This is a genomic window from Polynucleobacter paludilacus (assembly GCF_018687595.1).
GTDB lineage: Bacteria > Pseudomonadota > Gammaproteobacteria > Burkholderiales > Burkholderiaceae > Polynucleobacter > Polynucleobacter paludilacus.
Genome location: NZ_CP061298.1, coordinates 909,484 through 967,154 on the forward strand (window position 1 = coordinate 909,484; position 57,671 = coordinate 967,154).

Consider the following 57,671-nt stretch of genomic DNA (forward strand, 5'->3'; position numbering starts at 1 on the left):
AGCTTCCCAAGAATAAATAAATCACCACTGTCACAATGATCAGTGCCTCAAACAGCGTTTTGACAACCTCACTAATCGAGCTCGTAATAAATTCCGTGGAGTCATAAACAACCTGACCAGTCATACCAACTGGTAATTGCTTTTGAATGCCGGGCAAGAGTTTGCGCACTCGGTCAACTACGTTCAATATGTTTGCTTGAGGCGCTACTTGAATACCAATAAAAACGGATTGTTTGCCGCTAAAAGCAACGTTAGTGTTGTAATCCTCAGAACCCAAAGTCACAGTGGCAACTTCACCGAGATGGACCAAGTTAACGCCATCGCTTTTAATGACCAACCTTCGAAATTCTTCAACGGTATGCAAATCGGTATTGGCCATTAAATCGACCGACACCATATCACCCTTAGTAGTACCCACTGCCGAGAGATAGTTGTTTGCAGATAAGGCGTTATAGACATCGTCAGCAGCGACTCCAAGACCCGCCATTTTTTCCCGATTCAGCCAAGCTCGTAAGGCAAACTTTCTGCCACCGATTAACTCTGCGTTCTGAACCCCATCCACAGCATCAAACTTCGGCTTGACCTCCCGTAGCAAATAGTCGGTGACGCTATTGCTCGGTATGTCCACACTTGAAAAGCCCATATACATCGCATCAGTGGTTTGACTCATTTGGACTGTGAGCACAGGCTGCAATGCTTGGGGAGGAAGCTGATTTCTAACTGAACTAATTTGTGTCTGTATCTGCGTTAAAGCTGCATTCGAGTCGTAATTCAGCTTTAGATTTGCAGTGATAGTAGAAAGACCGCTAACGCTAGTGGATGAGAGGTAATCAATACCCTGTACCTGTGCAATCGCTTGCTCCAAAGGCTGAGTAATAAACCCCGCCATGGTTTGCGCATCAGCACCGTAGTAATTCGTGGTAATGGTGACAACCGCATTTTCAGTTTTTGGATATTGACTCACTGGCAAAGAGCCAATTGCCTTAAAACCAAAAACCAAGACCAATGCACTCACTACCAGCGATAAAACTGGCTTATTGATAAAGAGATCAGTCCATTTCATCGTTTACTGCTCTTGTGGCTTAGGATCAGGCAGGTTGGTAGGTTGAACCGTATTGTTGATATTCAGAGGGCTACCATTTTTCAACTTAAGCTGTCCGCTGGTGACAACGGTCATGCCCTCATCAATGCCTTTCAAGATAGCCACTTGATCGCCGCGAGTCTGTCCAGTAGTGACAAAGACCTGCTGGGCTTCATAAATCGTTTTGCCCTCTTTATCCTTCTTGCCAGAATCTTTGCTGATAAATACAGTTGCTCCATAGGGGTTATAGGTCACCGCAGTTTGTGGAACAGTAATGAGGCTAAGCTGGCTGCCCACTTCAATATTCACATTGGCAAACATCCCTGGGAGAATTTTCTTATCCGGATTATCAATCTGCGCTTCGATTTGAAGATTGCGGGTATTGGTATCCACCTTAGGGCTCACAGCCGTGATCTTGCCCACAAAGGTCGCATTCTTAAATGCATCCGTCGTCACATTAATCGACTGCCCTACCTGAATATTGGCTGCATCACTCTGAGGTAAGTTGAAATCAATAAAGATGGGATCTAGAGTCTGCAAGGTCATCAGCTTATCGCCAGGATTGATATATTGACCTGGGTTAATCGTGACGATACCAACTCGGCCGCTAAACGGCGCTCTGATATTTTTCTTTGCGACTAAGGCAATTTGCGCTTCTACTTGCGCTTGCTTAGACTTTGCATCAGCCTTAGAGGTATCGTAAGTATTTTTGCTGATAGCCTGAATCGCCAACTGTTGGCGATCCCGCTCATTAATCACTTTAGCCAATTCAGCCAGAGCTTTGAGGGAGTTTAATTGGGCGACATCCGAAGCATCATTCAACTTCACCAGTAAATCGCCCTCTTTTACATCTGCTCCAGATTGAACGGGGACATTGACTACCAAGCCCCCGATTTCTGCACTCAAATCAACGCCCCGATAAGCACGAACACTGCCCACGCTGGTGAGTTTAGGTTGCCAAATATCCGCCTTGGCGACCATGGTGGAAACAGACTGAGGTGGCATACCCATACCCGCGACATACTGCTTAATCATAAACGTCTTCAACTGATTGAAAGCAAAAATCAGTCCGAGCAGTAGGAACACCCCGATCAACATGATGACCATCCGTCTTTCCATCTCAGGTAATGCCATGAGTTTTGCGTAAGCACGGGTGTTCTTGAAACGTTCTTTAAAGCGCCCTATCAGACCTGCCAAGTAAGCCTTGGTCTTCAAAAGGTGTTCTTGCATATGCCAAACTGCCCATTGCTGGATCGCCCAAGCTTGTACCTTTTTGGCAGCTTCAATCAGTCTGAGCTTTAATGTATCAAGGCGTGTCATTTTGATTTTCGTTTAGGGTTGCTTTAGGTTGAAAGGCAGGCTCTGCACGATTCCACCAACCACCGCCAAGAGCGGCGAGTAAGGCAGCGGTATCTGCAAAGCGGTTTGCTTGTGCTTGGATCGACTTGATCTTTGCTTGCTGATACTGGGTCTGATAATAAAGTACCTGGAAATAACTGGTAGTACCCAGCTTGTACTGAATCTCGGACAGCTTGAGAGTTTCGTAAGCATAGCGTTCAGCGTTAGATGCTGAGCGCAAGGCTCTAGCTCCAGTTTCCAAGGCCTTTAAAGCGTCTGCCACCTGTTGGAAGGCACTGAGCACTGTTGCTTGGTATTGATAGACGGCTTGTTCATAGTTCGCCACAGCTCCTCTGCGTTGCGCTATTAACTGACCGCCCTGGAATAATGGCTGAAAGACGGCCCCACCTACAGACCATAGGGCAGCGCCAGGTCCAAACAATGCGCCAGTAGTCAAAGCCTCAGTGCCCATTGCACCGGTGATATTGAACTGCGGCAATAAGTTGGCTGTGGCTACACCAACTAAGGCATTGGTGGACTTGATATTCGCTTCAGCCGCCTTCACATCGGGGCGTTGACGCACCAGACTCGAGGGCAGAGATAGGGGAATCTTCTCAGGCAGATTCAGAGTACTTAAGTTAAATGCAGCGATATTGGCATTGCTAGGCTGCTCTCCAACGTACACCGCCAACTGATTACGAATGATGGATAAATTCTTTTCGTAATTAATCAAGTCAACTTCAGAGGTAGATACCAAGGTTTCTTGTGATGAGACATCAATTTTTGATGCCGTACCAATAATCAATTGTTTTTCAGTAATCGCGGCCTGCTTCTTTTGCGCATCCAAAATATCTTGAGTCGCTTGAAGCTGGGCCTCTAGGGCCGCCTCTTTAACAGCAGAGGTCACAATGTTCGAAGTGAGCGAAAGGTATGCACCCTCCAGTTGATATTGTTGATACTCTGCTTGTGCTCTTGCGCTTTCGACAGTCCGGCGCGCCCCACCAAAGACATCCAATTTATAGGTCACGCCTACGTTGGCGTTGTACAAATTATAAATACTCGTTGGACCGCTCTGCCCATAGGCAGCCGGGGGGACTTGTTGTCTTGAGCCTGAACCATTTAGACTAAATGCAGGAAAGTACTGTCCGCCAATCTGCGCAAAGAGATTTTCTTGAGCAGATCGTAAGGCAGCATCTGCTGCGCCAAGCGTGGGGTTTTGTTGCAAGGCTTTTTGAATCAGAGCCTCTAACTCGGGTGACTTGTATAAAGCCCACCATTGCGCAGGAATATCAGCATTCTCTTCGAGCACTTGTTCTGTACCGCCAGGAACATCTGGTGCAGTAGCCAATGAAGTTGGAATAGGCTTTTCGGTATAACGAGTCACTTTTGGCGCTGGAGGCTCCTTAAAATCAGGGCCAGTTGCACACCCGTAAAGACCTGCAAGGACAAGTGCCGAAAGACTTAAAAGGCGAAAAAATGAGAAAGAAACAGACATGGAGCTCATTATCAAGGAAAAATGGGAGGCCTTGTAGCTGACGATGCTCTGTAAGCCCGCAAAATGGGCTTAAAGCCTGATTTTCGATTGAAAAGTTGGCGGAGACGAGAGGATTCGAACCTCCGATCAGAGTTTTAGCCCCGATGCTCCCTTAGCAGGGGAGTGCCTTCGACCAGCTCGGCCACGTCTCCGTATTTCTTAAAGCTTACTTCTAAAGCGCCCACAGTTTAACGGATAACCGCTAAATACGGAACTTACTGCTGATCTAGCTCAAATGCCTTGTGGAGTGCTCTAACGGCTAGCTCAAGGTATTTCTCATCTAATACGACAGAGATCTTGATCTCGCTGGTTGAGATCATCAATATATTGATGCCCTCTTCCGACAAGGTGCGGAACATTTTGCTGGCAACGCCCACATGAGAACGCATGCCAACCCCCACAACAGAGACTTTGGAAACCTTAGGGTCTCCAGTAATCTCTTTAGCCTGAATATGGGACTGCACTTTGTTCTTCAACAAGTCCATTGCTTTTTGATAATCTGCGCGGGGGACCGTGAAGGTGAAGTCAGTAATGCCATCAACTGACTGATTCTGAATAATCACATCAACATCAATGTTCGCATCGGCTACTGGACCAAGAATTTGATAAGCGATACCAGGGCGATCCGGAACACCCAATACGGTGATCTTGGCTTCGTCGCGTGCAAAAGCAATACCGGAAATAACGGCGGCTTCCATAGTGCTGTCCTCTTCAAAAGTAATTAAGGTGCCCGACTTCATCTCTTGATCAAGCGGCATCAATGGGTCTGTCAAGGAAGACAGAACCCGGGTTTTCACTTTGTACTTGCCAGCAAACTCAACTGAACGAATCTGCAGTACTTTCGATCCCAGACTGGCCATCTCTAACATCTCTTCAAACGTGATGCGATCTAGGCGTCGCGCATCCTCACACACCCGAGGGTCCGTGGTGTAAACACCATCAACATCGGTATAGATCAAGCACTCATCTGCTTTCAGGGCAGCGGCCATTGCAACCGCGGAGGTATCAGAACCACCGCGACCTAGGGTCGTGATATTGCCTTGTGGATCAACCCCCTGAAATCCTGTTACGACAACTGCTCTACCAGCATTGAGATCTGCCAGGATTTTTTGATCATCAATGCCCATGATGCGGGCCTTGGTAAATGCAGAATCAGTATGAATAGTCACTTGCCAACCGGCATAACTAATAGCATCCACACCTTCCTTCAGCAAGGCCAAGGCGAGCAAGCCAGAGCTCACCTGCTCTCCGGTTGAGGCAATTTGGTCTAGCTCTCTTGGATTAGCCTGAGGATTGATTTCTTTTGCTAAGCCTAATAGACGATTGGTTTCTCCTGACATAGCGGAAGGTACAACCACGACTTGATGGCCCGCACGCATCCACTTGGCTACGCGTTTCGCCACATTCTGAATGCGCTCGACCGAGCCCATTGATGTACCGCCATATTTGTGAACAATTAAAGCCATAAAACTCAATATAACCGTTTGTATAAAGGGTCTATTTTACTCGGTTTTGAGCTGTATTCGCTGGCTGCCACTCGGGCAAAACCCTTTTGCCGCTGGTCGATAGATGGGGGAAGCTGGTGCCAAGCCCCGCTACGGCGATCAGCTCCCCATTAATAAAGAGCAATGGAGCCTGACGTTGCCATGGTGGAACGTCATTTTCTTGAAAGAGATTTTTGAGCGTTTTGCGAGGGGTATTTGCCTTCAGTTGCAAGCGCTCTGCGCCCGACCGCGGCCTCTCCTCAATCCCTTCAGAAGCGATGGCCTGATTGACATACTCAAGGGACAAACCCAAGGCTTTGCTTCTCACCGGGAGCGGTGTAAAAAGCCATTGACCCCAGCTTGGATGTGAAGAAATTTGCAGGACGCTTAGTTGATTGCGCCAAAGCACGATTTCGTGATCATCATGCAACCACTTCAGCTGAGCATGGGCTCCGACTTTTTTAAGATCATTCCACCAAGCCTGCAATCGTTCTTGAGATGGCATTGCCAAGTGTTGCTGCTTAAGCCAATAGCGCACAACATTATTTGCAGCTGCTAAGTCTTGCTTTTCTAATTGCAGCAAAGGTTTCAGTTTGAGATGGTCTTGATTCAGAATGATTTTGCCATCTGTTTGAGCAAGACGATCGAGCAAGACTTGCGCATCACTAAGCAGTTGCGCACTGCGTGCCAGATTGCTGACTGCTTCTGGCTGAATTTTTGCGAGACGCGGAATAATCTCTTGACGAAGGGCATTGCGTCGATAGCGGGTATGGAGATTGCTGGGATCGTCAATCCATTTCAAACGATGTGTCCTTGCATAAACTTCTAGTGACTCCCTGCTCTCTCCGAGTAAGGGCCGCCAAATCGTAATAGGGCTTTGACTTTCTGCCATCAGCCGCTCGCTAGGCATTGCCGATAAACCGGCTACACCGGCCCCACGCAATAGTTGTAGAAGTACGGTTTCCGCTTGATCATTTTGATGATGGGCAAGCAGTAGATCTTCGATGTGATGTTCTGCACATAAATCTGCAAGGGCTTCATAGCGTGCCGCTCTTGCTCTTGCTTCAATATTGCCATTCTGGAGATCACCTAAATGCAAAAGACGAAAGTCAAAGGTAACTGGATATTTTTTCTTTTGATATTGAGCGCTCAGTTTTTCGCAAAACTCGAGCCATTGATCGGCAGGTTTTTGCAGGCCATGATGGATGTGAAATACCCAAATGTGTTCGATCTTCTGCGACTGAAACACTTGAGCCTTGCAAACGGTGTCGAGCAAAACCACTGAATCGAGGCCGCCACTTAAAGCAACCGCGATGCGTTTACCTGACTTATGGTTTTGGGGTAATTTCCTTGAACTTGCCATAACTCATTAAGCGTTCATGGCGGCGCTCCAATAAGGCCTCCATCTTCATGCCATCAAAGGTTTTTAAAGATTCCGTTAAGGCCTTGCGCATCTGGCTCATCATGCCATCGTAATCCCGATGCGCACCACCAATGGGCTCTGGAACAATCTTATCAATCAAACCAAGCGCTTTCAGTCTCTGGGCAGTCAAGCCGAGCTGTTCTGCAGCTTCAGGGGCTTTATCGGCCGTCTTCCACAAAATGGATGCGCAGCCCTCAGGAGAGATCACCGAGTAGGTCGAGTTTTGCAGCATCAGTACCAGATCGCCCATCGCAATTGCTAAGGCGCCACCAGAACCACCCTCACCAATGATGGTGCTGATGATCGGCACTTCGAGCTCGGCTTGTACATACAGATTGTGTCCAATCGCCTCCGATTGATTGCGCTCCTCAGCATCAATCCCTGGAAATGCTCCTGGGGTGTCTACAAACGTAAAAACCGGTAAACCAAATTTCTCGGCCAGACGCATGAGGCGCATTGCCTTGCGATATCCCTCTGGACGACTCATGCCAAAGTTACGCAGAGCACGCTCTTTTGTGTCCCTACCCTTTTGGTGACCAATCACCATGCAAGCTTTGCCATCGTATCTAGCTAGACCACCAATGATGGATTGGTCGTCAGCAAAACTACGGTCGCCATGCAGTTCATGAAAATCGGTGAAGAGCGCTGCGACGTAGTCTAGGGTGTAAGGTCTTTGTGGATGACGTGCTACTTGGGATACCTGCCAAGGGGTGAGATTGGCATAGACATCTTTAGTGAGTTGAAGACTTTTTTCAGAAAGGGTTTTGATCTCATCGGAGATGTCCACCGAGGATTCGTCTTGGACAAAACGCAGCTCCTCAATCTTGGACTCGAGTTCAGCAATTGATTGCTCAAAATCTAGAAAAGTGGTCTTCATGCTCTGATTTTAGTATTCCACGGGGATGGGGTCGATACTTCGCCATAAATACCAGGTTGCCACGGTCCGCCATGGGGCCCAATTGGCAGCAACCTCTCTCGCCTCGTGACGGCTCACCGGCTCGCCACTAAAGTAACTGAGGGAAATGGCCTTAATCAGACCAATGTCATCTAGGGGAAGAATATTGGGTCGGGTCAGATTAAAAATCAGGAACATTTCAGCAGTCCAGCGCCCAATTCCCCGAATTTCACTCAATTCCTTAATAACAGATTCGTCATCCATCTCTTGCCATTGATTGGCATGCAATCGGCCAGAAATAAAATGCTCCGCTAGATCTTGAATGTATTCGACCTTACGCCCAGACAATCCCGCAGCGCGTAACTCTTCAACAGTAAGCGCCAGAATATTTTTAGGATTCACCTTCTTTTTTGAGGCGAGTACCACGCGATCCCATACAGCCTGCGCTGCTGATACCGAAATCTGTTGACCCACTATCGACCTCGCTAAGGTAACAAATGGATCGCCACGGGTCATTAAGAAACCGCTACCAAACTTCGGAATCAATTTGCGCATGATTCGATCGTTTTTCATCAACTCCGCACAGGCTTGTTCCCAGTAGAGCGGTGCAACTGCTTCGAGCACAGTTTGGTTCGAGCTGCTCACTATAGTCTGCGCCATTCAGTAATACCACCTGGTTTATCTTCCAGAACTACGCCCTGCTCTAATAGCTGTTTGCGAATTTCATCTGCCTTAGCAAAATCTTTTGATTGCTTGGCATTGATTCTGGCAGTAATTTGCGCTTCGATCTGCTCAGCAGCCAAGCCATTCTCAACATGGCGAGTGCCAGCTTGTAAAAATTGATTGGGGTCGCGCTGCAAAAAGTTCAGGCTTGCAGCCAAGGATCTCAAGATGGCAGCGAGCTCTTCTTTTTCTTTGCCTTGAGAACGATTGATTTCGCTAGCCAGTTCAAATAGGACAGCAATCGCCTCAGGCGTATTGAAGTCATCATTCATGGCAGCATTAAATTGCTTAACCCAAACTGAATCTGAATCGAGCGAGATTGGATTCGTAGGCGTGTGAGCTAACGCAGTATAGAGACGGACTAATCCAGCATGGGCCTCATCCAATTGGGCATCACTGTAATTGATTGGGCTGCGGTAATGGGCTCTCAACATGAAAAAGCGGAGCACTTCAGGATCATAGGTCTTCAGGACATCACGAATCAGAAAGAAGTTACCCAAAGACTTGGACATCTTCTCTTGATTGACTCGAATATGGCCGTTATGCATCCAATAGTGCACAAAAGGTTCATCACTAGGGGTGCGGTCTTGGCCGTATAAAGCACCCTCACTTTGAGCGATCTCATTTTCATGATGAGGAAACTGTAAGTCTGATCCACCACCATGAATATCAAAATGCTCGCCAAGGAGTTCACAGGACATGGCTGAGCATTCAATATGCCAACCGGGTCTACCCTCGCCCCAAGGAGATTGCCAACGCGTATCTGCTGGCTCCCCAGACTTAGCGCTTTTCCAGAGCACAAAATCCAATGGGTCACGTTTACTTCCACCAATTGCTACTCGCTCGCCAGCCTGCAACTCATCCAAGCTTTTGCCAGACAATTTACCGTAGCCCGGAAACAAGCGAACTGCAAAGTTCACATCACCATCATCAGCCTGATATGCCAGTTGTTGCTCCAACAGGCGGCCAATCATCCCCTGCATTTGCTGAATAAATTGAGTGGCACGGGGTTCATGATCGGGATGCATTAATCCCAAGCTATCGGAATCCGCATGCATTGCTTCAATAAATCGATTGGTTAATGCGGCAATAGATTCTTTATTTTCAATTGCACGCTGGATAATCTTGTCATCGATATCGGTAATATTGCGCACATACAGCACTTCATAGCCGCTGGCCCGCAACCAGCGCACCACCATATCAAAAACGATCATCACTCGCGCATGACCGATATGGCAAAAATCATAGACTGTCATGCCACAGACGTAAATCTTGACCTTGCCAGACTCAATCGGCTTAAAGACCTCTTTTGAGCGACTTAGGGTGTTATAAATTTGCAGCATAGGCAGATAAAAGGCAGGCAATTCACTCGAATTTGTTAGACTGATGAGTATATCGAATGAGCCCGCAGTTTTACCCCCTTCTACTTATGCAAAACAACCTCCCTTTGGTAAACATGTCGCTGTTGGCCCGCATCGGCCAGTCATTTGCGATTGCGCTCGCTTTTTTAGCCCTTGCAGGCTGCAGTACTCCGGGGCAGCAGAGAGCTGATGCTGAAATTCTGGCAGTGAATAAAGCGGAGATGCAGCAAGGCACCGCCTCACCTCAGCCCTATTTAGGGTCTTATGGCCCAAACGACCCCCAAAGACTGAGTACTAATCCTGCCTATGAGCCCTTAATGCCTTCTTTGGCGGATTCGGTTGCAGTACCCTATCTTTCTTTCTTGATTATTGAACCCGATCCTGTCAACCGCAATGGTGTGCCCTCCGATATTGAGAAGCTCGTCAAGGCCAGGCAGTTTCCAGCAGCCATTGATTTAATTAACGAGCGACTCAGCAAAACACCTAAAAATGTTCAGCTGCGCTATATCAAAGCCAGAATTCAAATTCAGATGCGAGACTTTGCTTCTGCCAAAAAAACCTTGATTGAAATTACCCAACAATTCCCAGAATTACCAGAGCCCTATAACAACCTAGCTGCCCTAGCTGCTAACCAAGGCCAATGGATTGAGGCGCGAGATTATTTAGAGTTAGCGCTCAAGCTCAGACCGACTTATGCAATCGCCTCGGCCAACCTCGGCGAAGTTTATGTGCGTTTAGCAGCACAAGCTTATGAAAATGCCGCTCAATCGAATAGCAATCAGCGCTTTTATAGCAATCGCGCTAAGGCACTGAATGAAATCCTGAAACAAAAACCCCAGAGTACATTGCCTCAAGCCAATATACCGGTACAAAATTTACAACCGACCAACCCTAAAGAAAGCACCTCAAGTAATGGCGAAAGTTCTTCTAAAAACTAATAAGGGTGATATCACTCTCAGTCTCGATGCGGTGAAAGCTCCTAAGACCGTGGCGAATTTTTTACAGTATGTCAAAGCTGGTCATTACGATGGAACCATTTTTCATCGCGTCATCAATAACTTCATGATCCAGGGTGGCGGTATGGGTGTGGGCATGAAAGAAAAATCTACTGGCGCCCCAGTTGAAAATGAAGCCAATAATGGACTCAAAAACGAGCGCGGCACCGTTGCCATGGCACGTACTAGCGACCCCCACTCTGCAACTGCCCAGTTCTTCATTAACGTCAATGACAACGATTTCTTAAACCATACCGCTCCTAATGCACAAGGCTGGGGTTATGCCGTATTTGGCAAAGTGACCGATGGTCTCGATGTCGTAGATACCATTCGCAAAGTCAAGACTGGCAATGCAGGCTTTCATCAAGACGTACCTGCAGAAGACGTCATTATTGAAAAGGCAAGCGTCACTGAAGAATGAGCGTTCAATGTCGTAGCGCCCTGCTGATCTCCGATCTACACCTAACGCCATCAATGCCTCTGACGGCTCAGCGCTTTTTTGACTTTTGTCTTAAAGAAGCTGAGGCGGTTGAGGCAGTTTTTATTATGGGTGATTTATTTGAGTACTGGCTAGGAGATGACGCTAATGCGAGCTCTCCTTTTCAGCAAGAGGTGCGTAACGCCCTAGCGAATCTATCAAGCAAGGTGAAACTCTTTTACCTGCATGGTAATCGGGATTTTTTACTGGGACCTGACTATCTTAAGAAAACCAGTATGACTGCATTACCAGATCCCTCAGAGGTCCGCATTGCAGGTCATGACTATATCTTGAGTCATGGTGATGTTTTATGTACTGCAGACTTGGGTTATCAAGTATTTCGTAAATGGACTCGCAAGCCTTGGGTGCAAAAACTGTTTTTACAGCTCCCTTTGCAATGGCGCCGATCTATTGCAAACCAACTGCGTCGCAATAGCGCCCAAAAATATCAACGAGCAAGTCGCTACACACCAGCGAGCCGATTGATGCAGATGGATGTCACTAATCATGCTTGCGCTGCACTTGTAAAAAAGCACTCGATTAATCGATTGATTCATGGACATACTCATATGCCCAAGCATCACCACGAACAACTGGGTGAACTTCAATGGCAACGCTGGGTTTTATCCGACTGGGACCTAGATCATCCTGAAAGCGTTACCCCAAAAGCCAGCGCCTTACTAATCGATGAACACGGCGTGCGTTATTTAGACTTGGTGAAGTAAAGTCAGTTTGTTGTTTACTTAGAGGGTAACTTAGTGCTTGGAATAGCGCGATAAAGTTTGTGCCATTTGAGCAAAGATGCGTGGATTAGCGCACATCACTTCACCGCTCTCTAAATAGCCTTCTTCACCGCGGTAGTTGCCGATTAAGCCACCCGCCTCAGTTACTAGCAAGGCTCCAGCAGCCATATCCCAAGGCTTAAGATCACTCTCAAAGAAACCATCGTAGCGACCCGCTGCAACATAAGCCAAATCCAGCGCAGCTGCACCAGGACGCCGTAAACCAGCGCATTGACGCGACATCTCGGCAAAGATTTTCAAATAGGTTTCGAGGTCTTGATCTTGTCGATACGGAAAGCCTGTGCCTAATAATGTATTTGCTAAACGATCTTGCGTGGCCACGCGCAAGCGGCGGCGATCTAAATACGCACCAGCACCGCGAGTTGCAGTAAAGAGTTCATCACGGGTGGGGTCATACACAACCGCTTGTTGCGTAACGCCATTCACAGCCAATGCAATCGATACCGCATATTGCGGAAATCCATGAATGAAATTGGTTGTACCGTCCAGTGGGTCAATAATCCAAATATGATCTGAGCCACTATTTTGAGAGCCGGTCTCTTCTGCCAAGAATCCATGTGTAGGATAGGCTTCGCTGAGGGTTTCAATGATTGCTGCTTCTGCAGCTTTGTCCACCTCAGTCACAAAATCATTGTGCTGCTTACGATCCACTTGCAAGCGCTCTAAATTGAGAGAGGCCCGGTTAATTACGGTACCGGCACGACGGGCAGCCTTAATGGCCACATTTAACATGGGATGCATAGTGTGTATGGACAAATTAAATAAGAACGGACCCGAAATAGTACGAACTTCAGCAAAAACTGAAGGACAATATCGAGCTAATAGCTTGATTCTAAACGATTGCCTACGATGCTAGCCAACTAAGCCCATGATTTCTCACAATACTGAACTGATTCGCTGGGTGCTGGTAGAAACCAGCCACCCGGGTAATGTAGGCTCAGCAGCGCGCGCACTCAAAACCATGGCTTTTGACCAATTGCTCTTGGTCAACCCTAAAAAGGCGCAGATTGCTCAAGATCCTGAGGCAATTGCACTTGCCAGTGGCGCTACAGATATCTTGCAATCAAGTCAAGAACTTCAGTCCCTAGATACTGCTGTACAAGGCTGTGCCCTGGTCTTGGGACTCACGAGTCGAGATCGAGAATTTGGTCCACCAGCTCTCAATTGGCAAGCAGCTAAAGACCTCATCACCGCGACTGTCCATGCGGGCCAATCAGTGGCTTTGTTGTTTGGCCCCGAGCGGACTGGGCTTGATAACAGCCATTTAGCCTTATGCACTCACCGAGTCTGGTTAGATGCCAACCCGGCCTATCCCTCCCTCAACTTAGCTCAAGCGGTGATGGTCTGCGCCTTTAGTCTCAAAGAAGCTCTCGGTCAGTTAGCTGACCCAGGAAATCCCCTATTTTCTGGCTCTCGTGAGGATTTGGCGGACTTTGCAGACCCCGCCTCCATTGCTGCGATGCTGGAGCACTGGCAGGAAGGTCTGATTACCCTGGGTTATCTTGATCCCAAAAATCCCAAAAAACTGATGCCCCGCTTACAAGCCCTTTTTGCAAGGGCCAGACTCCACAAAGAGGAAATTGATCTGCTGCGTGGTATTGCAAAACAGATGCTCCTGAGGAAATAAGCTCAAACCATTAGAATCAAACTATGCTGAATACCCTTTTTGAGACTGTTGACTCCATCATTACACGTGACCCTGCAGCCCGCAATCGCTTCGAGGTCATCACCTGCTACCCAGGTCTGCACGCTATTTTCTTATACCGTATCTATCATTTTTTCTGGGTCATTGATCTCAAGTGGCTGGCTCGCTTTTTGTCTTTGCTTGCTCGCATCATTACCGGCATTGAAATACATCCCGGCGCCAAAATTGGACGCCGTGTATTTCTAGATCATGGCCTTGGGATTGTGATTGGTGAAACCACCGAAATTGGCGACGACTGCACGATCTATCAAGGCGTAACGCTTGGCGGCACATCGCTTTATAAGGGTGTAAAGCGTCACCCTACTTTAGGCAAAGGGGTTGTTATCAGTGCCGGTGCAAAAGTATTGGGCGGCTTTACGGTTGGTGACGGAGCACGCGTTGGTTCGAATGCCGTAGTCTTAAAAGAGATTCCTGCAGGAGCAACTGCAGTTGGTGTGCCTGCTCGTATTCTCCATCCGGATTTACCGCAAACTCATGACTCGGAGAGCAAAGCCTATTTCTCGGCCTATGGGATCACACCCAATGTTGATGATCCTGTATCGATGGCGTTGAAAGGCTTAATTGACGCCAGTCTGGAGCAAGAAAGCAAAATTGTCGCCCTAGAAAAAGCCTTAGCTCAATTCAGCAACACAGCAGTTTCCCCAGAGAGCAACAAGGCTCAAAGCGATACTAAGCGTGATCTTGGTGCCATCAAAGAATGGCTTAAAGAATAATTAGTGCAGAGTGCGCGGGTTGCTTCTGCCTGCGCCAGAGGCAATCGAAATGAAGTCGTCAGCATCAGATTCATCACCATCTTCTTCATTAGGCATACCAAAGGTGAAGCTTTCGGCACCAGCTGGATGACGATTCGCAATTTCTTCATCACTAGCCGCGCGGACATCTTGTACTTGTACCCAGAAGCGAAGAGCCATGCCCGCTAAAGGATGATTGCCGTCCAAAACCACTTGGTTATCAGCAACGTCGGTAACGGTATAAATGAGTGATTCTTCGTCATCCTCATCTTCAGCCGCTAACAAATCAGAGTCCTCTTCGCCGCCCTCTTCAGGCACGCCTTCGAACTGCATGCCGACTTCAAGGGGCTCGGGAAAACGGGTACGCGGCTCAATCTTTAATAACTCGGGGTTGTACTCACCAAAGGCCTCAGTTGGCTCGAGTTGCACAGTGGTTTCAAAACCAATATTCTGGCCGTCCAAGAGCGCTTCAATTTTCGGAAAAGTCCCTTCGTAACCCCCATGCAGGTATACCATCGGAGAATCAGGTTCTTCAATGACATTATTTTGTGCGTCGGTTAATTTATAACGCAGGGATACAACGGTATTTTTTTCGATCTTCATGCGGACATTTCAGTGCTATTACAGTACTACTTTTGACATAGGAATCATTTTACTTGAGTAAGCCCTACGAACCACCCATCCCCCCAAAACCGCTACCGATTGACCAAAAATGGGCTCTATTGGGCGACAGAAGCCCTCAAGAGTTTATGAAGGAGTTCTGGCATAAAAAACCTTTGCTGGTTCGAGTTGCTATTCCGGCCTTTGGCCTAGCAGCCTTGGATAGCCCCATTTCTGCAGATACCCTCTTCAAACTCTCGCAATCGGAGGATTGTGAAGCCCGTTTAGTCCGCTCCAAGCCCTGGAGTATTGATACGGGACCACTGGGCAAAAAAGATTTTCCCCGTTTGGAAGATCGCAATTGGACCCTCTTGCTCCAAGGTATGGAGGCAATGCATCCGGCTTGCGCCAAGGTGCTGTCATGGTTTCGGTTTATTCCCGATGCTCGTCTAGATGATCTAATGATTAGCATTGCAGGTCCTGGTGGTGGTGTTGGCCCACACTTTGATTCGTATGACGTCTTTCTCATTCAAATGTCTGGCAGAAGACGCTGGAAAATTTCACAGCAAACCGATTTAAGTCTGGAACCATCGCTACCTTTGAAGATCTTGAAAAACTTCAAAGCGGAATCGGTTTGGGATTTAGAGCCTGGCGATATGCTTTACCTGCCCCCGCACATTGCGCATGAGGGAGTGGCCCTTGATCCCGGCTGTCAAACTTGGTCAGTCGGGTTTCGCTCCCCCAGCTACAAAGAGTTACTACAAGAAGGCTTGTGGCGTCTTGCGGAGTCTTTGGAAGCTCTACCAGAATTAGAAAACCGTTTTGCCGATCCCCTGCAAACAGCCAGTCACGAGGCAGAACAATTACCGAAAGAACTCATCAAACAGATCGAGGGCAAACTCAGCAGTCTCAGGCTCCAAGATATCAGTACTTTTCTTCCAGGAATAACGGCCTACTTAAGCGAGCCCAAGCCGCAAGCCATTTTTGTGAGCAGGGTCAATATGAGCCCAGCAATATTTGCTAAAAAGCTATCCAATACTACCCTCAAGCCCCATCCGCAAACCCGGATTTTGAGTCTTGGCAAGGCTGTGTTTTGTAACGGGGAAAATATGACCCAAAATGAGACTCAGAAAACTCAAGAAGCTTGGAAAAATCTGAGTAAATTCAAGGCTCTTCCAGCGGGATTCCCTACTGAAAAGGAATCTCGGAGCAGCCTGCTTCAAGCATATATATCCGGTTGGCTGGAATTTACGAAGGAGTAATAAAGAGCTGGCTATAATAAATGCTGGAAAGTACTTAGGGATTTTCCCTGCGTATAGACCTTCACCAATTACCGGTAATTGATGTTTATTTTTTTAAGAGGAAATTACAAATGAAGAAGTCACTCGTACTCGCTGCTATGTTGGCAATCGTTTTAGCTGCATGCGGCAAAAAAGAAGAACCAGCACCTGCTCCAGCTCCTGCTGCTGCACCTGCTGCTGATGCTCCCGCTGCTGCTGCTCCTGCTGCTGCACCCGCTGCACCTGCTGCTGACAAGAAGTAATTTCCTTCTTGAAGAAAAAGCCGCTTACGAGCGGCTTTTTTTATGTCTGCGTTAACGTGAATGTACCCTTCGATTACCGACTCAGCTGATCTGTTAACAACGTTAAGAGCTGAAATCCAGCCGGGGTATTTTCTGGCTTTCCATCAGCGTCCTGCACGTATACGCTACAACTTGCATCACCAGTTGATTTAACGATCACGCGATATTTTTTTGCCTTCAAAGCAGAATCATCCTTACTACTAAACAAGTTAGAGAAAAAGCCTTTGGTTTCTGTAGTCTCTTTTTGATTCACATAACGCACGAAATAGACACCATTTGAGCGATCACGATCCTCAACGGTGAAGTTAGAACGATCTAGAGCCAAGCCAACATCACGCCATGCACGATCAAAACTATTACCTAGGTCAATATGCGCAGCACCCCCCTCTTGAACCAAAGTTGCTTTTGGTGTTTTTACTACTGCAGGGCTAGCAATTTGGGCCTTCGCCATTTCCTGAGTCATTCCCAGGCGCTCCATCAAACGCTGTAAAAATACTGCCTCCAGCTCTGGATCAGTTGGACGCGTAGTCCAAATGGTGTAGAGGCAAGAGCCGGTGGTGTCTGTTACACACTTCTCTAGGGCACCCTTTTGAGTAATATAGACCTCGGTCTCGTCGGGTTTAACAACCTCTAGACGAGTTTTATAGCGATCGCGCTCACCAGTATCAGAAATCGAATCAAGGGCGCTATTTAACAGTGAGCGGATATAGTCTTGCTCTACTTTGGGGCGATTTTCAGCCCAATCGGTTTCCATAATCCCCGTTGATGGGGAATCCGTAGTCAACAGAAAGCCATTTTCTTGCCAGAAGTCTTTAATCTGCGGGTAAAGCTCAGCTGCAGGCTTTTCAACCACCAACCACCTACGCTCACCATCGCGTGCGATACGCATCCCCGGAATACCAGTCATGACGCTGGCTCGTAATTGAGCCGTTTTCTTTGTGGCTGCAACATACTCAGACATGGTTGCGGTACCGTCCTGAACGACATAACGCCGATCACCTTGTGCAGTAATTAAATCGGGCGGATAAGATAAATTCGGTCCACGAACTTCGCCAGAGCTCTTCTTGTAGTCAACGGTATCGCTACTAGTGACGGTCTTGCAGCCGACTAGAGCGGAAAGCAAGATGAGTGTTGCAACGAAAAACGAAATATTACGATTCAAAAATGGCATATCAATCTTCATAGTAAACCGACTTGTTTCAATGCGATCTTTAAAGGCTCTCGTAAAGCGAGGCTCAACGGAGTCAAAGGTAAACGAATTCCTGGACCAATCATGCCCATCTCGTATAGGGCCCATTTCACAGGGATGGGGTTAGCTTCAATGAACATCGCTTTATGCAATGAGAGCAATTGGTATTGCAACTCACGAGCATGGGTGAGTTCGCCAGTCATGGCAGCCTTACACAATTCGTGCATCAAACGGGGTGCTACATTCGCTGTTACAGAAATATTGCCTTTGCCACCCATCAACATTAATAGGACAGCACTTAAATCATCACCTGAAAAAACGGCAAATTGCTCTTGTCCAGCACGCTTCAAATCTGCAATCAAAGCCATACCGCGCTCTAGGTTGCCGGTTGCGTCTTTGATGCCAATCATGCCAGGCACTTGTGCCAAGCGAACGACAGTCTCGCCCGCTAGGTCGGCAACAGTGCGGCCTGGCACGTTATATAAAATGACTGGCAAATCGACAGACTCTGCAATCTTTTTAAAGTGGGCATACATGCCATCTTGGGTTGGTTTGTTGTAGTAAGGCACCACCTGAAGACTGGCATCTGCACCAACCTTCTTGGCATATTGCGTTAGCTCAATAGCCTCTCTAGTAGAGTTCCCACCAGTACCTGCAATCACCGGAATTCGGCCGGCAATCTGCTCAACACAAACCCGAATCAATTCACAATGCTCTTCAACTGAAACGGTTGGTGACTCACCACTAGTTCCTACGATCACAATGGCATCGGTACCTTCAGCAACATGCCAGTCGAGCAAGGAACGCAAGCCCGGGAAATCAAGACTGCCATCTTCCAGCATGGGTGTAACAATAGCTACCATGCTGCCAGCAATGGGCTTTTTATTGGATGAATTTGAAGTAGTGCTGCTCACTAGGTAGGTGCCGTATAGATAGGTGTTTAAGCTCGAAATTGTAACGGAATGTGCCCCTGCAAAACGCCTTTTACAGCGCAAAGCCTCTGAATCATGGCAGGTTTGGGGTGGTCGATATAGAGATCTTCGTAAGCCAGAACTTTCAGACCATTCTGAGCAGAAAATGAGAGCAATTCCCCTGTTTTTAAGAGGAAATCGGGGTTGGAAGGCTTCCCAAACTCGCCGTTGCCCTGGGCAAAGGTTTCAAAGAGCAAAACCCCACCAGCAGTCAGCATTTTGGGCAGTTCGGCCAAGTAAGGTCGAAACAGATAATTGGTCACCACAATAGCTGAAAAATCCATACCCGTCAGAGGCCAAGTCTCACCCTCCAGATTCATGCGCGCTACTTCTAGCCTGGGGTGCTTTTCTTGGCAGATAGCGTCAATATTTTGATCTACTGCCAGAACGGTAAATCCCGCATTCAATAAAAAATGGGTATGCCGACCGGCCCCACAAGCCAAATCCAAAACGACACCATTTTTTGGGATAGCAGAAACGAAGCGTCTAATCCAGGGTGATGCCTCTTCAAGAGCGGTATGACTATTACTCAAGTTTAGTCGTACGCCAATCCCATGGCTTCACGTACTTCGCGCATGGTTTCTTGAGCAACCTTACGCGCCTTATCGGAGCCATCTGCAATAATCGAGCGCAACAAACTGGGATCATCCAAGTATTTCTGGGCACGCTCAAACATTGGCTGTTGCTCAGCCAATATCGCATCAATCACCGGCTGTTTACATTCTAGGCAGCCAATGCCCGCGCTTTTGCAGCCCTTCTCAGCCCATGCTTTGGTGTCTTCATCGGAATACACGGTATGAAATTGCCAAACAGGGCAGCGGGCAGGATCACCCGGATCGGTTCTACGAACTCGCGCAGGATCAGTTGGCATCGTGCGCATTGAGCGAATGATCTCTTCCGGTTTCTCGCGAATGCTAATGGTATTGCCATAAGACTTCGACATCTTTTGACCATCAAGACCCGGCATTTTTGAGGCAGCAGTTAATAGCGCTTGTGGCTCTGGAAGAATAATTTTGCGCGCACCCTCTAAAAATCCAAATAATCTCTCGCGGTCAGCCATCGATAGACTTTGTGAATCTTGCAGAAGTGCTTGGGCTTGCTCAAGCGCACTATCGTCACCACGCTCTTGATAAGCAGTTCGAAGTTCTGCATACATTTTGGCGCGTTTGCTGCCCAGCTTTTTGACTGCCTCTAAGGCTTTTTCTTCAAAGCCTGCCTCACGGCCGTAAAGGTAGTTAAAGCGACGCGCTACTTCACGCGTCATCTCTACGTGCGGTACCTGATCCTCGCCAACGGGAACAAATTGGGCACGGTAGATCAGAATATCGGCAGACTGCAATAAAGGGTAGCCCAAGAAGCCATAGGTCTGCAGATCTTTTTCCTTGAGCTTTTCAATTTGGTCTTTATAGGTGGGCACCCTCTCCAACCAGCCCAATGGAGTTCCCATTGCTAACAACAAAAAGAGCTCTGCATGCTCAGGCACTTTGCTTTGAATGAAGAGTGTGGCCTGATTAGGGTCAACGCCAGCTGCCAACCAATCGATCACCATATCCCAAACAGACTGTTCAATCACCTCAGGAGTTTCATAGTGAGTAGTTAGGGCATGCCAATCTGCAACGAAAAAGAAGCAGGGATACTCTGCTTGCAAGCGGACCCAGTTTTTTAATACGCCGTGATAGTGGCCAAGGTGCAAATTACCCGTAGGGCGCATGCCAGAGAGAACGCGTTCAGCAAACATGGTGATCTTTATTGATATCGTGAATGATTAGTGGAATACCGACCATACTGGTGTTAGATTATTCGGCAATAGTGGTAGTGCACCCAGATCCATATGGCTCTCACCTGGGTCATGGAAATCTGAACCTCGTGAAGACATAAAACCATACTTCTGGGCAATCTTGCCGTAAGTTTGATACTGGTCCGGAGTATGACTTCCAGTAATCACTTCGATCCCGACACCACCAAAATCTTTGAAGCGCTCATAGAGCTGATCCATTTGTAAGGCCGTGAAATCATAGCGTCCTGGGTGCGCAATCACTGCCACACCACCCGCTTGCTTAATCCATGACACAGTATCTTCCAGGCTAGCCCATTGATGAGGCACAAAACCTGGCTTACCGTCTACGAGATAATTCTGAAAAACAGTCTCTGTATTGCGGCAGATGCCCTGCTCCACTAAAAATCGCGCAAAGTGAGTACGTGAAATCAAATCGTGGTTGCCCGCAAACTGCAAAGCGCCTTCATATGCACCGGCAATACCAACTTGGGATAAGGCATCTGCAATTTGCTGAGCACGTTTGCCGCGACCATCACGGGTTTGGCGTAAGCCCTCTACCAAAGCAGGATTTTTTGGATCGATACCAAGGCCAACAATATGAATGGTGTGCCCCATCCACGTAACCGAAATCTCAACCCCGCCAACATAGTCCATACCAATCGCCTGAGCCGCAGCGCGAGCCCGCTCTTGACCGCCTAACTCATCATGATCGGTTAGGGACCAGAGGCGCACACCATTAGCATAAGCGCGTTGAGCCAAATCTTCCGGAGTCAAAGTGCCATCAGAGATGACAGAGTGACAATGCAGATCAGCGTTAAGGTCAGATATGTGGGACATCAGTCTATTTTAGGTCAAGGCGCTCGAATGCACTCGTCGTGGCGCATCTAAATAGTCTCTGGACTGCATCTCAAGCAATCTAGAGACCGTTCTTGAGAATTCAGCGGTAATTTGACCCTCTGTATAAAGCTCTGCTGCAGGTACATCTGCTGAAATAATGAGCTTGTTTTTATTGTCATATAGAACGTCAACCAGCCAAATAAAACGACGAGCTTCATTCGTTAAACGCGGTGGCATATAAGGCACGCCAGAGAGAATCACGGTATGAAACTGCTTGGCAAGCTCTAAATAATCGTTTTGAGAACGCGGCCCACAGCAGAGCGTTTGAAAATCAAACCACACCACACCATCACCCATATGCAGGGGGAGTAATTCACGAGATTCAATATAGAGAACCGGATTTGGATCTTCAGCTTGATTGCCGATCAAGGCATAAAACATGTTGAGAAGCTTCAGATCAGTTTGCGAATCAATGGGTGTCAAGTAGGCCTCAACTTGCTCCATTTGTACCCGGCGATAATCGTTACCCGCATCGACATTCAAAATATCCAATTTATCTTCTAGCAGGCGAATGGCGGGTAGAAGACGATCACGGTGCAAGCCATCGGGATAGAGCTGATCGGGTCGGTAATTGGACGTCATTACAAACTGCACGCGATCCTCAAATAACGCTTTTAGCAATCGATACAGAATCATGGCATCTGCAATATCGTTGATATGGAACTCATCAAAACAGATCAAGCGATAGCGCTTAGAGATTCTTTTGGCTAACTCATCCAGTGGATCAGCCAGCCCAGATAACTCATGCAATTCACGGTGAACTTCCCGCATGAATTCGTGAAAATGAATCCGAATCTTTTTTTCTAATGGGGATGCCGCATAAAAGCAGTCCATTAAAAAGGACTTGCCGCGACCAACACCACCCCATAAGTAAATCCCGCGGGGTAAAGCAGGTCTAAACAGTTTCTTTTTGAGTTGATTGCTGCGAACCTGCTTGTAGTCTACCCACTGATCCTCGCAGGCCTGCAATCGCTCAATTGCGCGAAGCTGCGCGGGATCGGTGTGATACCCGCGCGCTTTTAACTCTTGCTGGTAATACTCGATCGCTTTCAATTACATATTTAAGGCGCGTTGATCTGCCGCAAGTGCCGCTTCACGAACCACCTCAGACAAGCTAGGGTGTGGATGGCATATCCGAGCAATATCTTCCGCTGCAGCCTTAAACTCCATGGCGACTGCTGCCTCAGCAATTAAATCCGATGCATTAGGACCAATGATATGCACGCCCAGAATTTCATCAGTTTTGGCATCGGCCAACACTTTCACAAAACCATCAGAGCGCCCCATGCCTAAGGCACGACCATTGGCAGCAAAGGGGAACTGACCTGCTTTATAGGCACGGCCTTCGTCTTTGAGCTGCTGTTCGTTCTTGCCAACCCAAGCGATTTCAGGGTCGGTATAAATGACCCAAGGAATGCAGTTGTAATCAATATGGGGTTTTTGACCAGCAATGATCTCGGCAACCAAAACACCCTCATCTTCCGCTTTATGCGCCAACATTGGGCCCCGCACAACGTCTCCAACCGCGTATACGCCTGAGGCTGATGTCGCACAGGTATGATCATCAATCGGAATAAAGCCGCGCTCATCAACCTTCAAGCCGATTTTGTCTAAGCCTAACTTATCAGTATTAGGTACGCGTCCAACAGAAACAATTAAACGATCACAATCCAGCTTTTGCGCTTTACCAGTGCTATCGACATACTGAATCGATACACCCTTCTTATCAGCCTTCACTTCGCCAATCTTCACACCGGTCTGAATATTTAAACCTTGCTTCGCAAATAACTTCTGGGCCTCTTTGGCGATACCAGGATCGCATGCACCCAGAAAACTTGGCATGGCTTCAAGGATAGTGACCTCTGCACCTAAGCGGCGCCAAACTGAACCCAACTCAAGGCCAATCACACCAGCACCAATCACACCTAATTTCTTGGGAGCGACATCAAACTTGAGAGCGCCTTCGTTATCACAGATTAGCTTGTTATCAACAACGATGCCTGGCAAATGACGGGCTTTTGAGCCTGTAGCAATGATGACATTCGTTGCGGAAACTGTGCCAGCATCCTTGCCATCAATTTGAATTTGATATCCGCTTGCATCTTTACCAACAAATGAAGCGTGCCCTTTTAACAAGGTGATCTTATTTTTTCTGAACAGGTACTGAATACCACCAGTCATTTTCGTCACGATCTCATCTTTACGAGAAATCATTTTCTTGGTATCCATACTGACAGAGCCAACCTGGATGCCGTGATCCGCCGCATGATGCTCGATCTTCTCAAACTCTTCCGATGAAGCAAGCAATGCCTTGGAAGGAATACAGCCGACGTTCAAACAAGTACCGCCTAAACGAGGCTCGCCCTTGGGGTCGTCATAGGCGTTGGATTCAGCACAAGCAACATTAAAGCCCAACTGCGCCGCACGAATCGCCGCAATGTATCCACCAGGACCGCCACCAATGACAAGGACATCAAATGATTTACTCATAGAGTGCTCGCTTACAGATCAAGTAAAAGACGTGAAGGATCTTCTAAAGCTTCCTTCATGGCGACCAAGCCAAGTACTGCCTCGCGACCGTCAATAATGCGATGGTCATAAGAAAGCGCCAAGTAGTTAATTGGACGAATCACAATTTGGCCATCCTCAACAACAGCACGATCTTTCGTGGCATGAATCCCCAAAATCGCGGATTGAGGAGGATTAATGATTGGCGTTGAAAGCATTGAACCAAACACACCCCCATTGGAGATCGAGAAAGTACCACCAGTAAGCTCTTCGATCGTCAATTTACCTTCGCGTGCCTTAGCACCAAACTCGGCGATCTTCTTCTCAATATCAGCCAGATTCATTTGATCGACATCACGCAAAATCGGCACTACCAAACCTCTTGGCGAGCTCACTGCGATACCAATATCAAAGTAACCGTGATACACAATATCGTTGCCATCTACTGAAGCGTTCAATAAGGGGAACTTCTTCAAAGCATGTGTAGCGGCCTTCACAAAAAAGGACATGAAGCCCAATTTCACACCATGGGTCTTTTCAAAGATGTCCTTGTATTTATTGCGCATGGCAATCACTGGCGCCATATTGACTTCATTGAAAGTCGTCAAAATCGCGTTGTTTGCTTGGGACTCGAGTAAGCGCTCTGCAATACGGGCGCGCAAACGGGTCATGGGAACACGCTCTTCAGGACGATCACCCAAAGGAATCGAAACTGTTGGCAAAGGGGCTACGCTAGATTTAGCGCCACCAGATACAGCATTAAGAACATCACCCTTAGTAATGCGGCCATCACGACCAGAGCCTGCCACTTGGGCTGCGCTCACGTTGTTTTCAGCCATTAACTTGGCTGCAGAAGGTGCTGCCACAGGAGCAGTAGATGCAGGGGCGCTTGATGCGGCAGGCTTCGCAGCTGGCGCAGCCGCTTTTGCTGCCGCAGCTGGAGCTGCACTTGCAACTGCAGTGCTATCAATCTTGCCGATCAATTGCTCGGCAACGACTGTGCCGCCATCGCCAACCAAAACTTCCGTCAGCACTCCAGCAGACGGAGCGGGAACTTCCAGAACGACCTTATCAGTTTCAATTTCGATCAAGATTTCGTCTTGTGCAACCGCTTCGCCGACTTTCTTTTTCCACTGCAATAAGGTTGCTTCAGCAACGGACTCAGAGAGTTGGGGGACTTTCACTTCAAATATGGCCATGATGATTCCTAAAAAATATGGGTTGAGATTGTGTGGACGATTACTTCGTGATCACATAACCTTTAAGTTTGGCAAATGCAGCGTTGATTAATGACTTCTGTTGTTCTTGATGGAGATGTGCATAACCCACCGCAGGCGAAGCAGAGGCAGGACGTCCGGCATAAGCCAACTTCATACCCTCAGTCATATTCTCCAAAATATTGTGCTGAACAAAGAACCAGGCACCTTGGTTTTGAGGTTCATCTTGACACCACACCACTTCGGCAAGATTGGGATACTTCTTCAATTCTGCAGTCAGTGCTTTATGTGGGAATGGATAAAGTTGCTCCAAACGAATAATCGCCACATCACCAATCTTCTTCTCGGTGCGCTCTTTTGCCAAGTCATAGTAGACCTTGCCAGAACACATTAAAAGACGAGTGACCTTCTGGGAATCAATGCCCTCATCACGTTCAGAAAGAATCGTGTGGAACTTCCCTTTAGTAAATTCAATGAGTGGAGAAGAGGCTTCTTTATTCCGCAAGAGCGACTTAGGCGTCATCAGAATCAGAGGCTTGCGGAACTGACGAATCATTTGACGACGCAAAACATGGAAAATCTGCGCTGCAGTCGTAGGCTGAATCACCTGCATATTGGTATCGGCACACAATTGCATAAAACGTTCGAGACGTGCAGATGAGTGCTCTGGGCCTTGACCTTCATAACCATGGGGCAACATCATGACCAAACCATTGGCACGACCCCACTTCACCTCACCAGAAGCGATAAATTGATCGATCACTACTTGAGCACCATTGGCAAAGTCGCCGAACTGCGCTTCCCAGATGGTTAGCGTATTGGGTTCTGCAGAAGCAAAGCCGTATTCAAAACCTAGTACAGCCTCTTCAGACAGAATCGAGTCAATCACGATAAAGGGAGCTTGATCCTTAGTGACATGCTGCAGAGGAACATAAGTTCCGGTGTCCCACTTCTCGCGGTTTTGGTTATGCAAAACGGCATGACGATGCGTAAAGGTACCGCGACCACTATCCTCACCCGATAACCGAACTGGGTAGCCACTAGCCACTAATGAGGCAAAGGCCATGTGTTCGCCCATACCCCAATCGACATTCACCTCACCTCGACCCATGGCAGCACGGTCATTCAGGACCTTCTCCACCAAGGGATGCACTTTGAAATCATTTGGCATGGCAGAAATCTTCTCCGCCAAACGCTTCCACTCAGCCAGCGGAATGGCAGTATCAGCTTCGTCAGTCCATTTCTTATTTAAAAATGGTGACCAGTCCACTGCATATTTACCAACAAAATTACTCAAGACTGGATCCGAGGTTTGCTTACCCTCATCCATCGCAGCACGATACTCTTTAACCATGAGGTCGCCGGTACCTGACGTAAGAACACCCTGAGCTTCTAATTTGTCTGCGTACAACTTGCGGGTGCCAGGATGGGCGCTAATAATTTTGTACATCAAAGGCTGAGTCATCGCCGGCGAATCTTGCTCGTTATGACCAAGTTTGCGGAAGCAAACAATGTCAATTGCTACATCTTTATGGAACTGAGTGCGGAAGTCTAAAGCCAACTTGGTCGCTAGTACTACTGCTTCAGGATCATCGCCATTGACGTGCAATACCGGGGCATCGATCACTTTCATGATGTCGGTGCAATAGAGGCTTGAGCGCAAATCACGCGGATCAGAAGTGGTAAAGCCAATTTGGTTATTAATCACAATATGCACTGTGCCGCCAGTGGAATAACCACGCACTTCAGACATTGCGAGAGTCTCTTGCACCACGCCCTGACCTGCTACCGCAGCGTCGCCATGAACTAATACAGGCAACACTTGCTTGCCTAGCATGTCACCACGACGCTCCATCCGTGCCCGTGCAGAACCCTCAACCACAGGATTAACGATTTCTAAATGGGAAGGGTTGAATGCCAAAGACAGGTGGACGGGACCACTTGGTGTGGAGATGTCGCTTGAGAAACCTTGGTGGTACTTCACATCGCCAGCAGGTAGATTTTCTGGGCCAGTGTGCTCAAACTCAGCAAACAAATCTTTTGGCATCTTGCCCAGCACGTTCACCAAGACATTCAAGCGGCCACGATGCGCCATACCAATCACAATCTCTTGCACGCCCTCTGCACCAGACTGACGAATCAATTGATCCATGCAAGGGATGAAGCTGTCTCCACCTTCTAGTGAAAAGCGTTTCTGCCCCACATATTTAGCCGAGAGATAACGCTCGAGGCCTTCAGCAGCAGTTAAGCGGTCTAAGATTTGACGCTTCTCATCCACATTAAATTGGGGGGCCGAACGAATGGATTCCAGCTGCTCTTGCCACCACTTCTTGATCTTTTGATCAGCGATGAACATGAACTCGACACCGATGGTGCCGCAGTAGGTTTCACGCAAAGCCTGCAATAAATTACGCAAAGTCATTTCGGACTTGCCGAAGAAAGTATTGCTGGTATTGAAGACGATATCCATATCGCCATCGGTAAAGCCATAAAACGCTGGGTCCAATTCAGGAATATCTGGACGCTCAGAGCGTTTTAAAGGATCGAGGTCTGCCCAACGATTGCCCACATTGCGATAGGCGGCAATGAGCTGTTGAACGGCGACACGCTTGCGACCCATCTCGGAGTCTGCTGAATCGGAAACGGTTCTAATCGGGCCTTGCTTGGCGCGCTCAGCAAAGGAAGCCACGATGGGAGCATGAGCAATATCCTTCATGGATGAGCCATCTACCGCTGGCACTTGCTTCACGCTGTCGAAATAATTTCGCCAATGATCCTCAACTGAACCGGGATCTAGCAAATAGGATTCATAAAGTTCTTCTACATAGGGGGCATTTCCCCCGAAGAGATACGAGTTATCTCTTTGGTCCTGCATCATGATGCTCACCTTTCATCGGGTTTCCCGAATAAAAACTGTGGTTATAACCATCCGCTTTCTGGCTTCACCAGTCCACGAATTGATCTATGCAAATACGTTCACTACTGCGTTAATTTAACACGGATGACCCGCAGATTACTAAGGCTTTTCCCTATTTCTGGCTCATGAATCAGAACTTTCCTACTCAGTATTCAGGAATGGATGACAGATTCAAATGAAATTGATTTTTATTCTTTAAATCTCCAATTCACACCTTAAATGAAGGAAATATGAAAGAAATTACGCCAGGAATGGAATACCTCAGCACCCGTCAGAGCGCAAAAGTCCTCCAAGTATCACTAGGAACGGTCCAAAAAATGGTGGAATTAGGCGAATTAATTGCCTGGAAGACGCGCGGAGGTCATCGTCGCATTCTGGCCAGCTCCTTAGAACAGCAATTACAACGACGAAAACGGGCAATGCGACAAAAATCCACTCAAAAGTGCATTGCTATGGGGATTTTTAGGCGAACCGAGAACAGCTTGGAGCTTTTAGAGGCACTCCAGACCTGGCAACTCAAAGTTGAAATGGAGATTGCGATCGACAGCTTAGAGGGACTGATGAAATCCGTCTCGCTAGCACCCGATCTCATCTTCCTAGATGCGCTGATACCGCCGGTTGAACAAGTTCACTTAATTCACTATTTAAGTAAAAGCAAAGATACCCAACATACCCCGATTTTGGTCGATGAGGGATTTATCAAACTTCACCCTGGGGTTGTGAGCTTGGCAGAAGAAAATACCGGTGTTAGGGCAGCATTGCACCCTAAAGATACTCAAGATATCCAAAAAGAACTGGAGAGAGGGCTGATTGAGCAAAATCCCTTAATCATCCCCTATCCAGCGACAAATGGGGATCTGGATAGTACTTTCACTAATAAATCGAGACTAGAAAGCCTAGAAACGGCATTTATTGAAGCCTTAGCGAGAAAATGTCTTAGTTCTTAATTGGCTTTAATAAGCAAAAAGCCATCACCCCCAAGGTTGATGGCTTTTAAAATATTGCTCTAGAAATAAATAGTGCAATAAATTCAGTGACTTAGATCAAAAAGCTAGAGCGATCTCTACCTTCGATCCACTTGGGGGCTTTGCCTCTGCCTGTCCAGGTTTCACCGTTAGCAGGGTTACGATACTTTGGGGCCACCTTGCCACCACTGCGGGCACCAGAACCTGCTTTACGACTGAATAGATCCGCTGCGCTTAACTGATATTGATCAATAATCGCTTTTGCCTTGGCAATGCCATCTGCTTTTTCATGGGCAATCGCCTCTTTAATCTGTTTATCTAATTGCTCGCGTTGAGCTAATAACTCTTTGTATGATGACATATTTTTGGCTTTATAAATAATGAATGAAAACCATATTATAAGCTAATTATATGGATAATCAATTATTGACTATTTAATGATTAAAACTGTATAAATTATGTGGTTTTATATTAGTAATATTTATTATTAATATTATAGATATTAATAAGTCAATCTAGGCCTTTAATCTCAAACCTACTTAGCCCTAAGCATAAAACTACCACTGCTTTTTGCTGTGATTTCTCCAGCAGCATTGATCACAACTGCCTCGCAATACTGAATGGATTTTCCAGATTTGAGCACGGTACCCTCAATCATTAACTTACCTCGGCTGGGACGCAAGAAGCTGGTGGTCATATCCACTGTGGTGGCGCCAAGAGGATGATTAAAGGTACTCCTGGCGGCGGCAGACATAGCGAAATCCAAAATAGCCATGATCACCCCACCCTGCGCGACCTGAAAACTGTTGAGATGCTCAGGCTTGAGATCTAAGCTAATCAGCGCCTTACCCTCTTTCGCATATTCTGGGACCACTCCTAAGTGGGCTAGAAATGGTATCTCTAAGCCAAAGTAATCAACGGAAGGTATGGAGACTGGTGAGGAATGTGTGGAGTTCATGTCTATTGGTAAGGATCGGTCTTAAATGATGGTCGGGGCGAGAGATTTGAACCTCCGACCACTTGCACCCCATGCAAGTACGCTACCAGGCTGCGCTACGCCCCGACGAAAGACAAAATTGTATCAGCTCGGAAATGTCTTAAATGAAGCTTATTTAGCCAGAATCTGCAAAACGACCTGCAACTCTTCGCGAAGTTGTAGCTCACCGCGCGCTTCCTCAAGACGATTCCGGGCGCCACTAATCGTAAAACCTTCTTCGTACAAAAGTGCCCGAATTCTGCGAATCAAAACGACTTCATGGTGCTGGTAATAGCGCCGATTACCGCGGCGCTTCTGTGGGCTTAATTGAGTGAACTCTTGCTCCCAGTAGCGCAATACATGCGAGCGAACGCCACAAAGGTCTGCAACTTCACCAATGGTGAAATATCGCTTAGCAGGAATCGGGGGCAGCTGTGCGCTGGTTAGCGTTGCGCCGCTGGCGCTGGCATCAAACTCTGTTTTCTCGAGCATGTGACTCCACTACATCCTTGAGCTTTTGACTAGCGTGGAAGGTAACTACGCGGCGAGCCGCAATCGGAATCATTTGACCGGTCTTTGGGTTGCGCCCTGGACGTGCAGACTTATTGCGAAGTTGAAAGTTACCAAAACCAGAAATTTTGACCTCCACACCCGTTTCGAGTGACTGACCAATGCGATCAAAAAAAGCATCAATCATATCTTTCGCTTCGCGCTTATTGAGACCTACCTGATCAAACAAGGCTTCAGAGAGCTCATTCTTCGTAACGGTGTCATTGCTATTTACGCTGTTCATTGCAAGAATCTTTCGCAATACTTTTATTAAATTTTCAGAATTAGTAATACTATACCTAGCGCAAGCGCGCGGCACATTTTTTTTCTAAGGCGACTAGTAAACCGCTCATTGCAGCCTCAATTTGTACATCCTGTAATGTGTCCTCAGGATTGAGTAATGTAACGCGGAATGCCAAACTCTTTTCGTCTTCTGCCATTGATGCCGATCCTGCCTTGGGTCGGAACTCATCAAACAATTGAATCGATCGAACAAACTGTTGCTTGCTAGCTTGCATTGCATCCAGCAGCGCCTGGGCTGCAATATTTTGCTTCACCACCACAGCCAAGTCACGTTGGACTGCAGGAAATTTACTGAGCTCTTCAGGCTGCGGAAGACCAATATTACGTAAGGGCTCTAAGTCCAACTCGAATAATACTGGGGCCTGTGGCAACTCATAAGCCTGTTGTAAGCCAGGATGTAATTCGCCGATCCAACCCAGAATGACTGGACCCTCAGCAGCGTGCAACATGACTTGCGCAGAACGTCCGGGGTGCAATGCAGGATGCTGAGCAGCTCCTGTAAGCAGGTGCAAGGGATCAAAAACCCGCTCTAGATCGCCCTTCACGTCGAAGAAATCCACTAAGCGATTTGCATTGGCCCACTGTTCAGGAACAAAACTGCCATAGGCTAGACCGCCAATGCGTTGTGGCTGATCAAATCCAGCCACTTCGCCAGACTGCTCAGTGAAGCTGGCATTCCGCTTAAACACCCTACCCGTTTCAAACAGGCGAACTCGGGTTGCGCCGCGGTTGAGATTGGCTTTGAGATTATTTAGTAAGCCGCCCCATAAATTGCTGCGCATCACACCATACTGGCTTGCGATGGGATTAAGCACTTTAATGAGAGCGGCATCGCTTGCACCTGCTAAGCGTTTTTCGCTATCAGCATCAATGAAACCAAAATTCACTGTCTCTTGATAGCCCTGAAGAGCAAAGCGCTGCCGTAATAAATGCACTGCCCGCTTTGCTTCAGGCTTAGCGCTCATTTTGAGGCTGGCTACTGGTGGATGGTCTGGGATATTTTCAAAACCATACATGCGCGCTACTTCTTCGATTAAGTCTTCTTCGATCTCAATATCAAAGCGATAGCTCGGTGGTGTCACAACATAGACATCGCCAGCCTCGAGCTTGTAATCAAAATTCAAACTCTTAAATACATCACTCACAATTTGAGTTGTTAAGGGGATGCCGATGACCTTGGCAGCTCTCTCAAGACGCATCTTGACGGGCTTGCGCTCTGGAGTGGCTAAGACTTGATCATCAATTGGCCCAGCTTGTCCGCCGCACACTTCAATAATCAAGTTAGATAGATATTCGAGGCAATCAACGGTAGCTTGTGGATCCACTCCACGCTCAAAACGGTGGGCAGCGTCGGTACTAAAGTTGAAGCGACGTGCACGACCCTGAATGGCGTTAGGCTGCCAGTAGGCTGCTTCTACAAAAATATTGATGGTGTCATCAGTCACGGCGCAATGATTGCCACCCATGATCCCAGCCAACGCAAGCGGGCCATTTTGATCGGCAACAATACCAATAGGCAGCGCTTTGGAGTTATTGACGTCAGTCAGTTGAACTGTCTGACCATTGAGGAGTGCTAACTGTTCGCCCGTTTTGGCCCAGCGCACGATGATGTCCCCAGTAACTTTATCTAAATCAAATACATGGGTGGGCTGACCCATTTCGAGCATGACATAGTTAGAGAGATCTACCAAGGCAGAGATACTTCTTTGTCCTGCTCGGGCTAGGCGCTGCACAATCCAATCGGGCGTTTTGGCTTTTGCATTGACACCTTGAATAATACGACCAGCAAAGCGGCCACAAAGTTCTGTGTTCTCAACGATGACTTTGCGTTGGTCTTTAATGGAAACCGGTACGGCTTTCCACTCAGGCTTTTTGAGTGCCGCTCCGGTAATTGCAGAAACTTCTCTTGCCATGCCTATTAAGGACAAGCAATCTGCTTTATTGGGCGTGAGTTTGATGATAAAAATCTGGTCGTCTAAATCCAGGTACTGTCGAATATCTTTACCCACTGGAGCATCAGACGGGAGCTCCAAAATACCCTCATGATCCTCGCCTAGGCCAAGCTCTCTTCCAGAACACAACATGCCCTGGCTTTCTACGCCACGTAACTTACCCACCTTAATCTGAAAAGGCTTTCCCCCGGCTTCGGCAGGAGGTAATTGCGCTCCAACTAAGGCGCAAGGAATTTTGATTCCGGCTCTTGCATTGGGTGCACCACACACAATTTGTAATTCTTGGCCAGTACCGGCATTCACTTTGCAGACTCTTAAACGATCGGCATCCGGATGTTGTTCAGCAGACAGAATTTCAGCAACAACGATCTGTGTAAATGAAGGCGCTACCGAGTGCTGCTCTTCAACCTCCAAACCCGCCATCGTCATGGCATGGCCAAGGGCTGCGCTATCAAGCTCAGGATTAACGTACTGTCTTAGCCAGGATTCAGAAAATTGCATGCTATGTCCTGATATTAAGCGGGGAACTGTTCCAGAAAACGCAAATCGTTTTCAAAGAAAAGACGTAAGTCATCAATGCCATAGCGCAACATCGTCAGACGCTCTAAACCGGAGCCAAAAGCAAAGCCGGTATAGCGTTCAGGGTCAATACCCATATTGCGCAGCACATTCGGATGCACTTGTCCTGCGCCTGAGATCTCCAACCAGCGTCCGGCGAGCTTGCCGCTACCAAAGGCCATATCGATCTCTGCGGAAGGCTCGGTGAAAGGAAAATAGGAGGGGCGGAAACGCACTTGCAATGCATTGGTTTCAAAAAAGGTTCTCAAGAAATCGGTATAGACACCTTTAAGATCTGCAAAAGAAACGCTTTCGGCAATCCATAAGCCTTCTACCTGATGAAACATTGGCGAATGGGTTGCATCACTATCAACGCGATACGTTCTGCCGGGAGCGATTACCTTAATCGGAGGCATCACATCAGCATTAGCATATTTTTTGACATGCTCACTTGCATAGCGAACTTGAATTGGACTGGTATGGGTGCGCAATAACAAGGGCTTACCTTGCTCATCTTGCCCATCAATATAAAAGGTATCTTGCATGGAACGTGCAGGATGATTTTCAGGGCTATTGAGAGCAGTGAAATTAAACCAATCGGTTTCAATTTCAGGACCATCAGCGACATCAAATCCAATCGAGCGGAAGATCTCTTCCACTCTTTCCCAAGTTCGCATCACAGGGTGCAAACTACCAACAGCTTGACCGCGACCGGGCAAGGAAACATCAATTGACTCGGCAGCTAAGCGTTGTTGCAAAACGCCATCAGCTAATGCTTGGCGTCGCGCCTGCAGGGCTTCCTCTACTTGAGTCTTGACTTGATTAATTTGGGCGCCAGCACTCTTGCGCTCTTCAGGCGACATTCCACCAAGCGCTTTGAGACGCTCAGTGAGAACACCTGATTTACCGAGATACCTGGCTTTCGCGTCCTCTAGAGCTGCCGCATCGGCAGCTCCGAGGAAATCACGTTTGGCATCCTCGACAATGTGGTCGAGAGAAACCATTTCGGCTGAATTCTTTTAGTAAAGAATTAAGCAGCAGCGCTGACTACGGATTTAATCCGAGTAACTAAAGCAGCAAAAGCCGCTTTGTCAGCAATGGCCATATCGGAAAGCACTTTACGATCGAGATCGATAGACGCTTTCTTCATACCATTCATGAATACGCTGTAGTTCATACCATGCTCACGCACAGCTGCATTGATACGGGCGATCCACAAAGCGCGGAATACCCGTTTCTTATTGCGACGGTCACGATATGCATATTGACCAGCACGCATAACCGCTTGCTTAGCAATACGGAATACGTTTTTACGACGACCACGATAGCCTGTTGCGGCATCAGTGATTTTTTTATGACGGGCTCTTGCAGTAACCCCACGTTTGACTCTTGGCATTGAATTCTCCTAATCTAGTCTGAGGTTAAGCGTAAGGAAGCATGGAGCGAATTGACTTAACGTCAGCTTTCGCAACTTCGGTGGAACCACGCAAATGACGCTTGCTCTTGGTGGTCTTCTTGGTCAGGATGTGGCGTTTGAAAGCCTGTCCTCGTTTAATCGATCCGCCTGCGCGAACCGTGAAGCGCTTTTTAGCGCTACTCTTGCTCTTCATCTTGGGCATAAAGCACCCCTTCATATTTTGCGCAACATAGGTGGTAACCGACGGTTACTCTTCCTGTACCCAGAAGCACATCACTACCTAAACCACAAGTTGCAATAACTTGTTACTTAGCCTTACGATTGGGAGCCAGCACCATTACCATCTGCCGACCCTCCATCTTTGGAAACTGTTCGACTTGACCAAACTCAGCAAGGTCTAACTTCAAACGCTCCAACATTCTGGCTCCGATTTCTTGATGGGCCATTTCACGACCCCGAAACCGCAGCGTAATCTTTGTCTTATCGCCATCTTCCAAAAAGCGGATTAGGTTACGTAGCTTCACACCATAGTCACCATCATCTGTGCCGGGACGGAATTTGACTTCCTTCACCTGAATCACTTTTTGCTTCAGCTTGGCTTCATGCTGACGCTTGGCTTCTTGGTACTTGAATTTGCCAAAGTCCATGATCCGGACTACTGGGGGTTCAGCTGTCGGAGCAATTTCCACCAAATCGGTTTCTTTCTCTTCTGCTAAAGCCAGGGCTTCACTCAACTTAACTACACCGATGGCTTCACCATCGATTCCAATCAAACGCACTTCAGGAGCAGTTATTTCCCGGTTAATGCGCTGCAATTTTTCAGTAGCGATCTTCTAATTCCTCTAAAAAAACAATAAAAACCGTCTCACCCCTAGCTAGGCTCGGGTCCGACTTTCTGGGATATATCCTGCTGGAGTCGGGCAACGAAGGCATCAAGAGGCATTACGCCTAAATCCACTCCGCCACGGGCACGAACGGCCACCGTATTACTTTCACGCTCTTTATCGCCAACAACAAGCAAAAATGGGAGCTTCTGTAATGCGTGCTCGCGTATTTTATACGTAATTTTCTCATTTCGCAAATCTGATTCAACTCTAAACCCTTGTTTTTTCAGAGATTGCTGGACTTCTTTGGCATAAGCGGCTGAATTTTCCGAGATATTGAGGACTACAGCTTGGGTCGGCGCAAGCCAAACTGGCATGTTTCCAGCATGGTTTTCGATCAAAATCCCGATAAAACGCTCTAAAGAGCCCACAATGGCGCGATGCAACATGACTGGCGTCTTTCGACTGTTGTCTTCTGCAACATATTCGGCCCCTAAACGGGCTGGCATTGAGAAATCTACCTGAATCGTGCCACATTGCCAGGTTCTGCCGATCGAGTCTTTGAGGTGATATTCAATCTTCGGGCCATAAAAAGCCCCTTCGCCCGGCAATTCTTCCCATTCTTGGCCTGATGCTTTCAAGGCACCGCGCAATGCTGCCTCAGCTTTGTCCCAAATCGCATCATCACCTACCCGTTTTACTGGACGCAATGCCAGCTTGACAGCAACCTCACTAAAACCAAAATCCTGATACACATGACGCACTGCTTTATCAAAAGCAGCTACTTCTGACTGAATCTGATCTTCGGTACAGAAAATATGACCATCATCTTGGGTAAACCCGCGCACGCGCATCAAGCCATGCAATGCGCCCGATGGCTCATTGCGATGACATTGTCCAAACTCGCCGTAACGTAATGGCAACTCGCGATAGCTATGTAAGCCAGCATTAAAGATTTGGACATGACCCGGACAGTTCATGGGCTTTAATGCATAAACCCGATTCTCTGACTCGGTGGTGAACATATTCTCTTTGTAGTTGTCCCAGTGGCCCGATTTTTCCCAGAGGCCACGGTCCAAAATTTGAGGTGCTTTGACTTCTTGATAACCTTCTTGCTGATATACGCGACGCATGTACTGTTCAACTTCTTGCCAAATTGACCAACCCTTGGGGTGCCAAAAGATCAGGCCCGGGGCCTCTTCTTGGAAATGGAATAAATCGAGCAACTTGCCTAAGCGACGATGATCACGCTTCTCAGCGTCTTCCAACATATGGAGATACTGGTCTTGGTCTTCTTTCTTGAGCCAAGCCGTACCGTAGATCCGCTGCAACATTTCATTCTTGCTATCACCACGCCAGTAAGCGCCGGCGAGCTTCATCAGCTTAAAGACTTTAAGCTTACCTGTCGATGGTACATGGGGACCACGGCATAAGTCAGTGAACTTCCCTTCGGTATAGAGCGAAACATCTTCACCCTGCGGAATACTACTAATAATTTCGGCTTTGTAATGCTCGCCCTGATCTTTAAAGAATTTCACTGCTTCATCACGAGGCAATACTTGACGAACAACCGGCTCATCTTTTTTAGCCAACTCCGCCATCTTTTTCTCTAGCGCAACAAGATCGTCTGGCGTAAATGGGCGGTGATAAGAGAAGTCATAGTAAAAACCGTTATCGACTACTGGGCCAATCGTGACCTGAGCTTCTGGAAACAGTTCTTTAACAGCGTAAGCCAATAAGTGAGCAGTCGAATGACGCACGATCTCGAGTGCTTCAGGACTTTTGTCCGTCACGATCGCTAATTGAGCATCTTGATCAATGAGATGACTTAAGTCAACCATCTTCCCATCAACGATTCCACCTAGCGCTGCCTTGGCGAGACCGCTTCCAATGCTCTGCGCGACATCAGCCACGCGCACTGCGTTCTCAAACTCGCGCTTCGATCCATCAGGAAGAGTAACTACAACCATAACAACTCCGTAACATGTGCTTTGCTACAAATGCTTACAGACCAAAAATAAAGCGCGGTCGCTTTTTGGCAACCGCGCTCTGGGTCTAAATTCGTTGGTAGGCTCGATTGGACTCGAACCAACGACCCCCACCATGTCAAGGTGGTGCTCTAACCAGCTGAGCTACGAGCCTAAATAAAACAAGAGTTTATCACCGGCGGCGTACCAACGTGACTCCTTTGAGCTCTTCTAGGCTGTTTTGCACCAGGCGCAAGGTCTCTGAGTCTTTCACTTCAACGGTAAATAAGATCTGTGCAAGCCCTTTGCGAACTGATTTGCGCAAGTCGATGACATGAATACCCTGTCTGGTCAGGACCTCAAATAACTCGCGCATGAGCTCTGGGCGATCTAGAGCGCTCACCGCCACATCTGCAGGAAAAAGCCGTTTCTCATGGTCTTTGCCTTCACCCGTAGTACCAGCATTCCAAGCGGTCTGAATCACACGTTCAGGAGCGCGCTCCAATAGTCCTCGAAAGGTTTTGCAGGAGCGACGGTGAATCGACACCCCTCTGCCCTGCGTCACAAATCCTGCAATCGCATCCGGTGGAACAGGCCGACAGCAACGCGCCAACTGGGTGAGAAGAGAGTCGACACCCACCACCAATACATCACTAGTATGACCCGATTTACGAGTGCTTTGACGCAGGACAATATCCACTTCAGGGGTGGCGGGCTTTGTCTCTAATTTATGGTGATCAGTCTTATCAGGCGCTTTTTCAGTTTGCTCATCATCCAGGGCATTGAACCAAGCTCGCACACGCGTTCGTGCTCGCTGTGAACGGAGGTAGTGACGATCTGGGCTAATCCAATCGCGTGATGGGCCACCATGCTTCACAGCAATAATTTCAATGGTTTGGCCATTTTGTAGTGGAGTATCCAGCGGCACCATCGCACCATCAACTCGAGCGCCTCGACAACGGTGCCCCAAATCAGTATGCACAGCATAGGCAAAATCGATCGGGGATGAGCCCTTTTCTAAAGCAATCACCTTACCCAAAGGCGTAAGTACATAAATATGATCGTCAATCTCGTGATGCTTCAACTGATCCCAAGCATCTTCTTTCCATGAGATTAGCTGTCTTGCCCAAGCAATTTGTCTTTCGTACTCCGCTGCAGCGCTATGCGTCCCCGTCTGCTGACCTGCTTGATAAGTACCTTCTTTGTAGCGCCAATGGGCTGCTAAACCATACTCAGCCTGCTGATGCATCTCATGAGTACGAATCTGTATTTCAAATGCAGTGCCATCCTCATCCATCACCACTGTGTGCAAAGACTGATAACCGTTCGGCTTGGGGCGAGCAATATAGTCATCAAACTCCTTAGGCACGGGCTGCCAGATGTTGTGCACTAAGCCTAAGCTGGCGTAGCAAGATTTGACGTCCGGCACCAGAATCCGAAATGCCCGCACGTCATACAGATTGGCAAAGTCGAGTGACTTACCCTGCATCTTTTTCCAGATACTGTATATGTGCTTAGGGCGTCCATAGACATCCGCCTCAATATGGGATGTACTAAGCTCATCCTGAAGTTGCTTGACGATTTGCGCAATGAAAACCTCTCGCTCATGACGCTTGGCATCGAGCATCTTGGCGATATCTCGATATGTGCTTCCAGAGGATGCTCTAAAAGCCAGATCTTCCATCTCCCACTTCATTTGCCAAATACCCAGACGATTGGCAAGCGAAGCATCGATATTCAGAATTTCTTGAGCCCAAGCTTCGGGCATGGTGATCTTTTCTTGCGTGACCCAACGGAGAGTTTGTAAACGGGATGCTAGGTACAGCAGTACCACTCGCAGGTCGTCCCCGAAAGCTAGCAACATCTTGCGCAGCATCTCTTCCTGACCGGAAATACTCAAGCCGCCATCTGCACGCAATAATTTAGCCTGGGCCTGACGTAGGCCTCGATAACCAATAATCAACTTCGCCGACTCTTCGCCGATTAATTTAATCAGCGCCTCTTTACCATGCGTTCGCCCAATATGGCTTGCTGCAGTTAAGGTGGCTTCATCTAAATGTAAGGTTTGCAGAATCTGCAAAACACCAGCCGAATGTTGCTCGGTTGGTTCGCCATACCAAGCGTCTATGAATAATGGTTTTGTACTAGGACTAGGGGCATTTGCCATTCATACATTTAATCACGAACTGAAAAATTCTTTGGCAAGGGCAATCTGTTCGGGCTTGATGAAGGCTGGCGCATGGCCTACATGCGGTATCTCAATACTTCTCGCGTAAGGATTCACCTTGCACATCTTTGCCACCGTTGCAGCAGATAACAAGTCTGAGTCTCCGCCACGCACAATCAGCATCGGAATATGAATTTGCTTGAAGGTATGCCACATCGCCATCTCACCCGCTTTAGCCATCATAGGATTTACTGAGGTGAACGGCACAGCAATATTAGGGTCGTAATGTAAACCCCAAACCCCATCTTTTTCTTCCAACTGAGGGCCGTTTAATGTTTCCCACTCTTCGGGCGTGTGATCCCCAAAGGTTGCACAAATCCGATTCAGCGCTTCTAGAGCTTCTGCACGACTCTTAAATGCAAAAGGTTTACCGACATAGGAACTTAAGCGCTCAATTGCAGCGGGCTCAATCAGCGGCCCAACATCATTGATGATCATGCGACGTATCGGTGAGTTGGGTAAGGCGGCAAAGACTATCCCAATCAGACCCCCCATCGAGGTTCCGATCCAATCGACTTGATTAACGCCTAAATGGGCGACCAAGGTTTTCATATCAGATACATACTGAGGCACTGAATACATGATGGGATTGTTTAAGCGGTCTGAGTCCCCTCTACCAACCACATCAGGACAAACAACATAGTACTGATCACAAAGCGCCTTCGCCAAGCTTGCAAAGTCACTGCCCCTGCGGCTCAGGCCATGGGCGCAAATCAGGACTCGAGCATTTTTAGGATCACCCCAGGCGTGATAAGCCATACGGTGCTTACCTTCGCCACTGCGACAAACCACATAATGAGTAATAGGATGCATCTCAGATTCTTTCGGGTTTGATGCATCAAGCATTGGAGCAGCTTCGGGCACTATCTCAGGATGATGATCGTGATTTGGATCTTCACCTAAAGATTGCGTCTCTTCGGGCTGCAAGGTCACATGGTCAATACCATGTTTTGAGAACAACATATCATGAATTCGTGACATTGTTTGTGGCCACTCCTTCATCATCTCTACTTCAATATGGCCGATCAAGGCGGGGAAGCTGGGTGTCATCTCCCAAATGTGCAAGTCATGCACTGCAACCACACCGGGAACGGCTTTGAGATCACTACCCACTTGCAAGTAATCAATATGCGGCGGCACGCCTTCCATCAAAAAGTGATAGGACTCATGCAAGATGGAGAAGGTAGATTTCAGAATCAATACAGACACCAAGATCGAGAGTAGCGAGTCAATCGGCATCCAGCCGGTGTACTGGATCACCAAGCCGGCAACCAAGGCGGCAACCGAACCCAATAAATCACCCATTACATGTAATAGCGCTGCACGGGTATTCACGCTCTTTTGATCTTTAGAAAGCACCCAAGCAACCACAACATTCATCAGCAGGCCTAATGCCGCAACAATGGTGACAGTCATACCATCCACAATATGCGGTGTGAAGAAACGGGTAATGGCTTCAAAGACGATCCATGCAACTAATGCCAACATCGTAATCCCATTGACAAAAGCAGCAAGGGCCTCTGCTCTTCCAAAACCAAAGGAATGTTTAGGCGATGGTGGGCGACGTGCAATCATCTGCGCTAAAACAGCCAAGCCCAATGAAGCTGCATCCGTCACCATATGACCAGCATCTGAAATCAGGGCTAAAGAATTCGAGAGATAAGATGCAATCATCTCGACTACTGAAAAGCTGAGGGTCAGAATTAAAGCAACAATGAGTAGATTCTGATTAGAGATTTCTTTGGTATGAGAATGTTTTGCATCACCCTTTTTGTGGGCATGCAACTCATGTGCCTCTCCATCACTCAGATGGCTAGCTGAGTGACTGTGCCCGTGATGATGTGAGCGCTGATGGTGATGGTGAGAATGGGATCCTGACATAGGTATCCCATTATTTCATCATCTAGTGTGACAGTCTAAAAACCGTTAGTGTTGACTGGGGCACCCGTTTTGGCGATGACCTCTTCTTTGGTTACACCAGGCGCTAATTCGACCAGGAATAAACCATCTGGAGTAATGTCTAAAACACACAAATCAGTAATGATGCGATTGATGACCCCAACACCGGTTAAGGGCAAGGTACATTTAGGCAAAATTTTGATCTCTTCAGTGCCATCTTTTTTCTTGGCAACATGCTCCATCAGAACGACCACGTGTTTGACTCCAGCAACTAAGTCCATGGCACCCCCCATACCCTTGACCATTTTGCCTGGAATCATCCAGTTCGCTAAGTCACCATATTCACTGACTTGCATGGCGCCCAAGATCGCAATATTGATCTTGCCGCCGCGAATCATTCCGAAAGAATCGGCTGAAGAAAAAATCGATGAGCCTGGCAAGGTCGTAATGGTTTGCTTGCCTGCATTAATCAAATCCGCATCAATTTCTTGTTCGGTTGGAAAAGGCCCAATTCCAAGCAGGCCATTTTCAGATTGAAGCCACACTTCCATATCCTTAGGCACATGATTCGCAACCAGGGTTGGCATACCAATGCCTAAGTTGACGTAGTAGCCATCCCTTAATTCTAGAGCAGCACGGGCTGCCATCTCATCTCTATTCCAAGCCATATCGATTTTCCTTCTGATCTACTTATCTGTGTTTAGGCGGCACGCAAAGTGCGTTGCTCAATGCGCTTCTCAGGCAATCGATTAATCACTAAACGATGCACATATATACCAGGCGTATGAATTTGATCTGGATCGAGCTGGCCGTTCTCCACAATCTCTTCCACTTCAGCAACCGTAATCTTGCCAGCCATTGCTACCACTGGATTAAAGTTACGAGCGGTGTAGCGATAGACCAAGTTACCAGAGCGATCTGCTTTCCAAGCTTTCACAATCGAGATATCAGAAACAATCGAGCGCTCCATGATGTAACGCTCGCCATCGAATACTTTTTCTTCTTTGCCATCCGCAACTAAAGTACCCACTCCCGTTTTTGTAAAGAATGCAGGAATACCGCAACCGCCTGCGCGGAGTTTTTCTGCCAAGGTGCCCTGCGGAGTAAATTCCAACTCCAACTCACCCGCTAGGTATTGACGCTCGAATTCTTTGTTTTCACCAACATATGAGGCAATCATTTTCTTCACTTGTCGTGACTGCAAGAGAATGCCGAGACCAAATTCATCCACACCCGCATTATTCGAAATCGCCGTGAGGTTTTGCGCACCCAATTCCTTAATCGCCAAGATCAAAGCCTCTGGAATGCCACAAAGGCCAAAACCGCCTACAGCGATTTTTTGACCGTCCTTCAAAATGTCCCGCAAAGCGTCCGCTGCGGTTGGGTAGGTTTTATTCATAAGTTAAGTCCCAAGATTGCTAAAAATGGAGAAAAGCTCATCATAATGCCTCTCCGATCATGACTGGTTCAGGCCCGAATCCGTCGGCTTTAAGCCTAATACCCTGCTTAGAACTAAACTATGGTCTAGATCCCGGAGAGATGGAATGAATTCCCAGCAGTTGCTTGAACAATTTGGGCCTCGAGAATCGATGGACTATGATTTAGTCATTGTCGGTGGTGGCCCTGCTGGCTTATCTGCAGCAATCAAAGCCAAACAACTAGCCCAATCTTCTGGCAAAGAGCTCAGTGTTTGCGTACTTGAAAAAGGTTCTGAGATCGGCGCCCATATTCTGTCTGGCGCCGTCATGGACCCTAAAGCCCTAGGCGAGCTTTTTCCAGATTGGCAAGCAATGGGTGCGCCTTTAGACACCCCAGTTAGTCAAGATCAATTTCTCTTTCTGACAGAAGACCGCTCTTATTCTGTTCCTGAATGGCTTTTACCGGAATGCTTTCAGAATAAAGGCAATTATATTGTGAGCTTAGCTAACGTCACTCGCTGGCTAGGTCAACAAGCTGAGGCGCTTGGCGTTGAAATCTTTCCGGGATTTCCTGCAGCAGATATTTTGTATAACGCACAAGGCGCCGTCTGTGGAGTCATCACTGGCTCCATGGGCTTAGATAAGGAAGGCAATCCCACCGAGCAATTTCAACTTGGGATGGAATTGCGTGCAAAGTACACCCTCTTCGCCGAAGGTTCTCGCGGCCATCTAGGTAAACAACTTATCAGCCGTTTTGCACTTGATCAAGATTCGGACGCCCAAACCTATGCCATCGGTATTAAAGAGCTTTGGGAAGTAGATCCTGCGCAGAGTAAACCCGGTCTAGTGGTGCATACCGCTGGCTGGCCTTTAGAGTCCGATACTTATGGCGGCTCTTTTTTATATCATCTAGGCAATAATTTAGTGGCAGTGGGTCTGGTAGTGGGCCTCGCATATAAGAATCCTTACCTCTCTCCCTTCGAAGAATTCCAACGCTACAAATTGCATCCCAACATTCGAGAAACCTTTGTTGGCGGTAAACGCTTGGCTTATGGCGCACGCTCTCTGACTGCTGGCGGACTCAATAGTTTGCCTAAGACTGTTTTCCCCGGTGGTGCATTGATTGGTTGCGATGCTGGCTTTCTGAATGCCTCTCGCATCAAGGGCAGTCATGCCGCAATTAAAACCGGCATGCTAGCCGCAGAAGCTGCAGTGGCCGCCCTATCTGAAAATCGCTCGCATGATGTCTTGGCTGCTTACCCGACAGCCTTTCAAAATAGCTGGCTTTATACCGAACTCAAGCAGGCTCGCAACTTCAAACCTTGGATGTCTAAAGGACTTTACCTGGGGACTCTCATGGTGGGTCTAGAGCAAAAAATCTTTGGCGGGAATGTACCTTGGACGATTCACAATCAATACGCTGATCATGAATGTTTAGAGCCTGCGAGCCAACATCAAGAGATTCGATACCCTAAGCCTGATGGCAAGATTAGCTTCGATCGCCTGTCTTCGGTATTTCTATCGAATACCAATCATGCTGAAAATCAACCAGCGCATTTAAAGCTGCAAGATGCAGCCATTCCAGTCAATCTCAATCTCAAGACTTACGCTGGACCAGAGCAGCGCTACTGCCCTGCTGGTGTATATGAGTACGTTGAGAAAGATGGGCAGCCCTATTTGCAAATCAATGCGCAGAACTGTGTCCATTGCAAAACCTGCGATATTAAAGATCCAAGCCAAAATATCATCTGGGTCACCCCTGAAGGTGGTGGCGGTCCAAACTACACTTCAATGTGATGTGATTGGCTGATGCGCTGGAGCCTGTGGTCTCAGTTTCTGAATCGCCATACCGGCTAAACCGCAAGCAAAAGCGGCCATAACGAATACATCGCGCGGTTGTGCTAAGTCCCAAATCCAGCCCGAACACAGTCCGCCAAGTGTTCCACCCAGACCATATGACACCGTTGCCATCAGGGCCTGACCTCTCGCCTGTAACGGCCCTGTAAACCAACGCTGCAATAACTTGGTTGCTGCGCTATGGTGAGCCGCAAAGGTTCCGGCATGCATCACTTGCGCAAGAATCAGAACCCATGTCAGAGGGAAAAATGCGATCAAAATGAAACGCAGCACCCCAACTCCGAATGAGGCTTGCAAAACAATCTCAGGTTGCAAGCGACTAAGGACCTTACTCTGAAAGTAAAAAAAGATCACTTCAGCAGATACACCAAGCGCCCAAAAAAGGCCGATCTGAAATTTGTTATAACCAAGCTTACTAAGGTAGAGGGAATAGAAGACATAGAGTGCTGCATGAGCAAAGATCATAAAAAATCCGGAGAGCAGAAACCAGCGCACATCGGGATTCAGCAATACGGAGAGCAACTCCCCTTTCACCATCTTATGACGCTGCACCTTGGGCTCGTGCAAACGAAAGGTCACGATAGCCAAAAGCAATAGCACTGCTGCACCGACGATGGGATAGAGCGCAATACTCTTACGCTGAAATAGCTCACCAGCAAACAGCACCATGGCAATAAATCCCAAAGACCCCCACAGGCGCAATCTTCCGTAACGCTTATCAAAAGAATTGTCTTTGAATAGAGCATGTACTGTTGCTGACTCTCCCAGCGGCATCAAGCTGCTGAGAATGGTGTGCAGAATAAACATCCAAACAAAAAAGGCAATGTAGCTGTGAAGATAAAAAATAGCTAAGAATGTAAGACTTGCTAAGCAAGCGCAAAACCGAATAATGCCAATCCGGTTAGAGAGATAGTCGGACAACCAGCCCCAAGAAAAAGGGCCAATGATGCGGGTGATTTGCAACATCGACATCAAAACCGAGATCTGAATGACGTTAAAGCCTTGGTCAACAAAGAACAAACTCGCGTATGGGGAAACTAAACCAACGTAAGCGAAATATAAAAAGAAAAAGGACCCGAAGGCCCAACGCACTGAAGGTGTCATAGTCAGATGCGAGACCTACTTCGCGCCAGGTCTAGTTGCGGCTACGGCGGGAACCGATACTTTGACATCACCGCACTGTGCGCGATGACGAAGAGCGTGATCCATCAGAACCAGCGCTAACATAGCCTCGGCAATCGGTGTTGCCCGAATACCAACGCATGGATCATGACGACCCTTTGTTTGCACAGTCATGGGTTTGCCATCTAAGTCCACTGATTGCTTGGGACTCAGGATACTTGAGGTGGGCTTGATTGCAATCGAGACTCTGAGCTCTTGGCCTGTGCTGATGCCGCCCAGAGTGCCTCCGGAGTTATTGCTGGCATAACCATCAGGATGCATTTCATCGCCATGCTCACTACCCTTTTGCACTACCGACTGAAAGCCAGATCCAATTTCAACGCCTTTGACAGCATTAATTCCCATCATGACATGCGCAATATCGGCATCCAATTTATCAAACAGAGGCTCACCCAAACCCATGGGTACATTTCGAGCGCGCACTTCAATTCGGGCACCGCAAGAATCACCCGCTTTACGCAAGCTATCCATGTACGCTTCAAGCTCAGGAATGATCTTGGCATTGGGTGCAAAGAAAGCGTTGTTCTCAATCTGCTTCTCATCCTCAAACGGAATCACGTGCTCACCCAGCTGACTCATATAGCCAAAAATCTCAGTGCCATATTGTTGATGTAACCATTTTTTTGCGATTGCTGCCGCAGCGACAACCGGAGCGGTCAAACGCGCAGAGGATCTGCCACCACCTCGCGGATCACGCAAGCCGTACTTATAGTGATAGGCATAGTCTGCATGGCCTGGTCTAAAGGTTTGCAAAATATCACCATAGTCTTGGCTACGTTGGTCGGTGTTGCGAATTAGTAAAGCAATTGGTGTGCCCGTCGTTTTGCCTTCAAAGACTCCCGACAGAATTTCAACCTTGTCCTCTTCTTTGCGCTGGGTGACGTGTCGAGAGGTACCTGGCTTGCGCCGATCAAGATCAGTCTGTAAATCCGCTTCTGAGAGCGCCATTCCAGGCGGGCAGCCATCAACAATCGCCCCGATCGCTGGGCCGTGTGACTCACCAAAGGTGGTTACGGTAAAGAGAAGGCCTAAAGTATTTCCTGACATAGCAACATTATGGCATCTGTCAGAAAGAGTGTTTAGTTTGTAGCTTTAGTCGTGTCTTCCGGCCAATCCCGAATATAGGCCTTGAGCATGGAGTTTTCAAAATCCTGCGCTTCAACTACCGCATGGGCTACGTCATAGAAAGAAATCACGCCCATGAGCATTTTTTGATCAATGACGGGAAGGTAACGGGCATGCTCAACCAACATCATGCGACGAACCTCATCCATTTCAGTTTCCATATTGCAAGTCAGGGGTTTTGAGTTCATCACTGAACGCACCTCGAGACCCCCCAAACTGCCGTGGTGTTTTGCGAGTGCCTGCATCACCTCGCGAAAGGTCAAAATACCAGCTAACTGATCGCCCTCCATGACAACGAGGGAGCCAATATCGTGATCACTCATGGTCAATACCGCCGACCCCAGGGCTGCGTTAGGTGGCACGGTGAATAATGTCCCACCCTTTACTCGCAAGATATCCCGAACCTTCATACCCATCTCCGTTATTTTTGTTCTCTTATGAGATTTAATATAGTCTGAAGCCGCCCTCAAATCAAGGGCAGAGAATGCGGAATTAGTAGCGAATAACCCTAACTAAACCCGCTCTAATAGGGGGAAGATTAGCGACAATCACAGCGCCAGCCAAAGTGATCCACCACGTGAGATAAATCCAAATGAGCGCCAAAGGCAGAATCGCAAAGGCGCCGTAAACCGTTCTATAAAAACGGGCATTGGTCAAAAACAAACCAAAGCCAAATTTCATCAACTCAAAAAAGAATGCGGCAATCAAGGCGCCTGCAATCGCATCGCGCCAAGCCACAGTGGTGTAAGGTAAATATTTATAGGCTACCGTAAATACGGCTACTGCCAATAAGATGGGAGAGATCGTCGCAAAGGTTGCGAAGCCCATGCTCAGGGTATCGATCCAGCCCTCAGCTGCACCTAAGAGCAGACTGCTGAGATAAATTCCAAAGCCCAGCAAAAAAGGACCAATCAATGTTGCGCCTGAGTAAATCAGAATTTGATTCAACAATGGTCGGCGCCCCGAGAGCTGAAAGATCCGATTAAAAGCCTGTTCTACCCCTGCGATTGCCATCACACTGGTGACGATTAAGCCCAAGGTACTCACCAAGGTCAGTCCTTTAGCCTGACGGGAGAATTGATCCAAGTAAATAAAGACCTGCTGGTTCAAACCACCAGGCATATAGGTATCCAATAGCCAAGACTGAAATGCCACTTTCATTCTGACAACCTTGGGCAAGGTCCCCAGCAAAAGGGATGCCACCGTAAACATCGGCACTAAAGCCAAGGTAGTGGTGAAAGCCAAATTACCAGCGGCTTGCGATAAATTTTGATGGCGATTACGCTCCCAGATCTGTTTAGCTAGAGCGAGCCATAATTGAGGATTCCGAAACAGGCGCATCGACGTATCATAAGAGAATATGAGTCAACACGATATTTTAGTTTTGTATTACTCCCGCCATGGGGCTACCAAAGAGCTTGCTCGCCTGATCGCCGAGGGCATTGAAAGTGTGCCCGGTGCAAACGCACGCCTGCGGACAGTTCCTGCAGTCTCGGCCGTATGCGAAGCTACTGAAGCAAGCGTACCCAATGAAGGCGCTCCTTACGTTGAATATTCTGATTTACAAGAATGCGTTGGTCTAGCTTTAGGATCCCCTACCCGTTTTGGCAATATGGCCGCCCCCATGAAATACTTTTGGGATGGCAGCTCTGCGCAATGGATGAATGGGGCCCTCATCGGAAAGCCTGCTTGTGTCTTTACGAGCACTGGTAGCTTGCATGGCGGTCAAGAGAGCACCCTCTTAACCATGATGATTCCCCTACTTCATCACGGCATGGTGATCATGGGCCTCCCTTATAGCGAGCCAGATCTGATGAGTACGCCCAATGGTGGCGGCCCTTATGGCGTGAGTCATTTAGCCCATGCCGATGGCCGCGCTCCGATCAGTCCAGAAGAACAGCGCCTTGCTAAGGCCCAAGGCAAACGCTTGGCTGAGTTCGCCCTCAAGCTTGGCAAGAGCTAATAACTAATCCCATGTTTAAATTGCCCGCCAATAAAAACCCCTATCAAATCCTGGCCTTAGCAGCCTACATCGATTTGTTCATTTTGTGTGTCTGTTGGGAGTGGTTTATCTCCCCATTGCGCCCAGAAGGTTCATGGCTCATCCTCAAAGCTTTGCCACTGCTGTTGCCCATGCGGGGGATTTGGAAGGGCAATGTTTACACCATGCAATGGGCTTCCATGCTGATCCTGCTGTATATCACCGAAGGTCTCGTCCGTATTAGCGAATCGGGCTGGAATTTCTACCTCGCCATCCTAGAAACCGTCTTGGCCACCATCGCCTTTGTATGCCTTTTGATGTACTTAAAGCCGATTAAAGCCGAGGCCAAAGCTAAAAATAAGGCTCAATCTGGGGTCTGAATCCCCTTTTTTGACTATTAGAGGCCCCATTTCAGGGAAAAGTCCATTTTTTGAGGATTTTTTTGTAATTCATGTCATCTTTGCCCATTTAAGGGGCGTTGTATAGGGCATGGAGGTGACATATATGTCAACAAGACTCAAACGTTGGGCCCGTGCAATTCAACAAATTGATTTGGCTAAAAGAAGCGATCCCGAGACTGCCATCGGCTACTTGGACAGCAAATACCGAGATATTGCTTGGCGTTACATCCGTATTTTAGGATTCGAGCACACCATCAGCTTTATGGCTAGTAACAATTTTCATCCTGAATAAGCTTTTTCAGGAACCCATCAAACCCTAGAGCCTCTGGTCTAGGGTTTTTTGCTTTATAGATGTCATAAAAGCTTGAAAGCATCTTCAATAAATCGTAGGATTAGCCTGAGCTCCGCCCTATTATTCAGAGCGCGCCCCATTAAACAAGGAACATCATGACCAAGAAAACGATTAAGAAGCTCACCAAGAAACTTCATAAATTAGAAGTAGCAAAAGAAAAAGTCGTCAAGAAGCTCAATAAAGCTTCTGTCAAACCAGCTAAAAAAGTAGCAGCCAAAAAAGTAGCTACGAAGAAAGCGCCTGCCAAGAAGACTTTAGCGAAAAAAGCGCCTGCCAAGAAAGTGGCCGCTAAAAAGGTAGTCAGAAAAGTTACCGCCAAGAAGAAAACTGTTGCTAAGAAAGTGGCGCCGGTAACTCCTACAACTACTCCAAGCAGCAATTCATAGTTCTTGAAAAAAGTCTCTACTGCAGCAATCAAGCCAATCAAGGTTAGCAAAAAGGAATTGACTTACGAGGCAGAGCTTAGGCTACTGCAGATTGAACTCGTCAAGTTACAAAAGCGCATTATTAGTAAAGGTGATCGACTCTTAGTGATTCTGGAAGGCAGGGATACTGCCGGCAAAGATGGCACGATCAAGTGCATTACTCAGAACTTAAGCCCACGTGATACCCATGTGATCGCTCTTGGTAAACCGAGCGACCGCGAGGAAGGCGAATGGTACTTCCAACGCTACGTAGCCGAGCTTCCGAGCGCGGGTGAATTTGTGATCTTCAATCGGAGCTGGTACAACCGTGCTGGTGTTGAGAAGGTCATGGGATTCTGTACTGATGCCCAGTACAAAGAGTTCATGGCGTCGGTCAATGACTTTGAAAGTCTTTTGGTGAGCTCCGGAATTCAGATCCTTAAATACTATCTTGATATTGATAAGGCTGAGCAAGCACATCGTTTAGCTGATCGTGCCAAGGATCCCCTGAAGCAATGGAAGATCAGCCCTATCGATCAGCAGGCTCAGAAGAAATGGCACGCTTATAGCGTTGCTCGTGATCTCATGCTTGAGAAAACAACCAGCCCTGATGCACCCTGGACTGTAGTCAATGCCAATGATAAAAAACTCACCCATCTCAATCTAATCCGAGATTTACTATCGAGGGTCGAGTACCCCGGCAAGAATAAAAAGCTGCTGATTACCGATCCTAAGATCATCATGCCTTGCCTAGCAACATCCATCAAGCTACCCAAATTAGCACCCTAGTTTTGAGATGTAAAACCGAACACCCAATTCGATTTACTTACATTGAATGGTGTTATAAACATTAGAGATACCCTTTGGAGATTTTATGAACCGTCGCAATCTACTCTCACTCTGCTACTTCATCCCAGCTGTTCTATTGATTGGCGCTTGTAGCAATACTTCTAAATACTTATCAGAGCCAATGCCTGAGTCTGGCTTCTTACCGAATTACAAATTATTGCAAGTTGTTCCAGATACTCCACAAGATATTCGGATGTGGCGCTATCGTGATGCCAACGTTGATCCAAATAAATATACTGGCGTGATCTTGACACCAATTTATTTGAATCAAACCCAAACACAACAAGTTTCTGCGCAAACTCTGGAGCAAGTAAAAGCTGCATTACAAGACTCGATGGTGAATGCTATTAATGGCAAAAGCAATATTACGATTGTTCAAAAACCAGGTCCTGGTGTTGCTAGAGTATCGGTTGGTATTACCGGTGCCGAAATGTCAGCCAACAGCTTGCAGCCTTGGAACTTCACACCGATTGGCTTAGCAGTCAATGGTGCAGCCTATGCAGCAGGGATGAATGCCAAGACCCCCGCTTTAATCATTGAGAACAAAATTACAGATAGCCAATCCAATCAATTGCTGGGTGAAGGATTGATTACGATTCAAGGCGAATCTTTCAGAACAGGTTCTGGCTCAGTAGAGGCGTTTACCGATATGGCCAAGAAAGCGGTTCGTCAAGCACTGCAGTTGTCTGTCAAACAGTAATCAGGGTTGAATCATGAAAACGCTATTGCATCGTGCGGTTGCTGTGAGTTTTATGCTTGCGGGCCTAGGCGGTCAAATCACCGCCCAAGCTCAAACGCAAATGAGCGCCGAGGACAAAGAGATTGTCGCTAAATTTAAGGCGGCCGATAAGAATCATGATGGCAAGCTTACTTTGGCAGAGGCTCAGGCTGGTATGCCAAGAGTTGCAGAACACTTCAGTTATATCGATAGTCAAGGTCGCGGTTACGTGACTCTTGACCAGATCCTAGCCTTAGCCAACAACTAAAGTCCTTTAAATATCCCTGTATTAGGGATTTGGGCAAGGCATCAAGGCGCCTGTCTTTTGATGCAAGACCCCTTTGCACTCGGGATTGGCCATCAGACTCGGTGATATGACTTTGGCTGAGGATCCAGAATTACTCACGCTTGCTTGGGGTTTATTGTTCTCAGTATTTTGCGGTGTAATTGGGGACGTTGCCCCACTTACATTGCTTGCTGGGGCTTGGGTCGCATTACTGGAAGGCATGCTCGAAGGCTGCACATTTTTCTGGGTTACCACAGCGGGCTGCGCCTTAGGCGGAGTTGGACAAGGCATTAAGGCACCCGTCTTTGCATTCATGACAGGCGGGCATTGTGGGTCAGCCTCCAACCTGGCCTGAAACTTATCCATACTTGTGCAGGCTGTTAAGCCAAGCAGGGTTGAGAATGTCAGGGTCGGGACGAGATATTTTGTCATAGTGGATCTATTTTACGAAAAGGCAGTAAGCCACTGGGCTAAGCTCAATCAAGCTCATCCGAAAGGGATGGCTCAATAACCTGGGATATCTTTTTGGGTTCTGAGTGTGACAAGCCACCAGCCTGAATACGATAGCTGCAGTCTTTGGCATGATTTTCTAGTAGTCCAAAAATCTCAGTAGTGGGAATTTTGCAAAAGGCGCACTGATAAGCATGTAGATGACCCTCAATTTTTTCTTGAGGGTAGTCAATGTAAAAAGGTTTCATCGTTTTATTCCTCTCTTTTTATTCTCGACTGGAATCATTCTGTCGCTTTTGCACATCAATAGCAATCTTTTTTAGTGAATTGATAGACAGGTCATCTGGGCTTGATCACACTGCGCACAACTAATGGATAAACGGAGCGAAATAATTCATCACCATATTAATTAGTTTGCTCTGCTAGTCCTTAGGTCACAAACCTAAAGTGAGGAGGTAATGATGAAGATCCACCATTACGTTGCTGAAGCTGATGATTATTTTGATGAGTATGCTGATTCACTGAAATACCAGTTATTAAAAGACCGTTTAATTTGGCAGCACCAAACTCGCAAAGAGATTCATCTGGAATACCAGATGTTTGACGACGATTGTGACTTTGATTGAGTTAAAACTGGATATTTGCAGCTCAGCTAAGCCTTGATTTAGGGTATTTTTTTATCCTCCTAAAAATATGTCATGATCATGCACTTGATCAGTTGACCTATTGCGCACCCCATGAATACCAAAGATTACGCCTTCGTTAGAGCTAAGTTAGTTAACAAGGAAGAAATTGCTTTTTTGGATGTCCGCGAGGAAGACCCTCATGCACAAGAGCATCCCTTATTTGCAGCCAACTTCCCGCTCTCTCGCATCGAAATTGACGCCTATACCAAGTTGCCCAAAAAAGAGGTTCCGATTGTCACTCTAGATGATGGTGAAGGCGATGCACAATTAGCGGCTAATCGATTGATGGCTTTAGGCTATTCCGATGTAGCCGTCTTTGCTGGTGGCGTTAAAGAATGGAAGCGCTCTGGTGGTGAAGTGTTTCGTGACGTCAATGTTCCCAGTAAATCCTTTGGTGAGCTGGTTGAGTCTAAAGTCCATACCCCTTCCCTATCTGCTCAAGAGGTAAAGCAACTGATTGATTCAAAAGCGGATGTTGTGGTCGTAGATGTGCGTCGCTTCGATGAATACCAAACTATGAGTATTCCAACGGGTATGAGCGTACCTGGAGCTGAGCTGGTACTCCGCCTTCCAGAGATTGCGCCCAATCCTAAAACCAAAGTCATTGTTAATTGTGCTGGACGAACCCGGAGCATTATTGGTACTCAGTCCCTCATTAATGCGGGCATTCCCAATGAAGTCCATGCCTTGCGTAATGGCACGATTGGCTGGAAGTTAGCAGGCCAGGTCTTAGACCATGGTCAATCACGCAAGTTCTCTGATGTCAGTCCCGCAACCGCTCAAGAGGCACTCAATCAATCTAGAAAAGTTGCTGATCGAGCCCATGTCAAACGTGCCAGTAAATCTGATCTGAAAAAATGGCAACAACAATCTGATCGCACCACATATTTCTTTGACACGCGCACTCCTGAAGAATATGAAGCTGGCCATCTACCAGGCTTTCGTTCGGTACCGGGTGGTCAGCTTGTTCAAGAAACGGAGATGTACGCCCCCGTAAGAGGCGCCCGCATTGTTTTGGTAGATCCCAGCGGGGTACGCGCCAATATGCCAGCCTCTTGGCTAGCGCAAATGGCATGGGATGTTTATGTGCTCGATGGTATTGAAAATGGTGATCTGACTGAGAAAGGAAGGCCAGCCCTGGCTCTCCCTCTGCTTCCCAAAACTCAAGAGATCGATGCTCAAACTCTACATAAATGGCTTAGTGAGTCCCATACGGTTGTAGTCGATTTGAGTACGCATCAGAATTACTCCAAAGGACATATTCCAGGCAGCTGGTTTGCACTGCGCTCTTTACTGAAAGACGCGCTCGCTAAATTACCCAAAGCAGAACGCTATGTTCTGACGAGCAGCCCAGCCGAGCTGGCCATCTTCACCACTCCAGAATTTGCTGCCCTAACGCAAGCCTCGGTTTATGTCTTGGCTGGTGGCAATAGCTCGTGGCGTGACGCTGGCTATGCAATGCAATCAGATCAACTGAATCTAGCCTCTCCCACAATTGATCGCTATCAACGCCCCTATGAGGGCACCAATGCAACCCCAGCATCAATGCAGGCCTATCTCGATTGGGAATTCGGTCTTGTCGAGCAATTAGGCAGAGATGGGACCCATCATTTTTGGGTTATGGACCCCCTCTAGGATTTATTTTTGCCCTAGTCCCAAACTTTCGGCGATGACTTTAAAGACTTTGGTGTTGTCCATAAAGCCTTTGAACTTATCCGAATTTGGGCCGGTTGCATTGAGCACAGCATCATCAGCCGTATGAACCCCAGTCTCTTGATTGACCGGCAGATTACCGCCCACGTGAATCGCATCTTCTTGTTGCTGCAGATATTTAGGATTTGCTACATAAGTGCCGTCGGCTGATTTGATAGCAGGTACAAAGGTGCCGTCCAATTTAGGGTGCATCGTTTCGTAATGGTCAGGATAGTTGCCATAGAAAAAGGCAAGGCGCTTGGAGACATCAATCTGATTAGGATATCCCTCGACATTAGCTTTTGGGTAATTGGGATAGCCTGCCTCAGCATAAGTCCCCACCTTCTCTCTGAGTGGTCCTGGCTTAGCATCGTTTACTACACCGCTAATTGAGCCACTATGCGTATGATCCGGAGTCACAATAATTAAGGTGTCTGGATGGGTCTTGGCAAAATCTTTTGCAATCTGCACCGCATTACTGAGCATGATCGTATCAAATGCTGCGCGCTCCCAGTCCAAAGGATGATTGAACTTATCAATCAATGCAGCCTCAACCATCAAGAAAAATCCATTCTGGTTCTTTGAGAGCACATCTAATGCAGCCTGAGTCATTTGCGTTAAATCAGGCTGATTGGGATATTCCATGACGGTATTCTTTTTCAAGAAGAATCGATCTAAAGATCCGTCCATATTGTCTGGATGAAAGACGCCAAAGAGTTTTTTGGTTGCGGGATTTTGCGCCTCACTCATTAGCTCTTGTTTAGTAAATGCCAATTGATAGCCGTTTGACTTAAATTGATCGACTAGATTGTTTTCATCTTTACGCTTTGAGCCCTTAGATGATTGGGGATAGAAGTAAGCTGAACCACCACCTAAAATGACCTCTGCTCCGCTAGCCAATAGCTGGTCGGCAATATATTGCTTATCGGCACGACGTCGTGTGTGTGATACGACCGCACCTGGGGTGGCATCCTCTAGCTCAGCATCAGACACAATGCCCACGGACATCTTTGTTTTGCGCTTGATGAGCTCGGCGAGAGTCTCCACTTTTGGATGGGCTAAGTTATCAGTAGCTCTAGATACATACACTCCCATGGCATTGACTGCTGTTTTATGGCCAGTCATATAGGCACTCATGGAGTTTGCCGAGTCTGTAATTAATGAGTCAGAGCCTGAGGTTCCAATCAAAGCAGTATTGGGCATATCGTCAAATGACAATACGTTTTGATACTTACCTTGGATGATGCCCTTGGAGAGAACTCTTGCGGCCGTTCTATTGGCAATGGTCATCCCATCGCCGATGAAGAAAATGACATTCTTCACTCTGCGCGGGCCGCTAGCATACACATCCCAAGTCACTTTAGCGACCTCATCACCCGCTTTAGCGTCAATCATCAACTTACCCGCCTGCTTTAACTGAACATCTCGATAAATAATCGAGCTGCCTTTACCGTTCTCATTGGCAATGTATTCTGCAGGAACCGAAATCACACTCTTGAGTGGAGCGCCATTGACTGTGAGTTGAATATCGTCAGCGGGTACAACCGTATTGAACTCCACCTTAAGATCAAATTTAGAGCCCAACAAAATGCTTGCGTCATTAATTGGATAAATCGTAGCAGCATCAATTGCGAACGATTGAGTAAGCACCAATGCAGGGAGAGCAAACTTCAATACAGATGAAATCTTCATAATGGTCGTCTTGAGATATGAGTAGAAATTGAGCTAACTTTCAGCTATTAATGTGACTGAAATATGACAGGGTGAATTGGTGGCCTGCCCAGCACGATTCGAACGTGCGACCCCCCTTAGAGGAGCGTTATCCATCAAGGAAAGATTAAGCTCTGACCCTAGCCTCGGTCATTGCTATCAGCTCAGCCTCGGGCAGCTTGGATCCAACAACATTCTTCATTAAATAAACAATGACTTCACATGCAAAGGCTCTGAGCCTCTCTCTGCTAGAGAGATTCAATCCACGAGAAAGGGTAACCAAAACATCGTTGGGATTAATATTTCTGAGATTGGGGTGATCCATCTTGCTGATTTCCATCATGTGGACTAAGGCCTCACCCGCATTGGCATTTTTACTGAAATGAGAGTTATAGGCTTGGCTCATGTTCTGAATGAGATTGGCTTCGGTAATGGCTGCCATAGACTATCCTTAAAAAGTATTGCAAATCAAATTGATTGTAATAATCATTCTATCCAAAAAGTGGGGATGGTTGGGAATGAGATTTTTGACTCCACCTAGCACGATTCGAACGTGCGACCTACGCCTTAGAAGCTGGAAAAATGATATAAATCAATAGCTTAGACAATGACATAAGCCTGGCAAGATCAGGTGTTCGATACGCACCGAGATCTGTGGCGCGGGGTGGAATTGAGTGGATGTCGCGTGGCATGTGCAGGCAACTCGATGGTCAG

Annotated in this window: 59 protein-coding genes and 3 tRNA genes (1 of these 62 running past the window's edge); 18 read left to right on the forward strand and 44 right to left on the reverse strand. The window is 47.5% G+C overall.

Features of this window, described 5'->3' with window-relative positions:
- The 9 genes from AOC06_RS04845 to cysS form a co-directional block, all read right to left on the reverse strand.
- A protein-coding gene (locus tag AOC06_RS04845; RefSeq protein WP_215379065.1) for an efflux RND transporter permease subunit crosses the window boundary here: on the reverse strand, nt 1–1,063 show its beginning. It extends 1,985 nt beyond the left edge of the window; 1,063 of the gene's 3,048 nt are visible here — the first part of the coding sequence; the start codon lies at nt 1,061–1,063; the stop codon falls past the left edge of the window.
- Between the two features lie 3 nt (nt 1,064–1,066).
- A complete protein-coding gene (locus tag AOC06_RS04850; protein WP_439650697.1) occupies nt 1,067–2,200 on the reverse strand; it encodes an efflux RND transporter periplasmic adaptor subunit in 1,134 nt (377 codons plus the stop codon).
- Nucleotides 2,201–2,387: 187 nt separating this feature from the next.
- Nucleotides 2,388–3,923, reverse strand: coding sequence for an efflux transporter outer membrane subunit (locus AOC06_RS04855; protein ID WP_369411309.1), 1,536 nt, complete (start codon nt 3,921–3,923; stop codon nt 2,388–2,390).
- A gap of 87 nt (nt 3,924–4,010) precedes the next feature.
- A tRNA-Ser gene (locus AOC06_RS04860) sits at nt 4,011–4,105 on the reverse strand.
- 63 nt (nt 4,106–4,168) lie between these two features.
- Nucleotides 4,169–5,419, reverse strand: a complete 1,251-nt coding sequence (locus AOC06_RS04865) for an aspartate kinase (protein WP_215379070.1) — start codon at nt 5,417–5,419, stop codon at nt 4,169–4,171.
- 31 nt (nt 5,420–5,450) lie between these two features.
- Nucleotides 5,451–6,800 carry a tRNA lysidine(34) synthetase TilS gene (tilS, locus tag AOC06_RS04870; protein WP_215379072.1) on the reverse strand — a complete coding sequence of 450 codons (1,350 nt, stop codon included), beginning with the start codon at nt 6,798–6,800 and terminating at the stop codon, nt 5,451–5,453.
- Entirely contained in the window at nt 6,766–7,737 is a 972-nt protein-coding gene (locus tag AOC06_RS04875; protein WP_215379075.1) for an acetyl-CoA carboxylase carboxyltransferase subunit alpha, read from the reverse strand. Before AOC06_RS04875 ends, tilS begins: the two co-directional genes overlap by 35 nt.
- Nucleotides 7,738–7,746: 9 nt before the next feature.
- Nucleotides 7,747–8,415 carry a DNA-3-methyladenine glycosylase family protein gene (locus tag AOC06_RS04880; RefSeq protein WP_215379077.1) on the reverse strand — a complete coding sequence of 223 codons (669 nt, stop codon included), beginning with the start codon at nt 8,413–8,415 and terminating at the stop codon, nt 7,747–7,749.
- Nucleotides 8,400–9,821, reverse strand: coding sequence for a cysteine--tRNA ligase (gene cysS, locus AOC06_RS04885; RefSeq protein ID WP_215379080.1), 1,422 nt, complete (start codon nt 9,819–9,821; stop codon nt 8,400–8,402). Before cysS ends, AOC06_RS04880 begins: the two co-directional genes overlap by 16 nt.
- Before the next feature lie 113 nt (nt 9,822–9,934).
- On the opposite strand from cysS, the gene AOC06_RS04890 reads away from it, so the two are divergent.
- From AOC06_RS04890 to AOC06_RS04900, 3 genes are read left to right on the forward strand one after another with little or no spacing between them, the layout of a single operon-like run.
- Complete coding sequence (locus AOC06_RS04890; protein ID WP_255879885.1) at nt 9,935–10,777, forward strand: tetratricopeptide repeat protein; 843 nt, start codon at nt 9,935–9,937, stop codon at nt 10,775–10,777.
- On the forward strand, nt 10,752–11,255 hold the full coding sequence (locus AOC06_RS04895) for a peptidylprolyl isomerase (protein WP_215379085.1): 504 nt from the start codon (nt 10,752–10,754) through the stop codon (nt 11,253–11,255). The genes AOC06_RS04890 and AOC06_RS04895 overlap by 26 nt, the downstream gene beginning before the upstream one ends.
- On the forward strand, nt 11,252–12,037 hold the full coding sequence (locus tag AOC06_RS04900; RefSeq protein WP_215379086.1) for a UDP-2,3-diacylglucosamine diphosphatase: 786 nt from the start codon (nt 11,252–11,254) through the stop codon (nt 12,035–12,037). The genes AOC06_RS04895 and AOC06_RS04900 overlap by 4 nt, the downstream gene beginning before the upstream one ends.
- A gap of 30 nt (nt 12,038–12,067) precedes the next feature.
- Here the strand turns inward: AOC06_RS04900 and AOC06_RS04905 are convergent, their stop codons facing one another.
- On the reverse strand, nt 12,068–12,856 hold the full coding sequence (locus AOC06_RS04905) for an inositol monophosphatase family protein (protein ID WP_215379088.1): 789 nt from the start codon (nt 12,854–12,856) through the stop codon (nt 12,068–12,070).
- A gap of 127 nt (nt 12,857–12,983) precedes the next feature.
- Between AOC06_RS04905 and AOC06_RS04910 the strand changes: the two genes are divergently transcribed.
- Together AOC06_RS04910 and cysE are read left to right on the forward strand one after the other, a co-directional pair.
- Complete coding sequence (locus AOC06_RS04910; protein ID WP_215379090.1) at nt 12,984–13,742, forward strand: RNA methyltransferase; 759 nt, start codon at nt 12,984–12,986, stop codon at nt 13,740–13,742.
- A gap of 23 nt (nt 13,743–13,765) precedes the next feature.
- The gene (cysE, locus tag AOC06_RS04915) at nt 13,766–14,533 is read left to right on the forward strand and encodes a serine O-acetyltransferase (protein ID WP_215379092.1); all 768 of its coding nucleotides are present in this window, start codon (nt 13,766–13,768) and stop codon (nt 14,531–14,533) included.
- On the opposite strand, the gene AOC06_RS04920 is transcribed toward cysE, so the two are convergent.
- On the reverse strand, nt 14,534–15,154 hold the full coding sequence (locus AOC06_RS04920; protein WP_215379094.1) for an FKBP-type peptidyl-prolyl cis-trans isomerase: 621 nt from the start codon (nt 15,152–15,154) through the stop codon (nt 14,534–14,536).
- Nucleotides 15,155–15,207: 53 nt separating this feature from the next.
- On the opposite strand from AOC06_RS04920, the gene AOC06_RS04925 reads away from it, so the two are divergent.
- Together AOC06_RS04925 and AOC06_RS04930 are read left to right on the forward strand one after the other, a co-directional pair.
- Nucleotides 15,208–16,413, forward strand: a complete 1,206-nt coding sequence (locus AOC06_RS04925) for a cupin domain-containing protein (protein WP_215379096.1) — start codon at nt 15,208–15,210, stop codon at nt 16,411–16,413.
- 110 nt (nt 16,414–16,523) lie between these two features.
- Nucleotides 16,524–16,694, forward strand: coding sequence for a hypothetical protein (locus AOC06_RS04930; RefSeq protein WP_168183332.1), 171 nt, complete (start codon nt 16,524–16,526; stop codon nt 16,692–16,694).
- Nucleotides 16,695–16,767: 73 nt separating this feature from the next.
- Here the strand turns inward: AOC06_RS04930 and bamC are convergent, their stop codons facing one another.
- From bamC to AOC06_RS04975, 9 genes are all read right to left on the reverse strand, one after another.
- Nucleotides 16,768–17,904, reverse strand: coding sequence for an NlpB/DapX family lipoprotein (bamC, locus tag AOC06_RS04935; protein WP_215379099.1), 1,137 nt, complete (start codon nt 17,902–17,904; stop codon nt 16,768–16,770).
- Between the two features lie 8 nt (nt 17,905–17,912).
- Entirely contained in the window at nt 17,913–18,785 is an 873-nt protein-coding gene (gene dapA / locus AOC06_RS04940) for a 4-hydroxy-tetrahydrodipicolinate synthase (protein ID WP_215381828.1), read from the reverse strand.
- 77 nt (nt 18,786–18,862) lie between these two features.
- Nucleotides 18,863–19,426: a class I SAM-dependent methyltransferase gene (locus tag AOC06_RS04945; RefSeq protein WP_255879887.1), complete on the reverse strand. Its 564-nt coding sequence runs from the start codon at nt 19,424–19,426 to the stop codon at nt 18,863–18,865.
- A gap of 2 nt (nt 19,427–19,428) precedes the next feature.
- Nucleotides 19,429–20,631: a tryptophan--tRNA ligase gene (locus AOC06_RS04950; protein ID WP_215379102.1), complete on the reverse strand. Its 1,203-nt coding sequence runs from the start codon at nt 20,629–20,631 to the stop codon at nt 19,429–19,431.
- Nucleotides 20,632–20,658: 27 nt separating this feature from the next.
- Nucleotides 20,659–21,507: a 3',5'-nucleoside bisphosphate phosphatase gene (locus AOC06_RS04955; RefSeq protein ID WP_215379106.1), complete on the reverse strand. Its 849-nt coding sequence runs from the start codon at nt 21,505–21,507 to the stop codon at nt 20,659–20,661.
- A gap of 9 nt (nt 21,508–21,516) precedes the next feature.
- The gene (zapE, locus tag AOC06_RS04960; protein ID WP_215379109.1) at nt 21,517–22,620 is read right to left on the reverse strand and encodes a cell division protein ZapE; all 1,104 of its coding nucleotides are present in this window, start codon (nt 22,618–22,620) and stop codon (nt 21,517–21,519) included.
- Nucleotides 22,621–24,057, reverse strand: a complete 1,437-nt coding sequence (gene lpdA / locus AOC06_RS04965) for a dihydrolipoyl dehydrogenase (protein WP_215379112.1) — start codon at nt 24,055–24,057, stop codon at nt 22,621–22,623.
- 11 nt (nt 24,058–24,068) lie between these two features.
- Nucleotides 24,069–25,274, reverse strand: a complete 1,206-nt coding sequence (odhB, locus tag AOC06_RS04970) for a 2-oxoglutarate dehydrogenase complex dihydrolipoyllysine-residue succinyltransferase (protein ID WP_215379115.1) — start codon at nt 25,272–25,274, stop codon at nt 24,069–24,071.
- A gap of 40 nt (nt 25,275–25,314) precedes the next feature.
- Nucleotides 25,315–28,170 (reverse strand): 2-oxoglutarate dehydrogenase E1 component, encoded by a 2,856-nt coding sequence (locus AOC06_RS04975; protein ID WP_215379118.1) that lies wholly within the window; start codon nt 28,168–28,170, stop codon nt 25,315–25,317.
- 269 nt (nt 28,171–28,439) lie between these two features.
- On the opposite strand from AOC06_RS04975, the gene AOC06_RS04980 reads away from it, so the two are divergent.
- Nucleotides 28,440–29,156 carry a helix-turn-helix domain-containing protein gene (locus tag AOC06_RS04980; protein ID WP_215379121.1) on the forward strand — a complete coding sequence of 239 codons (717 nt, stop codon included), beginning with the start codon at nt 28,440–28,442 and terminating at the stop codon, nt 29,154–29,156.
- 91 nt (nt 29,157–29,247) lie between these two features.
- On the opposite strand, the gene AOC06_RS04985 is transcribed toward AOC06_RS04980, so the two are convergent.
- The 16 genes from AOC06_RS04985 to AOC06_RS05060 form a co-directional block, all read right to left on the reverse strand.
- On the reverse strand, nt 29,248–29,535 hold the full coding sequence (locus AOC06_RS04985; RefSeq protein WP_215379124.1) for an H-NS histone family protein: 288 nt from the start codon (nt 29,533–29,535) through the stop codon (nt 29,248–29,250).
- Nucleotides 29,536–29,709: 174 nt separating this feature from the next.
- On the reverse strand, nt 29,710–30,132 hold the full coding sequence (locus tag AOC06_RS04990) for a PaaI family thioesterase (protein WP_215379127.1): 423 nt from the start codon (nt 30,130–30,132) through the stop codon (nt 29,710–29,712).
- A gap of 29 nt (nt 30,133–30,161) precedes the next feature.
- Nucleotides 30,162–30,237, reverse strand: a tRNA-Pro gene (locus tag AOC06_RS04995).
- A 45-nt stretch (nt 30,238–30,282) separates the two neighbouring features.
- On the reverse strand, nt 30,283–30,642 hold the full coding sequence (locus AOC06_RS05000; RefSeq protein ID WP_215379129.1) for a MerR family transcriptional regulator: 360 nt from the start codon (nt 30,640–30,642) through the stop codon (nt 30,283–30,285).
- Nucleotides 30,620–30,991, reverse strand: a complete 372-nt coding sequence (locus tag AOC06_RS05005) for an integration host factor subunit alpha (protein WP_255880087.1) — start codon at nt 30,989–30,991, stop codon at nt 30,620–30,622. Before AOC06_RS05005 ends, AOC06_RS05000 begins: the two co-directional genes overlap by 23 nt.
- Nucleotides 30,992–30,998: 7 nt before the next feature.
- Complete coding sequence (gene pheT, locus AOC06_RS05010; protein WP_215379132.1) at nt 30,999–33,455, reverse strand: phenylalanine--tRNA ligase subunit beta; 2,457 nt, start codon at nt 33,453–33,455, stop codon at nt 30,999–31,001.
- 14 nt (nt 33,456–33,469) lie between these two features.
- Nucleotides 33,470–34,516, reverse strand: a complete 1,047-nt coding sequence (gene pheS, locus AOC06_RS05015; protein ID WP_215379135.1) for a phenylalanine--tRNA ligase subunit alpha — start codon at nt 34,514–34,516, stop codon at nt 33,470–33,472.
- A gap of 26 nt (nt 34,517–34,542) precedes the next feature.
- Complete coding sequence (rplT, locus tag AOC06_RS05020) at nt 34,543–34,908, reverse strand: 50S ribosomal protein L20 (protein ID WP_112204177.1); 366 nt, start codon at nt 34,906–34,908, stop codon at nt 34,543–34,545.
- A gap of 25 nt (nt 34,909–34,933) precedes the next feature.
- Nucleotides 34,934–35,131: a 50S ribosomal protein L35 gene (gene rpmI, locus AOC06_RS05025; protein ID WP_215335710.1), complete on the reverse strand. Its 198-nt coding sequence runs from the start codon at nt 35,129–35,131 to the stop codon at nt 34,934–34,936.
- Between the two features lie 103 nt (nt 35,132–35,234).
- Nucleotides 35,235–35,759 carry a translation initiation factor IF-3 gene (infC, locus tag AOC06_RS05030; protein ID WP_215381832.1) on the reverse strand — a complete coding sequence of 175 codons (525 nt, stop codon included), beginning with the start codon at nt 35,757–35,759 and terminating at the stop codon, nt 35,235–35,237.
- A 41-nt stretch (nt 35,760–35,800) separates the two neighbouring features.
- Nucleotides 35,801–37,723 carry a threonine--tRNA ligase gene (thrS, locus tag AOC06_RS05035; protein WP_215379138.1) on the reverse strand — a complete coding sequence of 641 codons (1,923 nt, stop codon included), beginning with the start codon at nt 37,721–37,723 and terminating at the stop codon, nt 35,801–35,803.
- Between the two features lie 95 nt (nt 37,724–37,818).
- A tRNA-Val gene (locus tag AOC06_RS05040) sits at nt 37,819–37,895 on the reverse strand.
- An 18-nt stretch (nt 37,896–37,913) separates the two neighbouring features.
- Entirely contained in the window at nt 37,914–39,887 is a 1,974-nt protein-coding gene (locus AOC06_RS05045; protein WP_215379141.1) for a RelA/SpoT family protein, read from the reverse strand.
- Between the two features lie 12 nt (nt 39,888–39,899).
- Nucleotides 39,900–41,828 carry an alpha/beta fold hydrolase gene (locus AOC06_RS08850; protein ID WP_215379143.1) on the reverse strand — a complete coding sequence of 643 codons (1,929 nt, stop codon included), beginning with the start codon at nt 41,826–41,828 and terminating at the stop codon, nt 39,900–39,902.
- A gap of 35 nt (nt 41,829–41,863) precedes the next feature.
- Nucleotides 41,864–42,514, reverse strand: a complete 651-nt coding sequence (locus AOC06_RS05055) for a CoA transferase subunit B (protein WP_215379145.1) — start codon at nt 42,512–42,514, stop codon at nt 41,864–41,866.
- Between the two features lie 32 nt (nt 42,515–42,546).
- Nucleotides 42,547–43,245: a CoA transferase subunit A gene (locus AOC06_RS05060; protein WP_215379147.1), complete on the reverse strand. Its 699-nt coding sequence runs from the start codon at nt 43,243–43,245 to the stop codon at nt 42,547–42,549.
- Between the two features lie 145 nt (nt 43,246–43,390).
- Here AOC06_RS05060 and AOC06_RS05065 point away from each other — a divergent pair, with 145 nt between their 5' ends.
- Complete coding sequence (locus tag AOC06_RS05065) at nt 43,391–45,061, forward strand: electron transfer flavoprotein-ubiquinone oxidoreductase (protein ID WP_215379148.1); 1,671 nt, start codon at nt 43,391–43,393, stop codon at nt 45,059–45,061.
- Here AOC06_RS05065 and AOC06_RS05070 read toward each other — a convergent pair.
- From AOC06_RS05070 to AOC06_RS05085, 4 genes are all read right to left on the reverse strand, one after another.
- Nucleotides 45,053–46,225: an MFS transporter gene (locus AOC06_RS05070; RefSeq protein ID WP_215379150.1), complete on the reverse strand. Its 1,173-nt coding sequence runs from the start codon at nt 46,223–46,225 to the stop codon at nt 45,053–45,055. The genes AOC06_RS05065 and AOC06_RS05070 overlap by 9 nt on opposite strands.
- A gap of 15 nt (nt 46,226–46,240) precedes the next feature.
- Nucleotides 46,241–47,350, reverse strand: a complete 1,110-nt coding sequence (gene aroC / locus AOC06_RS05075; protein WP_215379151.1) for a chorismate synthase — start codon at nt 47,348–47,350, stop codon at nt 46,241–46,243.
- Between the two features lie 32 nt (nt 47,351–47,382).
- A complete protein-coding gene (locus tag AOC06_RS05080; protein WP_215379154.1) occupies nt 47,383–47,838 on the reverse strand; it encodes a CBS domain-containing protein in 456 nt (151 codons plus the stop codon).
- 82 nt (nt 47,839–47,920) lie between these two features.
- Nucleotides 47,921–48,769: a YihY family inner membrane protein gene (locus tag AOC06_RS05085; protein WP_215379157.1), complete on the reverse strand. Its 849-nt coding sequence runs from the start codon at nt 48,767–48,769 to the stop codon at nt 47,921–47,923.
- Between the two features lie 19 nt (nt 48,770–48,788).
- On the opposite strand from AOC06_RS05085, the gene wrbA reads away from it, so the two are divergent.
- The 7 genes from wrbA (at nt 48,789) to AOC06_RS05120 (ending at nt 52,401) form a co-directional block, all read left to right on the forward strand.
- Entirely contained in the window at nt 48,789–49,391 is a 603-nt protein-coding gene (wrbA, locus tag AOC06_RS05090; protein ID WP_215379160.1) for an NAD(P)H:quinone oxidoreductase, read from the forward strand.
- A gap of 11 nt (nt 49,392–49,402) precedes the next feature.
- On the forward strand, nt 49,403–49,789 hold the full coding sequence (locus AOC06_RS05095; protein ID WP_215379162.1) for a DUF2069 domain-containing protein: 387 nt from the start codon (nt 49,403–49,405) through the stop codon (nt 49,787–49,789).
- A 124-nt stretch (nt 49,790–49,913) separates the two neighbouring features.
- Nucleotides 49,914–50,102, forward strand: a complete 189-nt coding sequence (locus AOC06_RS05100; protein WP_112204208.1) for a hypothetical protein — start codon at nt 49,914–49,916, stop codon at nt 50,100–50,102.
- Nucleotides 50,103–50,257: 155 nt separating this feature from the next.
- On the forward strand, nt 50,258–50,548 hold the full coding sequence (locus AOC06_RS05105; RefSeq protein WP_215379165.1) for a hypothetical protein: 291 nt from the start codon (nt 50,258–50,260) through the stop codon (nt 50,546–50,548).
- Between the two features lie 3 nt (nt 50,549–50,551).
- On the forward strand, nt 50,552–51,355 hold the full coding sequence (gene ppk2, locus AOC06_RS05110; protein WP_215379168.1) for a polyphosphate kinase 2: 804 nt from the start codon (nt 50,552–50,554) through the stop codon (nt 51,353–51,355).
- 85 nt (nt 51,356–51,440) lie between these two features.
- Nucleotides 51,441–52,115: a DUF3313 domain-containing protein gene (locus AOC06_RS05115; RefSeq protein WP_215379171.1), complete on the forward strand. Its 675-nt coding sequence runs from the start codon at nt 51,441–51,443 to the stop codon at nt 52,113–52,115.
- A gap of 13 nt (nt 52,116–52,128) precedes the next feature.
- The gene (locus tag AOC06_RS05120) at nt 52,129–52,401 is read left to right on the forward strand and encodes an EF-hand domain-containing protein (RefSeq protein WP_439650650.1); all 273 of its coding nucleotides are present in this window, start codon (nt 52,129–52,131) and stop codon (nt 52,399–52,401) included.
- A gap of 21 nt (nt 52,402–52,422) precedes the next feature.
- Here AOC06_RS05120 and AOC06_RS05125 read toward each other — a convergent pair whose 3' ends face one another.
- Together AOC06_RS05125 and AOC06_RS05130 are read right to left on the reverse strand one after the other, a co-directional pair.
- On the reverse strand, nt 52,423–52,851 hold the full coding sequence (locus AOC06_RS05125; RefSeq protein ID WP_215332143.1) for a hypothetical protein: 429 nt from the start codon (nt 52,849–52,851) through the stop codon (nt 52,423–52,425).
- A gap of 44 nt (nt 52,852–52,895) precedes the next feature.
- Nucleotides 52,896–53,117: a hypothetical protein gene (locus tag AOC06_RS05130; protein ID WP_215281929.1), complete on the reverse strand. Its 222-nt coding sequence runs from the start codon at nt 53,115–53,117 to the stop codon at nt 52,896–52,898.
- Nucleotides 53,118–53,327: 210 nt separating this feature from the next.
- Between AOC06_RS05130 and AOC06_RS05135 the strand changes: the two genes are divergently transcribed.
- Nucleotides 53,328–53,495, forward strand: a complete 168-nt coding sequence (locus AOC06_RS05135; protein ID WP_215332145.1) for a hypothetical protein — start codon at nt 53,328–53,330, stop codon at nt 53,493–53,495.
- Nucleotides 53,496–53,606: 111 nt separating this feature from the next.
- Complete coding sequence (locus AOC06_RS05140; RefSeq protein WP_215379174.1) at nt 53,607–55,190, forward strand: rhodanese homology domain-containing protein; 1,584 nt, start codon at nt 53,607–53,609, stop codon at nt 55,188–55,190.
- Between the two features lie 3 nt (nt 55,191–55,193).
- Here the strand turns inward: AOC06_RS05140 and AOC06_RS05145 are convergent, their stop codons facing one another.
- Complete coding sequence (locus AOC06_RS05145; protein WP_215379176.1) at nt 55,194–56,939, reverse strand: alkaline phosphatase; 1,746 nt, start codon at nt 56,937–56,939, stop codon at nt 55,194–55,196.
- Nucleotides 56,940–57,084: 145 nt separating this feature from the next.
- Entirely contained in the window at nt 57,085–57,399 is a 315-nt protein-coding gene (locus AOC06_RS05150) for a hypothetical protein (protein ID WP_215272507.1), read from the reverse strand.
- Nucleotides 57,400–57,671 lie beyond the last annotated feature (272 nt).

Coding starts and splice junctions, on each gene's coding strand:
- tilS (WP_215379072.1), bottom strand. CDS start 6,800: ATGGCAAGTTCAAGGAAATTACCCCAAAACCATAAGTCAGGTAAACGC.
- AOC06_RS04985 (WP_215379124.1), bottom strand. CDS start 29,535: ATGTCATCATACAAAGAGTTATTAGCTCAACGCGAGCAATTAGATAAA.
- AOC06_RS05000 (WP_215379129.1), bottom strand. CDS start 30,642: ATGCTCGAGAAAACAGAGTTTGATGCCAGCGCCAGCGGCGCAACGCTA.
- AOC06_RS04990 (WP_215379127.1), bottom strand. CDS start 30,132: ATGAACTCCACACATTCCTCACCAGTCTCCATACCTTCCGTTGATTAC.
- AOC06_RS05150 (WP_215272507.1), bottom strand. CDS start 57,399: ATGGCAGCCATTACCGAAGCCAATCTCATTCAGAACATGAGCCAAGCC.
- pheT (WP_215379132.1), bottom strand. CDS start 33,455: ATGCAATTTTCTGAATCCTGGCTAAGACAGTACGTTAATCCTGAGCTT.
- dapA (WP_215381828.1), bottom strand. CDS start 18,785: ATGGTAGCTATTGTTACACCCATGCTGGAAGATGGCAGTCTTGATTTC.
- AOC06_RS05100 (WP_112204208.1), top strand. CDS start 49,914: ATGTCAACAAGACTCAAACGTTGGGCCCGTGCAATTCAACAAATTGAT.
- AOC06_RS05125 (WP_215332143.1), bottom strand. CDS start 52,851: ATGACAAAATATCTCGTCCCGACCCTGACATTCTCAACCCTGCTTGGC.
- pheS (WP_215379135.1), bottom strand. CDS start 34,516: ATGGTTTCTCTCGACCACATTGTCGAGGATGCCAAACGTGATTTCCTC.
- AOC06_RS04895 (WP_215379085.1), top strand. CDS start 10,752: ATGGCGAAAGTTCTTCTAAAAACTAATAAGGGTGATATCACTCTCAGT.
- AOC06_RS05065 (WP_215379148.1), top strand. CDS start 43,391: ATGAATTCCCAGCAGTTGCTTGAACAATTTGGGCCTCGAGAATCGATG.
- AOC06_RS04920 (WP_215379094.1), bottom strand. CDS start 15,154: ATGAAGATCGAAAAAAATACCGTTGTATCCCTGCGTTATAAATTAACC.
- AOC06_RS04955 (WP_215379106.1), bottom strand. CDS start 21,507: ATGTCCCACATATCTGACCTTAACGCTGATCTGCATTGTCACTCTGTC.
- thrS (WP_215379138.1), bottom strand. CDS start 37,723: ATGGTTGTAGTTACTCTTCCTGATGGATCGAAGCGCGAGTTTGAGAAC.
- odhB (WP_215379115.1), bottom strand. CDS start 25,274: ATGGCCATATTTGAAGTGAAAGTCCCCCAACTCTCTGAGTCCGTTGCT.
- AOC06_RS04980 (WP_215379121.1), top strand. CDS start 28,440: ATGAAAGAAATTACGCCAGGAATGGAATACCTCAGCACCCGTCAGAGC.
- AOC06_RS05055 (WP_215379145.1), bottom strand. CDS start 42,514: ATGGCTTGGAATAGAGATGAGATGGCAGCCCGTGCTGCTCTAGAATTA.
- AOC06_RS05130 (WP_215281929.1), bottom strand. CDS start 53,117: ATGAAACCTTTTTACATTGACTACCCTCAAGAAAAAATTGAGGGTCAT.
- AOC06_RS04910 (WP_215379090.1), top strand. CDS start 12,984: ATGATTTCTCACAATACTGAACTGATTCGCTGGGTGCTGGTAGAAACC.
- AOC06_RS04950 (WP_215379102.1), bottom strand. CDS start 20,631: ATGTTTGCTGAACGCGTTCTCTCTGGCATGCGCCCTACGGGTAATTTG.
- AOC06_RS04900 (WP_215379086.1), top strand. CDS start 11,252: ATGAGCGTTCAATGTCGTAGCGCCCTGCTGATCTCCGATCTACACCTA.
- AOC06_RS05115 (WP_215379171.1), top strand. CDS start 51,441: ATGAACCGTCGCAATCTACTCTCACTCTGCTACTTCATCCCAGCTGTT.
- AOC06_RS04905 (WP_215379088.1), bottom strand. CDS start 12,856: ATGCATCCCATGTTAAATGTGGCCATTAAGGCTGCCCGTCGTGCCGGT.
- AOC06_RS04865 (WP_215379070.1), bottom strand. CDS start 5,419: ATGGCTTTAATTGTTCACAAATATGGCGGTACATCAATGGGCTCGGTC.
- AOC06_RS05045 (WP_215379141.1), bottom strand. CDS start 39,887: ATGGCAAATGCCCCTAGTCCTAGTACAAAACCATTATTCATAGACGCT.
- AOC06_RS04930 (WP_168183332.1), top strand. CDS start 16,524: ATGAAGAAGTCACTCGTACTCGCTGCTATGTTGGCAATCGTTTTAGCT.
- AOC06_RS05085 (WP_215379157.1), bottom strand. CDS start 48,769: ATGCGCCTGTTTCGGAATCCTCAATTATGGCTCGCTCTAGCTAAACAG.
- AOC06_RS05145 (WP_215379176.1), bottom strand. CDS start 56,939: ATGAAGATTTCATCTGTATTGAAGTTTGCTCTCCCTGCATTGGTGCTT.
- bamC (WP_215379099.1), bottom strand. CDS start 17,904: ATGCCATTTTTGAATCGTAATATTTCGTTTTTCGTTGCAACACTCATC.
- AOC06_RS05135 (WP_215332145.1), top strand. CDS start 53,328: ATGATGAAGATCCACCATTACGTTGCTGAAGCTGATGATTATTTTGAT.
- AOC06_RS08850 (WP_215379143.1), bottom strand. CDS start 41,828: ATGTCAGGATCCCATTCTCACCATCACCATCAGCGCTCACATCATCAC.
- AOC06_RS04875 (WP_215379075.1), bottom strand. CDS start 7,737: ATGAAGACCACTTTTCTAGATTTTGAGCAATCAATTGCTGAACTCGAG.
- AOC06_RS04850 (WP_439650697.1), bottom strand. CDS start 2,200: ATGGAAAGACGGATGGTCATCATGTTGATCGGGGTGTTCCTACTGCTC.
- AOC06_RS04855 (WP_369411309.1), bottom strand. CDS start 3,923: ATGAGCTCCATGTCTGTTTCTTTCTCATTTTTTCGCCTTTTAAGTCTT.
- AOC06_RS04880 (WP_215379077.1), bottom strand. CDS start 8,415: ATGGCGCAGACTATAGTGAGCAGCTCGAACCAAACTGTGCTCGAAGCA.
- AOC06_RS05140 (WP_215379174.1), top strand. CDS start 53,607: ATGAATACCAAAGATTACGCCTTCGTTAGAGCTAAGTTAGTTAACAAG.
- wrbA (WP_215379160.1), top strand. CDS start 48,789: ATGAGTCAACACGATATTTTAGTTTTGTATTACTCCCGCCATGGGGCT.
- AOC06_RS05080 (WP_215379154.1), bottom strand. CDS start 47,838: ATGAAGGTTCGGGATATCTTGCGAGTAAAGGGTGGGACATTATTCACC.
- lpdA (WP_215379112.1), bottom strand. CDS start 24,057: ATGAGTAAATCATTTGATGTCCTTGTCATTGGTGGCGGTCCTGGTGGA.
- AOC06_RS05095 (WP_215379162.1), top strand. CDS start 49,403: ATGTTTAAATTGCCCGCCAATAAAAACCCCTATCAAATCCTGGCCTTA.
- AOC06_RS05070 (WP_215379150.1), bottom strand. CDS start 46,225: ATGACACCTTCAGTGCGTTGGGCCTTCGGGTCCTTTTTCTTTTTATAT.
- AOC06_RS04975 (WP_215379118.1), bottom strand. CDS start 28,170: ATGATGCAGGACCAAAGAGATAACTCGTATCTCTTCGGGGGAAATGCC.
- AOC06_RS05120 (WP_439650650.1), top strand. CDS start 52,129: ATGAAAACGCTATTGCATCGTGCGGTTGCTGTGAGTTTTATGCTTGCG.
- rpmI (WP_215335710.1), bottom strand. CDS start 35,131: ATGCCCAAGATGAAGAGCAAGAGTAGCGCTAAAAAGCGCTTCACGGTT.
- AOC06_RS05105 (WP_215379165.1), top strand. CDS start 50,258: ATGACCAAGAAAACGATTAAGAAGCTCACCAAGAAACTTCATAAATTA.
- cysS (WP_215379080.1), bottom strand. CDS start 9,821: ATGCTGCAAATTTATAACACCCTAAGTCGCTCAAAAGAGGTCTTTAAG.
- AOC06_RS05060 (WP_215379147.1), bottom strand. CDS start 43,245: ATGAATAAAACCTACCCAACCGCAGCGGACGCTTTGCGGGACATTTTG.
- AOC06_RS04890 (WP_255879885.1), top strand. CDS start 9,935: ATGTCGCTGTTGGCCCGCATCGGCCAGTCATTTGCGATTGCGCTCGCT.
- cysE (WP_215379092.1), top strand. CDS start 13,766: ATGCTGAATACCCTTTTTGAGACTGTTGACTCCATCATTACACGTGAC.
- aroC (WP_215379151.1), bottom strand. CDS start 47,350: ATGTCAGGAAATACTTTAGGCCTTCTCTTTACCGTAACCACCTTTGGT.
- rplT (WP_112204177.1), bottom strand. CDS start 34,908: ATGCCAAGAGTCAAACGTGGGGTTACTGCAAGAGCCCGTCATAAAAAA.